This is a genomic window from Variovorax sp. GW821-FHT10D07, assembly GCF_059415325.1.
The window spans coordinates 1-54,200 of the sequence record NZ_JBWKMZ010000009.1 but is presented as its reverse complement, the minus strand read 5'-3'; the positions used below and the strand labels follow the sequence as shown (position 1 = coordinate 54,200).

Below are 54,200 nucleotides of genomic sequence, written 5' to 3'. Positions count from 1 at the left end.
GCGCGACCTGGTGCACGGCGATGGGGAAGGGCGCGGGCACGCCGCCGGCCGAGCCGGCCAGGCCCGAGAGCGCGGTGCCGCGCGTGGGGCCGTACCAGAGCTGGTTCGACGCCAGCGTGGGCCCGTAGCCGATGTCGCCCGCGGCCGCGGGGGCGCTGCCGTCGCGGGTCTGGCCGTACCAGATCTTGTTGACGGCCTGCGCCTGCGCGGTGCTCAGGCAGGCCGCGGTGGCATTGCTGCCGCCGCTGGCGGTGCACAGCACGGCCTTGTCCTGCACCGGGTCGTAGCGGCAGGCGGCGGGGTCGCTGATGAAGCCTTCGTGCTTGCCGGTGAGCTGGCTGTCGCAGGCGCTGACCGCGGCCGAGGACACCAGCGTGGCCTGCTCGGGCGTGAGCGGCGTGCCGCCGAGGTCGCGCTGCATCACGACCTGCGGATAGAGCTCGGCCGTGATGAAGGTGCTCCAGTTGATCGCGCTGTTGCCGGCGAGGATGCCGTCGAAGTCGTCGGGATTGACCTGCGCCTGCATGTGGCCCTGGCGCCCGCCGGTGGAGCAGCCGTCCCAGTACGAGTACTTCGGCGCATCGCCGTAGAAGCCGGCCGCGAGCGCCTTGGCCTTGACCGCCATCTCGTGGATGCCGCGGCTCGCGAAGTCGGTCCACAGCGCGGTGTTGACGGTGCCGTCGGGGTTCATCGCGAAGGCGCCGTCGGTGCCGGCCACGGGGCTCGACGAGGCATGGCCGGTGTCGGTGATGGCGCTGACCGAGCCCTCGGTGCCGGCCACGCGCGAAGGCGAATCGATGCCGCCGGCGTTGCCGATGCGGTCGAGCGCGCTGATCGAGGGCTCGCCCGCGAAGCCGCCGCCGCCGAGCACGCGCACGCGCTGGTTCCACGCGGCCTTGGCGGGCAGCCAGACCTCGATGCCGATGCCCGGCGAGGTCGAAGGCGCGCCAGCGGGACCGGCGTGGCCCGGCCCGACGTTGAGCTTGACCATGCACAGGTCGCTGGCCGCGAGCGTGCCGGTGGCCTTGCCGTCGAGGTTGAGGTCGTCGCCCTTCCTGAACTGCTTCACCAGCCGCACGGTGGTGTTCGCGTCGGGCTTGAACGCGGTCTTGAGGCTGTCGTCGCAAGTCAGCGCGACCGGTGCGGCGGGTGGCGGCGCGGCCGGCACGATCGGCAGCACGGTGCCCGACGAGCCGCTGCCGCCGCAGGCCGAGAGCGCGGCGGCCGCGGCGAGGCACAGCAGGGCGATGGTGGGTGGAACGGAACGGGTGTGGGATCTGTTGTGGTGGCGCATCTTCTGTCTCCTGTGTTGGCAGACATCGAATGTGCCGAGCGTGCCTCGCACGGTCTATCGACATGCGATCAGCGCTTGCAGGATTCCCTCAACCGGCCCTCGGACTTACCCGCGATGCACGCGTGCGCGCGGGCGTGCTGCCCACGAGCTGGCGAAACACCTGCGTGAAATGCGCCTGGCTCGAGAAGCCCACCGCATGCGCGATCTCGGCCAGCGCGAGCGGGCCGTCGAGCAGCGCGAGCGCCTGCCGCACGCGCTGCTCCATCACGTAGCGGTAGGGCGTGGCGCCGGTGCTGGCGCGGAACAGCCGCGTGAAGTGCACCGCGCTCATCTGCAGCTCGGCCGCGAGCGTGTCGATGCCGAAGTCCTCGGCCAGGTGCGCCATCACCCAGTCGTAGACGCGGCGCAGGTCGGCCTGCGAGAGCCGGCCGCGCGGACGCTGCGTGCTGCGCGCGCAACCGTAGCGGCCCTGCAGGTAGCTCGCGAGCGCCATCGACAGCCCCTGCGCATGCAGCCGGCCCGAGCTGCAGTCGCGCTCGATTTCGTCGCGCATGGCGGTGGCCAGCAACTGCAAGGTGGCATCGGTGGTCGAGAGCTGGGTCTGCAGGTGCAGCTCGCCGTCGCTCTCGGGCATGAGGCTGCGCAGCGCCTCGGGGCGGATCTCGATCGCGATCATTTCCTCGAGGCAGCCGGTCCAGCTCGCGCGGTCGACCTCGTAACCCCGCTCGAAGATGCTCATGCTGCCCGCGCGCGTCTCGATGCGGTGCGAACGCCGGCCCTGCGTCATCACGCCGCTCAGATGGCCGCGCACGCACAGCCCGATCAGCGGATGCGGGTTGTAGCAGGCCGGGTTCTCGCCGTCGCCGATCATCGCGCGCACCTCGAAGGCGAAGCCCTGCCACGGCGTGGCGCCCGCGTTCAGCAGCAGCCGGCCGTCCATGCGCAACGGCTTGCCCGTGGTGTCGAGCAGGCTGATCTCGCGCGTCATGGCGGCGGGCCTTCAGACCCCGAGCAGCGCCTCCAGCGCCTGCGGCTGCGCGAGCAGCGCGCCCGAGGCGCCCTGGCGCACGATCTGGCCCTTCTCCATCACCACCGCGAGTTCGGTGTGGGCCAGCACCTTGCGGTAGTCGCGGTCCACGATCAGGGTGGCGATGCCGGTCTGGCGGATCTGCTCGATCACGCGCCAGATCTCGGCCACGATCAGCGGCGCCAGGCCCTCGGTCGCTTCGTCGAGGATCAGCAGGCGCGGGTTGGTCATCAGCGCGCGGCCGATCGACAGCATCTGCTGCTCGCCGCCCGAGAGCTGCTGGCCGCCGTGCGACAGGCGCTCGGCCAGCCGCGGAAAGGTGGCCATCACGCGCTCGAAGGTCCAGGCGCGCTGGCCGTCGAGGCCCGCGCGCTCGCTCATCACGAGGTTCTCGCGCACCGAGAGGTTGGGGAAGATGCCGCGGCCCTCGGGCACGTAGCCGATGCCCAGCCGCGCCATCTTCTCGGGCGGCAGGCCCGTGACCGTGCGGCCGTCGACCTGCACCTCGCCCGAGGCGGGGCGCACGTAGCCCATGATCGTGCGGATCAGCGTGGTCTTGCCCATGCCGTTGCGGCCCAGCAGGCCGACCGAGGTCGCGGCCGGGATCTCGGCATGCACGCCGCGCAGGATGTGGCTGTTGCCGTAGTAGGTGTTGAGGTCCTTGACGTTGAGCATCAGAGGCCTCCCGCCGGGCCGCCCCAAGGCAGGCCTGCGCCCCCCCGGGGGGCAGCGATGACACGAAGTGCAGAGCGTGGGGGCATCAGTGTTCCTCTCCGAGGTAGGCAGTGCGGACTTCGGGGTTCTCGCGGATCGCGTCGGGGCTGCCGGTGGCGATCACCGTGCCGTTGACCATCACCGTGATGCGGTCGGCCACGCGGAACACCGCGTCCATGTCGTGCTCCACCAGCAGGATGGCGTGCGTGGGCTTGAGTTGCGCGAGCAGGTTCAGCATGCGGTCGGTCTCCTCCGCGCCCATGCCGGCCAGCGGCTCGTCGAGCAGCAGCACGCGCGGATGCGTGGCCAGGCACATCGCCACCTCGAGCTGGCGCTGCGCGCCGTGGCTCAGCGTGCCGGCGATGCGGTGCGCCTCGGCGGCGAGGCCCGCGGCCTCGAGCGCCGCATCGGCCGAGGCCGAGCTCGCGGCGCAGCCGCGCGACGGCTGCCAGATCGCCCAGGGCCGCGGCGTGGCCGCCTGCGCCGCGAGGCGGCAGTTCTCGTGCACGCTGAACTCCGGGAAGATGGTGGTGCGCTGGTAGCTGCGGCCCACGCCCGCGAGCGCGCGGCGGAACTGCGCGCGCGTCGTGATGTCCTCGCCGTCGAGGCGGATGCGGCCGGCCGAGGCCTCGATCTCGCCCGAGAGCATGTTGATCAGGGTCGACTTGCCCGCGCCGTTGGTGCCGATCACCGCATGCACCTCGCCCACGTGCAGGTCGAGCGTGACCGCGTTGACCGCGACCAGGCCGCCGAAGCGGCGGGTCAGGCCCTCGACCGACAGCAGCACCGAATCGTTCATGCGTGCGTTCATGCCCCGCTCCTCGGCGACAGCCGCCGCACCAGCCCGATCAGGCCCTTGGGCAGCAGCGCCACGAACACGATGATGGTCAGCCCCAGCGTGAGCTGCCAGTGGTCGGCCAGCGGCCCGAGCAGCGCGTGGGTCGAGAAGATCTCCTTGAGCAGCGTGAAGGCGATGGCGCCGATCACCGCGCCGCGCAGGTGGCCCAGGCCGCCGAGGATCACCATCAGCAGCACCTCGCCCGAGTTGTGCCAGGCCATCAGCTCGGGGTTGACCACGCCGTCGCGCGAGGCCAGCAGGAAGCCCGCGAGGCCGGCCAGCGCGCCGGCCAGCACGAAGGCCGCGAGCTTGTAGGCGTAGGTGGGGAAGCCCGCCGCGCGCATGCGCTGTTCGTTGACGCGGATGCCCGCGAGCGCCGCGCCGAAGCGCGAGCGGCGCAGCAGCGCGAGCAGCGCGTAGGTGAACACCAGCGCCGCCAGCACCACGTAGAACAGCACCGTGCGGTTCTCGAGGTCGAGCGCGCCGAGGGCCGGGCGCACGTAGAGATAGATGCCGTCGCTGCCGCCGCCGACCTTGGTGTCGTGGAACACGAAGAAGGCCATCTGCGCGAAGGCCAGCGTCACCATGATGAAGTAGACGCCGCGCGTGCGCAGGCTCAGCGCGCCGACGAACAGGGCGTAGAGCCCGGCCGCGCCCATGGCCGCGGGCAGCAGCAGCGCGAAGTTGCCGCCCTCGGCGCCCGAGGCGAGCACCGTGACGTAGGCGCCGATGCCGTAGAAGGCCGCGTGGCCCAGGCTCACGAGGCCGGTCATGCCGACCAGCAGCTCGAGGCTCAGCGCGAAGATCGACAGGATCATCACCTTGACGATGAAGTCCGAGGCGTAGTTGCCCAGCAGCGGGCCGGCGATGCCGATGGCCAGCGCGCAGGCCAGCGGCAGCGCCGCGCCGCCGAACGAGCCGGCGTTCCGGGCGAGTGAGGAAGAGGGCGTGGAGGCAATCATGCGCGTGGAGGTCCTGGGGATCGAACTCATGGACGCCGTCCCATCAGCCCCTCGGGCTTCCAGATCAGCACGATCGCCATCAGCAGGTAGATGCCGATGCCGCTCAAGTCGGCGAAGAACACCTTGCCGAAGGTGTCGACGAAGCCCACCAGCAGCGAGGCGACGAGCGCGCCGGTGATCGAGCCGATGCCGCCGATCACCACCAGCACGAAGCAGATGATCAGCACGCTCGCGCCCATGTTCGGATAGACCGAGGACATCGGCGCGGCGATCATGCCGGCCAGCGCCGCGAGCGCCACGCCGGCGGCGAAGACGATGCGGTAGAGCCGCTTCACGTCGATGCCCAGGCCGCGCACCATGTCGCGGTTGCTCGCGCCCGCGCGGATCATCATGCCCAGGCGCGTGCGGTTGACCACCCAGTACAGCGCCAGCGCCAGCACGATGCAGGCGGCCGAGGCGAACAGGCGGTACCAGGGATAGCTCATCACGCTGCCCAGCGCGAAGCTGCCGTCGAGCCAGGCCGGCACCTTCACGCCGTGCACGTCGTTGCCCACCAGGATCGAGCGCAGTTCCTCGAACACCAGGATCAGGCCGTAGGTCATGAGCACCTGCTGCAGGTGGTCGCGCTGGTAGAGGTAGCTGAAGAAGGCCCACTCGAGCAGGTAGCCGAAGATGGCGGCGAGCACCACGCCGGCGACCAGCATCAGCAGGAACTGGTCGCCGAACAGCGGCGCCAACGAGAACGCCATGTAGGCGCCGATCATGTAGAAGCTGCCGTGCGCGAGGTTGATCACGCCCATGATCCCGAAGATCAGCGTCAGGCCCGAGGCCACGAGAAAGAGCAGCAGTCCGTACTGAACCGAGTTCAGGCACTGGACGAGGAAGGTGCCGAAGTCCACGGGTGGGGTCTCACTGAAGAGGCTGGCAAGAGTCGGAGCCGGATGCTGCCCCAGCCGTTCGGCCTGAGCCTGTCGAAGGCGGGGCGCGCGGCTTGCGCGGCGGCTTCGACAGGCTCAGCCCGAACGGGCAGGGGCGGGCCGGGACGAAATACGAAAACGAAAGAAGATCGAGCCGATCAGCGGAAGGCCGAGGCCTTACATGCGGCAACCGCGCGCGGGGTCTGCGAGACCCTTGATCGCCGTGCTCACCAGCTTGTTCTCCTTGCCCTCCACCTTGCGCAGATAGATGTCCTGCACCGGGTTGTGCGACTTGCTGACCGTGAAGGTGCCGCGCGGGCTGTCGATCTTCGCCTTCTCGACCGCGGCCGCGAAGTCGGCCTTCTTCGTGATGTCGCCCTTGGTGGCGGCGAGGCCCACGCCCAGCATCTGCGCGGCGTCGTAGCCCTGCACCGCGTACACGTCGGGCTGCAGCTTGAAGGTCTTGGCGTAGGCGGTGCGGAAGGCGGTGTCGCGCGGCGTGTTCAGGCCGTCGGCGTAGTGCAGCGTGGTGAGCATGCCCTGCGCCGATTCGCCCTGCGCCTCGAGCGTGCCGTCGGTCAGGAAGCCCGGGCCGTACAGCGGGATGGTCTTGTTCAGGCCCGCGGCCTGGTAGTCCTTGACGAACTTGACCGCGCCGCCGCCCGCGAAGAAGGCATACACGGCATCGGGCTTGGCCGCCGCGATCTCGGTCAGCAGGGCCTGGAACTCCACGTTCGGGAACGGCAGCGTGAGCTGCTTGTCGACCTTGCCGCCGGCCTTCTCGAAACCTTCCTTGAAGCCGTTGACCGACTCCTCGCCGGCCGCGTACTTCCAGGTGATGGTCATGACCTTCTTCTTGCCCTGCTGCTTGGCCGCCACCTCGCCCATGGCGTAGGCCGGCTGCCAGTTGCTGAACGAGCTGCGGAAGATGTTGGGCGCGCACATGGGGCCGGTCACGGCGTCGGCGCCGGCATTGGGCACGATCAGCACGGTGCCGCTCTCCTTGGCGGCCTTGGCCATGGCCATCGCCACGCCCGAGTGCACGGTGCCCACGATCACGTCGACGTTGTCGCGCTTGATGAGCTTGTTGACGTTGTCGGTGGCCTTGGCGGGATCGGACTCGTCGTCGACCTTGAAGTACTCGATCTCGCGGCCCGCGAGCTTGCCGCCCTGCTCGTCGACGTAGAGCTTGAAGCCGTTCTCGATCGCCACGCCCAGCGCGGTGAAGGTGCCGCTGTAGGGCAGCATCAGGCCGACCTTGAGCTTGCCCGTGCCCTGGGCCGAGGCGGCCGTGCACAGCGCGGCGAAGGACAGCGCGGTCAGCGCGAGGCGGGTGGTGTGGCGAATGGTCATGAGCTTTGTCTCCTGTTTTTGGTGATGAACGAAGTGGCCGCGACGATGACACGATCCGGCTGATCGCGATGCGGGGAATGCCCGCATTCGGGGATCTCGAGCAGCTCGCAACCGGGCACGCGCGCGGCGATGCCGCGGATCTGCGCGAGGCTGCCGTACTCGTCGCCGAGGCCCTGCACGGCGAGCACGGGGCAGCGGATCGCGTCGAGCTCGGCCTCGATGTTCCAGTCGCGGAACGGCGGATGCAGCCAGATGCGGTTCCAGCCCCAGAAGGCCGAGTCGGCGCTGTCGTGGTAGCGGCCGAGTTTCTGCGGCAGGTCGGTGCCGAGGTAGGCGGTGCGCGCGAGCTCGATGTTCGCCACCGTCACGTCTTCCACGAAGATGTGCGGCGCCAGCACGACCAGGCCCGCGACGCGGTCGGGGAAGCGCGCGGCGTACAGCAGCGAGATCGAGCCGCCGTCGCTGTGGCCGAACAGCCAGGGCTTTTCGTCGTCGAGCGCGAGCGCGCTGAACAGCGCGGGCAGCACCTCGTGCGCCTGGCGGTGCATGAAGTCCACGTCCCAGATCTCGTCCTCGGCGCGCGGCGTCGAGCGGCCGTAGCCGGGACGCGAGAACACCAGGCCGCGCACGCCGGCGGCTTCGCACAGGCGCGCGGGAAAGTCCTTCCACATCGCGACCGAGCCCAGGCCCTCGTGCAGGAACACGACGAGCGGCGCATCGCTGCGCTCGGGCGCGATCCACTGGCACTCGATGCGCACCGCGCGGCCGCGCCAGTCGATGGTGGCGAAGTCCGGAAAGCTCATGCCTGCTTCTCGCGCTCGCGCAGCCGGAAGCGCTGGATCTTGCCGGTCGCCGTCTTCGGCAGCTCGGCCACGAACTCGAGGAAGCGCGGGTACTTGTAGGGCGCGAGGCGCTCCTTCACGAAGGCCTTGAGCTCGTCCTCGGTGGTGGCGCCGCCGTCCTTGAGCACCACGAAGGCCTTGGTCTTCGTGAGGCCCTCGCCGTCCTCCTTGCCGATCACGGCGGCCTCGAGCACGGCCGGGTGCTGCATCAGCGTGGCCTCGACCTCGAAGGGCGAGACGTAGATGCCGCTGACCTTGAGCATGTCGTCGCTGCGGCCCGCATAGGTGAAGTAGCCGTCGGCGTCGCGCGTGTACTTGTCGCCGCTCTTGGTCCAGCCGCCCTGGAAGGTCTCGCGCGACTTCTCGCGGTTGGTCCAGTACATCAGCGCCGAACTCGGGCCGCGGATGTAGAGGTCGCCGACCTCGCCATCGGGCACGGCGCGGCCGTCCTCGCCGCGCAGCTCGACCTCGTAGCCCTCGACCGGCTTGCCCGTGGTGCCGTAGCGCACGTCGTCGGGCCGGTTCGAGATGAAGATGTGCAGCATCTCGGTGGAGCCGATGCCGTCGATGATGTCGCAACCGAAGTGCGTCTTGAAGCGCTGCGCGATCTCGCCGGGCAGGGCTTCGCCGGCCGACGAGCACATGCGCAGCGCCACCGCCTCGCGTGCCGGCAGCTTGGGCGAGGCGAGCATGCCTGCGAAGCCGGTGGGGGCGCCGAAGAAGACCGTGGGCTTGTGCTCCACCCAGCGGCGGAACGTTGCATCGGGGGTGGGGCGTTCGGCCATCAGCACCACGGTGGCACCGACCGACAGCGGGAAGGTCAGCGCATTGCCCAGGCCGTAGGCGAAGTACATCTTGGCAGCCGAGAAGCAGACGTCGTTCTCGGTCAGGCCCAGCACCGGCTTGCCGTAGAGCTCGGCGGTCCACCAGAGGTTGGCCTGCGTGTGGACCGTGCCCTTGGGCTTGCCGGTGGAACCCGAGGAGTAGAGCCAGAAGCCGGGATCGTCGGAGGCCGTGAGCGCGGGCGCGGCCAGCGGCTCGGCGGCGGCGAGCGCGGCCTCGAAGTCCTGCGCGCCCTCGGGCAGCGCGCCTGCCGGTTGCGACACCAGCAGCGTGTGCAGCTCGTGGCCGCCGCGCGCCATCGCTTCCTGCAGCACCGGCAGCAGCGCGCCCGACACCAGCGCGGCCTGCGCGCGGCTGTGGTCGAGCATGTAGGCGTAGTCCTCGGGCGTGAGCAGCGTGTTGACGGCCACCGGCACGATGCCGGCATAGAGGCAGCCGAGGAAGCTCACGGGCCAGTCGTTGCCGTCGAGCATCAACAGCAGCACGCGTTCCTCGCGGCGCAGGCCCGCGGCCTTGAGCGCCGCGGCCAGGCGGCGCGCGCGGTCCTCGAGCTGGCCGTAGCTCAGCGTGCCGCGGTCGTCGACGTAGGCGGTGCGCGCGGCGCGCTCGCGGTTGAGCGCGAACAGGTGCTCGGCGAAGTTGAAGCGGGGTGGCAGGCTCATCGTGTGTCTCCTTGGGGCCTCTGTGGGGGCGCTGCGTCGGTATCTAGTAGAGGGGCGGCTACAGCCCCAGGGCGGCGAGCACGCCGTTGCCCGCCTGCACCGCGCTGCGGCGGTGGTAGAAGTCCAGCGCGCGCAGGCCGCCGAGTTCGGCGCCGCCGCCCGCGCGGCCCGGGCCGCCGTGCAGCGACATCGGCATCACGTTGCCGTGGCCGGTCTGGGCCTGCGCCACCTCGGGCGTGATCACGTGCACGCGGCCATGGCTGGCCGCGAGTTCGACCGCCGCTTGCGCGAGCGCCGTCTCGTCGGCGCCGTAGAGCGAGGTCACGAGCGAGCCCTGGCCGCGGTGGGCGAGGGCGAAGGCATGGGCCGTGTCGCGGTAGGGCAGCAGCGTGGCGACCGGGCCGAAGACCTCGATGTCGTGCACCTGCCGCGCCGCGTCGGCGTCGCGCGCGCCCAGCAGCACCGGGCCGATGCAGGCGGCCACGGCCGGGTCGGCGTCGACCAGCGGGCGGTCGCGGCCATCGTGCAGCACCTGGGTCTGCGCGGCGAGCGCATCGAGGCCCTCGCGCACCGCGGCGAGCTGCGCGCGGCTCACCAGCGAGCCCATGCGCACGCCCTCGTTGCGCGGGTTGCCCACGCTCACGCCCGCGAGCTTGGCGCCGATCGCCTCGGCGGCGGCGTCGTAGAGCTCGGCCGGCACGAGGATGCGGCGGATCGCGGTGCACTTCTGGCCCGCCTTCACCGTCATCTCGCGCACCACCTCGCGCACCAGCAGGCCGAAGGCTTCGCTGCCGGGCGCGGCACCGGGCAGCAGCAGCGCGCTGTTGAGGCTGTCGGCCTCGATGTTCACGCGCACCGAGCGCCGCGCCACCGCGTCGTGCGAGCGGATCAGCGCGGCGGTGTCGGCCGAGCCGGTGAACGAGACCACGTCGAAGGGCTGGAGCTGGTCCATCAGGCCGGCCGAGCTGCCGCAGATCACCGACAGCGCGCCCGCGGGCAGCACGCCCGCGTCGACCACGTCCTTGACCATGCGCTGCGTGAGCCAGGCGGTGGCGGTGGCCGGCTTCACGATCACCGGCACGCCCGAGAGCAGCGCGGGCGCGGCCTTCTCCCACAGGCCCCACGAGGGGAAGTTGAAGGCGTTGATGAACAGCGCCACGCCATGCGTGGGCACCTGCAGGTGCTGCGACTGGAACAGCGGCTCCTTGCCGAGCCTGGCGGCCTCGCCGTCGCGCAGCGCGCGCACGTCGCCGAGTGCATCGCCCCATTTGGCGTACTGGCCCAGCGTGAAGATCGCGCCGTCGATGTCGACGGCCGAGTCGTTCTTCACCGTGCCCGAGTTCGCGGTCGCGATCTCGTAATAGGCATCGCGGTTGGCCTGCAGCACCTTGACGACGCCGGCCAGCAGGCCGGCGCGCTGGCGGTAGGTGAGGGCGCGCAGGGCCTGGCCGCCCTGTTCGCGGGCGAACGCGAAGGCCCCGGGCAGGTCGAGCCCGGTGGCGTCGACGCGCACGAGCTCGGTGCCGAGCACCGGGTCGAAGAGGGGCGTGCCGGCGCCCGAGCCGCTTTGCCAGCGGCCGGCGACGTGATTGGGAAGAAGCTCGGTCATTCGATGGACTCTCGATGGGTGCAGATTCGGGGAACACCGCGGAACCGGCTTTGCCGGGCCGCTGGTGTTGCCCCCGGCGAGGGGGTTGGCGGCCACACGAAGTGGGCAAGCCTGGGGGAGTGCCTCATACGGTGAACTTGATCTGCCCTTCGGGCAGGAGATAGAGAACGAGCGCGCGGCCTTGCGCGACGGTCGGGCGATGCGCGCTGCCGGGGCCGTAGACGCACCAGCCCGCGGGCCGTCCGTCGAAGCTGGCGGCGGGGCTGTCGTCCAGCGGCATGATCAGGTCGATCTCGCCCTGGGGATGGGTGTGGTGCGGGCCGGCGATGTCCTGCATGTCGACCACGTCGACCGAGAAGCGGTGCAGCGCGTCCTCGGCCTTGAAGACGCGGCCGTACTTGATGCCGCCGCCTTCGCGCTCGCAGAGCCAGCCTTCGGCCACGCCCTGGCGGCAGGCGGCACTGAGCTGCGCGAAGGTGGGGCTGCCGGCGCCGTGGTTCGCGTTGAGCCAGCGGTCGAGCTCGGCGTCGAGCGGCCGGCCGGCGATCTCGGCGGTCAGGCCGGCGATCAGTTGGTGGAAGGCTTCCTTGCCGCCGGGGCTGGCGGAGTGGCTGCTGTCGGACATCGTGGGCCTCGAACTTTGGTATTGCCTTGCAGGAATGCTGCACGTGCAGTATCTTGCGTGTGGCCGAACAATAAGCATCGAGACAACCAGTGTCAAGCAATATAGTGCATCTATGGTGTTTACCCTGAGCGCGCACAATGCCGGCGAAACAAGAGGAATGGCATGAATGAGCATGTAGACGCGGTGCTGGCCACCGCGCCGGAAGGCGCCGCCCCCGCCGCGCCCGGGGAGGTGAAGAACCCGTTGCTGGTCGCGCTCGGCGAGCGCGTGCGCAACCTGCGCGCGCAGCGCGGGCTCACGCGCAAGGCGGTGGCGATCGCGGCCGAGGTGTCGGAGCGCCATCTCGCCAACCTCGAGTACGGCATCGGCAACGCCTCGATCCTGGTGCTGCAGCAGGTGGCGGGCGCGCTGCACTGCTCGCTGGCCGAGCTGGTCGGCGACGTGACCACCAGCTCGCCCGAGTGGCTGCTGATCCGCGAGCTGCTCGAGCACCGCAGCGAGGCCGATCTGCGCCGCGTGCGCGTGGCGCTCGGCGAGTTGCTGGGCACGGCCTCGGTCGACCCGGCGCGGCACCGGCGCATCGCGCTCGTGGGCCTGCGCGGCGCGGGCAAGTCCACCCTGGGCCAGATGCTGGCCGACGACCTCGAGGTGCCCTTCGTCGAGCTGAGCCGCGAGATCGAGAAGCTCGCCGGCTGCAGCGTGCGCGAGATCCACGACCTCTACGGCACCAACGCCTATCGCCGCTACGAGCGCCGCGCGCTCGAGGAGGCGATCCAGATCTACAGCGAGGTGGTGATCGCCACGCCCGGCGGCATCGTCTCCGACCCCGCCACCTTCAACGAGCTGCTCGCGCACTGCACCACCGTCTGGCTGCAGGCCGCGCCCGAGGAGCACATGGGCCGCGTGGCCGCCCAGGGCGACACCCGCCCGATGGCCGCCAGCCGCGAGGCCATGGACGACCTGCGCCGCATCCTCAACGGCCGCGCCGCCTTCTATTCGAAGGCCGATCTCACGGTCGACACCAGCCGCCAGACCCTGCCGCAGAGCTTCCAGAACCTGCGCGCCGCGGCCCGCCAGGCGATGGGCCTGAAGGCCTGACCCGTCCGGCGCCGCCCCGCGCCGGCCCGGGCTTCGGTCACGTTCTCGAAAAAAACCGCATCAGGCATTGACGTGTCCGTAAACATGCAGCATGATGCATGTCATCGCCGCAGGAAAGTGCATTATTATTCGTGCATCGACCTTGTCCCGCGGCCTTTCAAGCCCACGGAAGACCCAGGAGACCCCGCCATGACCGAAACCACCGCATCCACCGCCGCCCCGCGCGTCGACTACCGCATCGAGCCTTCCCAGTACCGCCACTGGTCGATCGGCTTCGACGGCGAGATCGCCCGCCTCACGCTCGACATCGCCGAGGACGGCGGCATCCGCCCCGGCTACAAGCTCAAGCTCAACAGCTACGACCTCGGCGTCGACATCGAGCTCAACGACGCGCTCAACCGCATCCGCTTCGAGCACCCCGAGGTGCGCAGCGTGATCGTGACCAGCGGCAAGGACCGCATCTTCTGTTCGGGCGCCAACATCTTCATGCTCGGCGTCTCGAGCCACGCCTGGAAGGTGAACTTCTGCAAGTTCACCAACGAGACCCGCAACGGCATGGAAGACTCGTCGAAGCACTCGGGCCTGAAGTTCCTCGCGGCCGTGAACGGCGCCTGCGCCGGCGGCGGCTACGAACTGGCGCTGGCCTGCGACGAGATCCTGCTGGTCGACGACCGCTCCTCCTCCGTCTCGCTGCCCGAAGTGCCGCTGCTCGGCGTGCTGCCCGGCACCGGCGGCCTGACCCGCGTGACCGACAAGCGCCATGTGCGCCATGACCTCGCCGACATCTTCTGCACCAGCGTCGAAGGCGTGCGCGGCCAGCGTGCCGTCGAATGGCGCCTGGTCGACGCGGTCGCCAAGCCCGCGCAGTTCGCCGCCGCCGTGCAGGAACGCGCCTCGCAGCTCGCGGCCGGCAGCGACCGTCCCGCCGGCGCCAAGGGCGTGGCGCTCACGCGCCTCGAGCGCACCGACAGCGCCGACGGCATCGCCTACTCGCACGTCAACGTGCAGATCGACCGCAGCAAGCGCACCGCGGCGATCACCGTGAAGGCGCCGAGCGGCGCGCAGCCGGCCGACATCGCCGCCATCGAAGCCGCGGGCGCCGCCTGGTGGCCGCTGGCCGTGTGCCGCGAGCTCGACGACGCGATCCTCAACCTGCGCACCAACGAACTCGACATCGGCACCTGGCTGCTGAAGACCGAGGGCGACGCCCAGGCCGTGCTGGCCTCGGACGCCGTGATGCTCGCGAACAAGGACCACTGGCTGGTGCGCGAGACCATCGGCGCGCTGCGCCGCACGCTGGCGCGCTTCGACGTCTCCTCGCGCAGCCTGTTCGCGCTGGTCGAGGCCGGTTCCTGCTTCGCCGGCACGCTGGCCGAGCTGGCCTTCGCGGCCGACCGCACCTACATGCTCGCGCTGCCCGACGACACCGAGCGCGCGCCCAGGCTGGTGCTCAACGAATTCAACTTCGGCTTCTTCCCGATGGTCAACGACCAGAGCCGCCTGCAGCGCCGCTTCTACGAAGAGGCCGCGCCGCTCGAGGCCGCGCGCGGCGCCGCCGGCAAGCCGCTCGATGCCGACGAGGCGCTCAAGCTCGGCCTGGTCACCGCCGCGCCCGACGACATCGACTGGGACGACGAGATCCGCATCGCGATCGAGGAACGTGCCGCCATGTCACCCGACTCGCTGACCGGCCTCGAGGCCAACCTGCGCTTCGCGAGCAAGGAGAACATGATCACGCGCGTCTTCGGCCGCCTCTCGGCCTGGCAGAACTGGATCTTCAACCGCCCCAACGCCGTTGGCGAGAAGGGCGCGCTCAAGGTCTACGGCACCGGCGAGAAGGCCGGCTTCGATCTCAACCGCGTCTGAACCTGCAGCCCGTACAACCCAAGGAACAACGATGAGCACGATCAACTACAGCGAGAAGATCCCCAACAACGTCAACCTCGGCGAAGACCGCACGCTGCAGCGCGCGCTCGAAGGCTGGCAGCCCAACTTCATCAACTGGTGGGACGACGTCGGCCCCGAGGGCTCGACCAACCACGAGGTCTATCTGCGCACCGCCGTGAGCGTCGACCCGCAGGGCTGGGCCCAGTTCGGCCACGTGAAGATGCGCGACTACCGCTGGGGCATCTTCCTGAACCCGGGCGACGCCAACCGCGAGATCCACTTCGGCGACCACAAGGGCGAGAAGGCCTGGCAGGACGTGCCCGGCGAACACCGCGCCAACCTGCGCCGCATCATCGTCACGCAGGGCGACACCGAGCCCGCCTCGGTCGAGCAGCAGCGCCACCTCGGCCTGACCGCGCCCTCGATGTACGACCTGCGCAACCTGTTCCAGATCAACGTCGAAGAAGGCCGCCACCTGTGGGCCATGGTCTACCTGCTGCAGAAGCACTTCGGCCGCGACGGCCGCGAAGAGGCCGATGCGCTGCTGCAGCGCACCTCGGGCGACGAGAACAACCCGCGCATCCTGGGTGCCTTCAACGAACGCACGCCCGACTGGCTCGCGTTCTTCATGTTCACCTACTTCACCGACCGCGACGGCAAGTTCCAGCTCTCCGCGCTGGCCGAGAGTGCCTTCGATCCGCTGGCGCGCACCACCAAGTTCATGCTGACCGAGGAAGCCCACCACATGTTCGTGGGCGAGAGCGGCGTGTCGCGCGTGATCGCGCGCACCGCGCAGGTCATGAACGAACTGAAGACCGACGACGCGCAGAAGGTGCGCGCGGCCGGCGCCATCGACCTCGGCACCATCCAGCGCTACCTGAACTTCCACTACAGCGTGACCATCGACCTGTTCGGCGCCGACCAGTCGAGCAACGCCGCCATCTTCTACAGCTCGGGCCTGAAGGGCCGCTATGAAGAAGGCAAGCGCACCGACGACCACGTGCTCAAGGGCCAGACCTACAAGGTGCTCGAGGTGAAGGACGGACAGCTCGTCGAGAAGGACGTGCCGATGCTCAACGCGCTCAACGAAGTGCTGCGCGACGACTTCATCAAGGACTCGGTGGCCGGCGTCGGCCGCTGGAACAAGGTGCTCGAGAAGGCCGGCATTCCGACCCGCCTGGTCGTGCCGCACAAGGCCTTCAACCGCCAGATCGGCGCGCTCGCCGGCATCAAGATGTCGCCCGAGGGCCGCGTGGTGAACGACATGGAATGGGCCGCCAAGCGCGACGAATGGCTGCCGAGCACCGAAGACTTCGCTTTCGTGGCATCGTTGATGGGCCGCGTCATCGAGCCGGGCAAGTTCGCGGGCTGGATCGCGCCGCCGGTGATGGGCATCAATCGACAGCCGGTGGACTTCGAATACGTCCGCTTCGGCTGAGCGCCTGGATATGAATCCCTCGTCCCCACGGCGAGGGGATGGAGAACAACATGGACATGGCCGTTGAAGCCGGGGTCATCAAGCAGCACCTGATCGACCCCGAGATCTGCATCCGCTGCAACACCTGCGAGGCCACCTGCCCCGTCAACGCGATCACGCACGACGACAACAACTACGTCGTGCGCGCGGACGTCTGCAACGGCTGCATGGCCTGCATCTCGCCGTGCCCCACGGGCTCGATCGACAACTGGCGGACCATGCCCGTGGTGCGTGCGTACTCGATCGAGGAACAGCTCGGCTGGGAATCGCTGCCGGCCGAACTCTCTCCCGAGGAGCTCGAGGCCGCGGGCGTGACGGCCGACGCGGCCGATGCCGCGGAGGTGGTCGAGCCGGCACCGGCGCAGGCGAGCGCGGAGTCGGTCGAACCGGTCTTCCACTCGGCCCAGTACGGCGCCACCGTGCCGCCCTGGTCGGCCGCGCACGCCTACACCAACCTGTTCCCGCCGAAGACCCCGACCACCGCCACCGTGGTGGGCAACTTCAACTGCACCGAGGCCGGCTTCGACAGCGAGACCCACCACATCGTGCTGGACTTCGGTGCCATCCCGTTCCCGGTGCTCGAGGGTCAGTCGATCGGCATCGTGCCGCCCGGCGTCGACGCCATCGGCAAGCGCCACCATGCGCGCCAGTACTCGGTGGCCAGCCCGCGCAACGGCGAGCGGCCCGGCTACAACAACGTCTCGCTCACCGTGAAGCGCGTGACCGAGGACCACCAGGGCAACCCGGTGCGCGGCCTGGCCTCGAACTACGTCTGCGACCTCAAGGTCGGCGACACCGTGCAGGTGGTCGGTCCCTTCGGCGCCTCGTTCCTGATGCCGAACCATCCGAAGTCGCACATCGTGATGATCTGCACCGGCACCGGCAGCGCGCCGATGCGCGCCATGACCGAGTGGCGCCGCCGGCTGCGCAAGAGCGGCAAGTTCGAGGGCGGCAAGCTCATGCTGTTCTTCGGCGCGCGCACCCAGCAGGAGCTGCCGTACTTCGGCCCGCTGCAGTCGCTGCCCAAGGATTTCATCGACATCAACCTCGCGTTCTCGCGCACGCCGGGAAGCCCCAAGCGCTACGTGCAGGACCTGATGCGCGAGCGCGCGGCCGACCTCGCCGCGCTGCTGAAGGACGGTGCCAGCCACTTCTACGTCTGCGGCCTCAAGAGCATGGAGGAGGGCGTGGTGCTCGCGCTGCGCGACGTGGCGCGGGATGCGGGCCTGGACTGGGACACCGTGGGCGCCGCGCTCAAGCGCGAAGGCCGGCTGCATCTCGAGACCTACTGATCTTCGTCGTGTAGCCGGATACGCTGCGCCGATGAAGTTCGCCGATTTCCACGCCGGCCAGGTCATCGAGGCCGGCCCCTACCTGCTCAGCGAGGAGGAGCTGATCGGCTTCGCCCGCAGCTACGACCCGCAGTGGTTCCACACCGACGCCGAGGCCTCGCGCGAGAGCCCCTTCGGCGGCCTGATCGCGAGCGGCTGGCACACCTGCGCCATCGCGATGCGGCTGGTGGTCGAGGCCGCGCTCGCGGGCTCCGAATCGTTTGCCTCGCCGGGCCTCGAGCACGTGCGCTGGCCGAACCCCGTGCGCCCCGGCGACGCGCTGCGGCTGGTGGCCGACGTGATCGAGGTGCGCCGTTCCGAGAGCAAGCCCACGCTGGGCATCCTGCGCTGGCGCTGGCGGCTGTTCAACCAGCGCGAGCTGATGGTGCTCGATGTGGAAGTGACGAGCCTGTTCAGGCTGCGCGAAGACGCTTCGAACTGAGCACGCACGAAAAAGGCCCGTGGCCTCGAAGGGCCACGGGCCTGGTTGCACCGGTCGGCACCGGGCGGGCGTGCTTACTTGCCCAGCTTCACGCCACCGCTGCCACCAGCCTGACCGGCCGCGCCGGCCCCGGTGCCGATGGGCTTCAGCGCGCCGCCCGCGGAACCGGCCGCGCCGGTGACGCCATTCACCGCGCCGCCGACGGTATTGGTCGCACCGCCGAGCGCACCGGTCGCGCCATTGGCCGTGCCCGCCACGCCGCCCACCGCATTGGTGGCACCGTTCACGGCCCCCGTGGCGCCGCCGACCGTGTTGCCGACATTGCCCACCGCGCCGGTCGCGCCGCCGAGCACGCCGCCCACGGCATTGCCGAGGCCGCCGCCGTTCGCGTTGCCCGAGGCATTGCCGCTCGCACCAGCGTTGCCGCCAGCGTTAGCGCCATGGCCGTTCGCCTGGCCTGAAGCGGCAGCACCCGCGCCGGCGTTCGTTCCGGCATTCACGCCGTTGCCGCCAGCATTGGCGCGGGTCTGCGCCGCGGCATCGCCACGCGCGCCGGCCTGTGCGCCGCCTGCATTGCCGCCGCCCGAGGCGCCTACCCCGGCATTCACGCCCACGCCGACGCCGACGTTCGGAGTCGAGACCTGTGCGCCGGCCTGAATGCCCGCGGTGGCCAGCAGGCCCGCGAGCAGGGCGCCGAAGACGATGCGATGGTGTTGTTGTTTCATGGCTGGGATTCCTTCCTTTTCGAGTGATACGGGGATCGCTGAAAACACAGAGCCGGCAGGGTGCCGGCTCGGAATGAAACATAGGGAAGGGCGGGGTGGGGGCCGTGAGCGCCGGGGCCGCGCCTGGTTGTGGGAGCTGTCCGTCGGCGGAATCGGGGGCTCGTGCGTTAGCCCGTTCGGCGCAGGAATGACGTCTTCAAGGCAGGAGATGGCGGCTGAAGAAGGCCGTTGTTCCGGTTTCGGCCGCGCGCACCGCCGCCCGGTCGAAGCCCGGCGGGTCGTTCAACAGGTCGCCGATCAGCCCATCGAGCGCCGGCGGCTGCGGCGACAGCAGTGAACCATGGCCGCCGAGCGCCAGGTCGGCCAGCAGTTCGCAGCGCGGCCGGCAGGCGGCCAGCACGGCATCGCCATGAAAGCGCGGGATCAGCCAGCGGTCCTGCCGGGCACCGATCAGCGCCAGCGGGATGCGCGGCGTCACCAGCGAGTCCAGGTCGAAATCGGCCGCCCCCGGCACGCCGGCCACCGCGACCGCGATGCGCGGGTCGTGGTCCTCGCGCATCCGCGTGTCGGCCGCGAAGCGGTGGCGGATCACGGTGCGCGCACCCCAGCGCTTGAGGCCGTCGAGCGGGCCGCCCGTGAGCCGCGTGATCAGCCCGACGCAGAACTGGAAATCCTCGTCCAGGTGGGTGTCGCAATGGCGCGCGAACGCCGCCGGCGACCAGCGCCCGCCCGCGAGGCTCAGCGCCGTGTGCCCGCCGGCCGAGATGCCGTAGAGGCCGACGCGGTCGAGCCGCAGCAGCGGGGCGAAGCGCGGATCGCGGCCCACGGCGTCGATCGCGCGCGAGACCTCGGCCGGCCGCTGCGTCCAGCTGTCGGGGCCGGGGTCGCTGCCGTCGCGCGCGTTGTCGGCGCGGTGCTCGGGCATCGCGACCACGAAGCCGGCCGCGACCAGGCTGCGCGCCTGATCCACGTGCACCCACGGCGCCCCGCCCGAGCCGTGCGACACCACGACCAGCCGGCCGTTGCCGCGCACGGGTGTCGCGCCGGGGGCGGCGTCGAAGGCGAAGGGGCCGCGCTGCACGCGCTGCGGCGGCGACTCGGCGGGATAGAACAGCGTGATGGGGCCATCGGTGGGGGTGGCGGGAAGCTGGTCAAAGCCGAGCGTGGCGGCCTGGGCCAGGCCGGTGAGGAAGGCGAAGAGCGCCAGCATGCCGGCGATCCGGCCGAGCAATGAGCAACGGTGAAGCAAGAAAACTCCTGGTGATGGAACGAAGCCGGCACGATGCCGGCGCCGCCCGGGCCGCGTCTCGCCGAAAACCGCGAGAGCGGCTTCGGGCCCGGCGATTTCAGGAATCGGCCAGCTTCTGCCGCCGGAATTCGGTCGGCGTGAGCCCGGTGGCGGCCTTGAAGGCGCGGTTGAACGGGCCGATCGACTGGAAGCCGGCCTCGAGCGCGATGCTCAGGACCGGCCGCTCGCGCTTCGCCGGATCGGCCAGCGCCGCCAGCGCCTCCTGCAGGCGGAAGCCGTTGATGTAGGCGTTGAAGTTGCGGTGGCCGAGTCGCTGGTTGATGAGCCGGCGCAGCCGGTACTCGGGCACCGCGAGCCGCGCGGCGAGCTGGGCGATGCCCAGGTCCTCGTCGCGGTAGCCGCGTTCGGCCGTCATGAGGCGGTGCAGGGCGTCGGCGAGGCGGTCCTCGGCCGGGTCGACCTCGGGCGTGGGCTCGGGCGATGCCGCCGGAGCCGGATCGGCCGGCGCGGGTTCGGTGCGCTCGACGCCGGCCTCGGACCGGGGCACGGCCTCGGACGGCGTGGCCGGTTCGGCGCCGGTCTCCGGAACGAGGACCGCCGCGGGTTCCATCGCAGGCAGTGCCGGCACGGGCGTCGCGGCCGGGAACAGGTCCGACCCCGCGAGCCGCACCATCCGCCAGGCGACCACCGCCACGATGGCCAGCAGCAGCGCGACGTCCAGCGTCGCCATCGTTCCGCTGAGCTGCCAGCGCGGCGACTGCCAGCGCGCGCCGATCATCGCGATGCTGTAGAGCGCGCCGGCCCCCACGATGAAGGCGCGCAGCCGGCGCCGCCGCTCCACCAGGTCGGCACGCCAGCGCGAGGCCGCCGCGGCCATGGCCAGCAGCGCGAACACCAGCGGCGCCGCGCGCTGCAGGCCCAGCGTCAGCGGCGCGATCGCCAGGCCGCTTCCGACCAGCACGGCGCAGTTGGCGCCCGCGAGCAGCGCCACCGCGGCCCAGGCCACGGCATGCAGCGGCCGCGGCGCGAAGTCGTCGTCGAACAGGGCCCGCGCGAACACCCAGAACAGCACCGCATTGCCCGCCGCCACCGCCACCAGCGGTGCCTGCCACAGCCGCGACGCCCAGGCCTCGAAGGACGGCGTCGAGCCCGCCACCTGCAGCGCGAGGCCCAGCGCCAGGGCCACCCCGACGCGCGCCGCCGGCAGCCGCGGCCGGTCGCGGCCGAGCACCAGCGCCAGCAGGAGCAGCAGGGCGGTCAGCACGCCGCGCAGGGCGGCATCGAGCAGCAGAGGGGCGGGATCGGAAAGAGGCATGCGGGCGCGGCGATGAAGGCGCAGTCGCCGCGGGCCGGACGATAGCAGCGCGTGCAAGACAATGCCGCATGCGCATCCTTCCCCTGGCCGATGCCGCCCTGCCGGCCGGCATCGAGCTGTTTCGTCTCGAACTGGACCTGGCCACCGAACCCACCGCGCTGCGCGCCGCGCTCTCGAGCGACGAGGACGCGCGCCTGCAGCGCTTCGTGCAGCGCGCCGATCGCGTGCGCTTCGCCGCCGCGCGTTCGGCGCTGCGTGGCCTGCTGGCCGAGCGCATGGGCCGCGATCCGCTCGGGCTGCGCTTCGAGGCGGGCCCGCAGGGCAAGCCCTTCGTGCGTGAGGCGCCGCGCTTCAACGTCGCGCATTCGGGCACGCAGGCGCTGATCGCGCTGGCCGACCCCGCCGTGGGGCTCGAGGTCGGCGTGGACATCGAGCACCGCAGCGAGGACATCGACATCGAGGCCCTGGGCGAACTCGTGTTCACGCCCACCGAGCGCGCCGCGCTGCGCGTGGCCGACGACCGGCTCGCGGCCTTCTACCTGCGCTGGACCGGCAAGGAGGCGGTGCTCAAGGCGATCGGCGTCGGCATCACCGAGCACCTGCAGTCGCTCGACATCGCGGCCGGCACCGGCGCGGCGATCGACATCGTCATGCGCGTGCCGGCCTGGCAGGCGGTGCGTGCGATCCGGCTCGATGCGCCCGCGGGCTATGCCGCGGCGCTCGCCTGGCATCCGGTGTCCTGAGCCGCAACCGCTTTTTCCGAAGGGGCATTGACCCGGCCTCGCCACGCTTTCCATTTCAAGCAACTCATAATGTTGCATGAAACGAGACAGCAAGCTTTCCGCCATCCTGCACGTGCTGCTGCACATGGCCGAGATGGACGAACCCGCGACCTCCGAATCGCTCGCGCAGGCGATGCACACCAACCCGGTGGTGGTGCGCCGCCTCATGGCCGGGCTGCGGCAGGCCGGCTTCGTGAGCTCGGCCAAGGGCCATGGCGGTGGCTGGGTGCTGTCGTGCCCGCTGTCGAAGGTGACGCTGGCCGACATCCACGCGGCCGTGGGCGCGCCCGCGCTGCTGGCCTTCGGCAACCGCACCGAGAGCCCGGGCTGCATCGTCGAGCAGGCGGTCAACACCGCCCTCGACGGCGCCTGCCGCGAGGCCGAGGCGCTGCTGCTCGCGCGCCTGGGCCGCATCACGCTGGCCGATCTCTCGAAGGATTTCCACCGCCGCATGCACGAAGGCGGCTTCACTGCCAAGGACATTGCCCATGCCTGATTCCACGAGTTCTTCCCTCCCCTACGACGCATTGATCGTCGGCGGCAGCTTCGCGGGCCTCTCGGCCGCGATGCAGCTCGCGCGCGCACGCCGGCGCATCTGCGTGGTCGACGCGGGCCAGCCGCGCAACCGCTTCGCCGAGGCCTCGCACGGCTTCTTCGGCCACGACGGCGCGGCGCCACTGGCACTGCGCGACCAGGCGCGCGCGCAACTGCTGGCCTATCCCTCGGTGGATTTCGTCGCGGACGCGGCAGAGACGGCGTGCGTGCTGCCGGCCGAAGAGGGCGACACCCGCTTCGCCGTCACGCTGGCTTCGGGCCAGACCCTGGTGACGCGCCGGCTGCTGTTGGCCACGGGCATGCACGACCTGCTGCCCGAGGGCATCGAGGGCCTCGCGCCGCGCTGGGGTTCCAGCGTGCTGCACTGTCCCTACTGCCATGGCTACGAGTTCATCGACCGCCGCCTCGGCGTGCTGGGCAGCGGCGAGCTGTCGGTGCACCAGGCGATGCTGGTGGCCGACTGGGGGCCGCTGACGCTGTTCACGCATGGCATGCCGCCGCTCGACGCCAAGACGCGCGCGCAGCTCGATGCGCGCGGCATCACGCTCGACCCGGGCCGCGTGGTCGCGCTCGAAGGCCCCGCGAACGCGCTCGAGGCGGTGCGCTTCGACGACGGGCGCCGGCTGCCGCTCGACGCGCTGTTCGTGGCGCCGGCCCAGCGCCAGGGCAGCACGCTGGCCGCGCAACTCGGTTGCGCCTTCGACGAGGGACCGCTGGGCCTGGTGGTGCACACCGATCCGATGATGAAGACGAGCTCGGTGCCCGGCGTGTTCGCGGCCGGCGATGCGGCGCTCGCGATGCAGAACGCCACGCTGGCCTCGGCCGATGGCGTGCGGGCCGGGGCCTCGCTGCACCGCTCACTGATCTTCGGCAACTGAGGGCAGAAGAAGCTTCGAGGTTTCGGCCGGCGCCCGCGCCAGGCGCCGATCTGGCGGGGCGGGAGCAGCCAGCCCGGGGCGAGCCGCCGGGCGCACGCGGGTGGCTGCGGGCGGTGCCGCACCCGCTTGCGAAATGGCTTGCCAGATCGACACCTGGATCGCCTCGGCGCGATCGCTCCTTCGCGGCAAGTCCATGGACCGCGCTCCGCTTCAGCCGCGCGCCGGCAGCACCGTGCCGCGGCTCTCGCCGAAGCCGATGCGCGCATGGCCGGGCTTCTCGCACCAGCCGCGCAGCAGCACGGCATCGCCGTCCTCGATGAAGCTGCGCTGCTCGCCGCTGTCGCCCAGCGGCACGGGCGTCTGGCCGCCGCGCGCGAGTTCGATGATGGCGCCGGCCTCGCCCTCGCCGGGGCCCGAGATGGTGCCGCTGCCGAACAGGTCGCCGGGGTTGAGCTGGCAGCCGCCCACCGTGTGGTGCGCCACCATCTGCGCCACGCTCCAGTACTGGTGGCGAAAGCTGGTGGACGACAGGCGCGACGGGCCGCGCTTCTCGGCGCGCGCCTTCTCGCTCTCGAGCCAGACCTCGAGCCGGATGTCGATCGCGCCGGCCTCGCGGTTGGCCGCATCCTCGAGGTAGGCCAGCGGCTGCGGATCGGCGGCCGCGCGCGTCCAGGGCTGGCGGTAGGGCGCGAGCGCTTCCATGGTCACGATCCAGGGCGAGATCGTGGTCGCGAAGTTCTTCGCGAGGAAGGGGCCGAGCGGCGCCATCTCCCAGAACTGGATGTCGCGCGCCGACCAGTCGTTGAGCAGGCAGATGCCGAAGATGTGTTGCTCCGCGTCCTCGAGTGCGATGGCCTCGCCGTGCGCATTGCCGGTGCCGATCCAGACGCCGAGTTCGAGTTCGTAGTCGAGCCGCGCGCAGGCCTGGTAGGTCGGTGCCTTCGCGCCCGGCGCCATCGCCTGGCCCATGGGCCGGCGGAACTGCTGGCCGCTCACGCCGATGGTCGACACGCGCCCGTGGTAGGCGATCGGGATCCAGCGGAAGTTCGAGGTCACGTCGCCGCCGGGGTTCAGCAGGCGCGTGATGTTGAGCGCATGGTCGATCGAGGTGTAGAAGTCGGTGTAGTCGCCGATGCGCGCCGGGATCGCGTACTCGGCCTCGGCCTGCGGCACCAGGCAGGCGCGCACGGCCTGCACCGCCGCCACCGGCGCATCGTTCTTCAGCAGCGCGAACAGCGCATGGCGCAGCGTCTTCCAGGCCGCGGGGCCGAGCGCGAAGAAGTCGTTGAGCGCGGGCTGCGCGGCCGCCGTGGCCGCTTCGAGCGCGAGGCCGTCGAGCTGCTGCGCCTGCACCAGTGCAGCCAGGTCGAGCACCTGGTCGCCGATCGCGACGCCGCCGCGAAAGGCTTCGCTGCCGCCGGCGCGGCGGAACACCGCATGCGGCAGGTTCTGGATCGGGAAGTCGCTGCCGTGGGTGGCCGTGGGGTTGGCCGATTCGACCCAGCTGCGGGCGTGGACGTCGTGCGTGTGATTGAGCGTGTGCATGAAAGAGGATTCCTTAGACCGAGGCCATCAATGCGTCGTCGAAGATCGCGACCGCGCGCGTCCAGCCGGCCGAGGCGCCGCGGATCTTGTGCGGGAAGCAGCTGATGAAGAAGCCCGTGGGCGGCAACACCTCGAGGTTGTGCAGCTTCTCGATGTGGCAGTAGCCGATGTCGCGGCCGGCCTTGTGGCCTTCCCAGATCAGCGACGCGTCGTGCGTCTCGCCGTACTTCTTCGCGGTGTGGACGAAGGGCGCGTCCCAGCTCCAGGCATCGGTGCCGGTGAGGCGCACGCCGCGCTCGAGCAGGTACATCGTCGCCTCGTAGCCCATGCCGGCGCCGGCCGAGACGTAGTCGGGGTTGCCGTAGCGCGAGCCGGCGCGCGTGTTGATCACCACGATCTCCAGCGGCTTGAGCGTGTGGCCGATGCGCTTGAGCTCGGCCTCGACGTCGGCCGCGCGCACCACGTAGCCGTCGGCGAAATGGCGGAAGTCGAGCTTCACGCCGGGCTGGAAGCACCAGTCGAGCGGCACGTCGTGGATCGCGATCGCGGGCTTCTTCTCGCCGAGCGCCTTGTCCATGGTCGAGTGGAAGTGGTAGGGCGCGTCGAGGTGGGTGCCGTTGTGCGTGGACAGGTGCACCAGCTCGACCGCCCAGCCCTCGCCGTCGGGCAGGTCCTCCTTCTTGAGGCCGGGGAAGAAGGGCTCGATCTGTTCGTAGGTGTTCTCGTGCGTGAAGTACTGGATCTTCGGGCCGAAGGCCGGCGGGTCGGAGAGCACGTCGTTCTCCAGGAAGATCGAGAGGTCGACCAGTTTGCGTGGCATGGGTGGACTCCTTGTGGGGTGTTCGTTCGAGCGGAGGGAAGAGAAGGGAATGGGATGGAATCAGGGCTGCTGCCAGCGCAGCAGGCGTCGTTCGGCCAGGGCCAGCAGCGCATTGCTCGCGAAGCCGATGAGCCCGAGCAGCACGATGCCGGCGAACAGCTCGCTGGCGCGGAAGGCGCGCGCGGCCAGCAGGATGGCCTGGCCCAGGCCGCTTTGCGAGGCGATCATTTCGCCCACCACCGCGACGATCAGCGCGATGGTCAGCGCGAGCCGCATGCCGGCCAGGATGTCGGGCATCGCATTGGGCAGGCCCATCTTCCAGACATAGGCCGCGCGCGACATCTGCAGGCAGCGCGCCACCTCGGCCAAGCGCGGCTCCACGGCCGCGAAGCCGTGCACCGTGGCCAGCAGCACCGGCCACATCGCGCCGAAGGCGACCACGAACAGCACCATGCCGGGGTTGAGCCCGAAGATCGAGATCGCCAGCGGCAGCAGCGCCGAGGCCGGCAGCGGGCGCACGAACTCCAGCGTGGGCTGGACCCAGGCACGCACCGCGGGCGAGACGCCGATGGCCGCGCCGAGCAGCACGCCGGCCAGCGAAGCCAGCAGCCAGCCCTGGACCATGCGGCCCACCGTGGCGCCGGTGAATGCGAGCAGCTCGCCGCCGCCTTCGCCCGACAGGTTCAGCCCTTCGCTCAGGCTCGCGAAGGTGGCTTGCGGCGTCGGCAGGAACACGCGGCTGACCCAGCCCGCGTTGCTCGCGACCCACCACAGCGCGATCAGCGCCAGCAGCACGCCCAGCGCGCCGAATTGCTCCAGGCCCTTGCGTTCGTCGTGGCCGTTCATGACACGACTCCCATGCGGCGCGACACGCCGCGCTGCAGCCGCAGCATGGCCGCGTTGATCGCGAAGCCCACCACGCCGATCCAGCCCAGCCAGGCGAGCATCAGCGCGGGGTCGAAGCTCTGCTGCGCGATCATCATCGCGTAGCCCATGCCGTTGGGATTGGCCGCGATCTCCACCGTCACGGCCACCACCAGCGCCACCGCCACGCCGAGCCGCAGCGCGACGAACAGGCGCGGCACGATGGCCGGCAGCACGATCTTGAAGGCGCGTTCGCGCGCCGACAGGCCCAGCACGCGGCTGACCTCGAGCAACCGAGGCTCGACCTGCTGCACCGCCGCCTGCACCAGCACCAGCAGCGGCCAGAAGGTGGCGAAGGCGACGATCGCCAGCTCCATGCGCACGCCGAAGCCGAAGCCCAGCATCGCGAGGGGGATCAGCGCGACCGAGGGCACGGGGCGCAGCACCTCGATGGTGACCGAGCCGAGCCGGGCCGCGCGGCGCGACAGCCCGAGCACCAGCCCCAGCGCGATGCCGAGCACCGCGCCCAGCAGCAGGCCCAGCGCGGCGGTGCCGAGCGTGAAGCCGGTGGCCTGCCACAGCGAGCCGTCGAGCGCGGCGCCGGCGAAGGCCCTGGCCGCGGCGCTCGGCGGCGCCAGCGCATCGCTGCCCAAGGCGGCCGCGCGGCGCGCGTACCACTCGAAGGCGCCGATCAGCAGCGCCGGAAACACCCAGGGCCGCAGCCCGCGCACGAGCCGGTTCTCAGTCATGGCCGTGCTCGATGAAGGCGAACAGCTCGCGCCGCAGCCGCAGGTAGTCGGGATGCTCCTTGGTCGTGAGCTGGTCGCGCGGGCGCGGGATCTTCACGTCGATCATGCGCGCGAGGCTGGGCCGCCCGGGACCGGGGTTGGCCTGCAGCGCGATCACGCGGTCGCCGAGGTAGATCGCCTCCTCGAGGTCGTGCGTGACGAACAGCACCGTGAGGCCGTCCTCGCGCACCAGCCGCGCGAGCTCGTCCTGCAGGCTCTGGCGCGTCAGCGCGTCGAGCGCGCCGAAGGGCTCGTCCATCATCATCAGCTCGGGCTTCTGCGCGAGGCAGCGCGCGATCTGCGCGCGCTGCTGCATGCCGCCCGAGAGCTGCACCGGGAACTTGTGGGCATGCTTCGCGAGCCCGACCTTGGCGAGCACGTCGGCGATGCGCGGCGCGCGCTCGGCCACGGGCACGCCGCCGGCCTCGAGCGCGAGGCTCACGTTGCCCTCGACCGTGCGCCAGGGCAGCAGCGCGCGGCCGTAGTCCTGGAACACGAAAGCCACCTCGCGCGAGGGCTCGAGCATCGTCACGCCGTTGCGCCGCACCTCGCCCGCGCTGGCCGCGACCAGCCCGCTGGCCGCGCGCAGCAGCGTGGTCTTGCCGCAACCGCTGGGGCCGACGATGCAGACGAATTCGCCGCGAGCCACGTCGAAGGAGGTGGGCGAGAGGATCTCGCGGCCGCCGAGGCGGATGGTCACGCCGTCGAAGCGCAGGAAGGGCGCGGCATGGCGCGCGGGGCCGCTGCCCGGCAACGCGGCGCCCGACGACAGCGCGCTGCGCGCCAGGTTGGGAACGGGCGTCGCGATCATTTGGCCACCAGCTTCGCGACGTCGATGTCCGAGCGCAGCATGCCCTGCTCCTTCATCAGGCCGGTCCAGTAGGCGAGCTGCTTCTCGCTCGCCACCGGGCCCGGTGGCGAGATCTGGATCTTCGCGAGCACGTCGGCCGGCAGCCGGGTGTACTTGCCGATCGAGGCGCGCAGCTTCGCTTCGTTCTTCGGCTGCTGCATGAAGGCCGCGGCCTCGACCAGCGCCTCGCGGAAGGCGCGCGCCGCGCCCGGGTTCTTCGCCACCCATTCGCGCTTGGCCGCGTGCACGATGGTCAGATTGTTGTCGGGCAGGAAGGTCGAGTAGTACGAGGCCACGTAGCCCGCGCCGCTGTCGGTGATGCGGGTCATGAACGGGTCGGTCGACACGACTGCATCGACCGAGCCGCCGCGCAGCAGGTCGGCATGCTGCGGGAAGGCGGCCTCGACGAAGTTGACCTTACGGTGGTCGACGCCGCTGTCCTTGAGCCAGGCGCGGAAGGTTACGTGCAGGAAGGCGCCCAGGCCCGGCACGCCGATCTTCCTGCCCACGCAGTCCTGCGCGCTCTTGATGCCGCTGCCCGCGCGCGCCACCAGGCCCGCGCCCGTGATGGTCTTCGAGGTGAGGCCGCCGCCGGCCACCACCACCAGGTCGAGACCGCCATCGACCGCCTGCAGGAACACCGAGGGCGTGGGGCCGCCGAGCTGCAGCGAGTCGGACTGCAGTGCCGCGGGAATGGTGGAGTTGAGCGGGATGAACTTGAGCTCGACCTCGAGGCTGCGCTTCTTGAAATAGCCTTCGTCGGCCGCCACGAACACCGAGGCGAAGTCGGTCACGGCCGTGTAGCCGAACACGATCTTCGTCAGGGGCTGGGCGCGCGCGGGCAATGCGGCGGCCGCCGATGCCGCGGCCAATGCCGACAGCAGGGTGCGTCTCTTCATCATGGTTTTTCTCTCCTGAGGGGTGCTTTCTTCTGGGGTGACTTGGCGCTCTTCGGCCGCGGCAGCGCATGGCGCAGGCCGCCGACGATGAAGTTCACGAGCATCGGCGCCATGGCCGGATCGCCGGGCGTGTTCTCGCCGCGCGACAGGCGCGCGATGCGGCTGCTGTTCAGGTGGTTCATGAGCGCGCCGAGCGCGAACTGGTAGCCCCAGGCGACTTCGCCGCGCGTGGCATGCGGCAGCACGACGTGCAGCGCATCGATGAAGGCCTCGGCCAGCGGATCGAAGTAGGCGCGCAGCACGCGGTCGGCCTCTTCGGTGGTGTTGGCGAGTTCGCGTGCCACCAGCAGCGCGTAGTACTCGCCCTCGGGGCTCGCGCGCAGCGCCAGCACCGGCGTGGTGAAGGCCTCGATGATGCGCGGCAGCGTGCGCGCGTCGTCGGGGTCGAGGTTCACCGCCGCCAGCCCCGCGAGCCGCGCCTCGATCGAGGGGGCCCAGTGCTCGAAGATGGCGTGGAACAGCTCGTGCTTCTGGCCGTGGTAGTAGCCCACCAGCGCCAGCGGCACGCCGGCCTCCTCGGCGATCTGGCGGATCGTCACCGCGTGGTAGCCGTGCTGCGCGAACAGCTTCTCGGCCGCCAGCAGGATCGCCTGCCTGCGGTCGGGCCGTGCCGTCTCGATGGCGACAGCGGCGGCGGACGATGCGCTCGGGCGCGCGGCGCGGCGCTTGGCGGTGGGTGTGCGGGTGCTCATGGAGGCGTATTGAACACTTGTACAAAAATGTTGAACACGCGTACAAACCCTGAGGTCAACCCCTCTTGAGCGCACTCCGTCACGGCGCTACGCTCGCTCCATGCCCGCTCCCAACATCCCCCAGATCCGCCTCTATCAAGACTGGCTGCGCGAGACGCGCGGCCTCGCTTTCGACAGCTACGACGCCCTGTGGCGCTGGTCCGTCACCGAGCTCGATGCCTTCTGGCAGAGCATCTGGGACTACGCCCGCATCGAGTCGCCCACGCCGCACACGGCCGTGCTCGCCGAGTCGCGCATGCCGGGTGCGCGCTGGTTCCCCGGGGCCCAGGTCAACTATGCGCGCGAGGTGTTGCGTCACGTCGACGCGGCCCACGCGGCCGGCATGCCCGCGATCGTCAGCGACAACGAGCGCGGCGAGGTGCGCGAGCTGTCGTGGCCCGAGATGCGGCGCCAGGTCGCGTCGGTCGCGCTCACGCTGAAGTCGCTCGGCGTGAAGCGCGGCGACCGCGTCGCGGCCTACATGCCCAACGTGCCCGAGACCATGGTGGCCTTTCTCGCCTGTTCGAGCATCGGCGCGATCTGGAGCGTGTGCGCGCCCGACATGGGCACGGCCGCCGTGGCCGACCGCTTTCGCCAGATCGAGCCCACCCTGCTGATCGCGGTCGACGGCGTGCACTACGGCGGCAAGCCGCTCGACCGCAGCGCCGTGCTGCAGGAACTGCGCGACCAGCTGCCGAGCGTGCGGCGGCTGCTGCTCGTGCCCTCGCCCCATGCCACGGGCCAGGTGGCGCACGACGTCGACTGGGCCCGGGCCACCGCGCGCGACGACGCCGAGGTCGCCGCCTTCGAACCCGAATCGCTGCCTTTCGACCATCCGATCTGGATCGTCTACTCGAGCGGCACCACCGGCCTGCCCAAGCCCATCGTGCATGGCCAGGGCGGCATCATCCTCACCATGCATGCCTGCGGCCTGCACAACGACGTGGGCGCGAGCTACGGCGCCAACAATTTCGGCGAGCGCTACCACTGGTACAGCTCCACGGGCTGGGTGATGTGGAACTCGCAGCTCTCGGGCATGGCCTTCGGCGCCACCATCTGCATCTACGACGGCAACCCAGCCGGCAGCAAGGAGAAGCCCGACTGGGGCGTGCTGTGGCGCTTCGTGGCGCGCCACCGGGTCACCTTCTTCGGCGCGGGCGCGGCCTACTTCAGCAACTGCATGAAGGCCGGGCTGGTCGCGAAGGACTGCGGCGACCTCTCGCGCGTGCGCGCGCTCGGCAGCACCGGCTCGCCGCTGCCCGAGGAGGTGCAGCGCTGGGGCACGCAACAGCTGCTCGACGCGGGCTCGAAGGACGTGTGGTGGTGCAACATCTCGGGCGGCACCGATTTCTGCGGCGCCTTCGTCGGCGGCCACCGCGAGCTGCCCGAGGTGCCGGGCCAGATGCAGTGCCGCGAGCTCGGCCATGCGGTCGAGGCCTGGAACGAGCAGGGCCAGCCGGTGATCGGCGAGGTCGGCGAGCTGGTCTGCACCCAGCCCATCCCGTCGATGCCGCTCTACTTCTGGGGTGACGAGGGCAATGCGCGCTACGTCTCGAGCTACTTCGACACCTACCCCGGCGTCTGGCGCCACGGCGACTGGATCCGGATCGGCAGCGACGGCGGCTGCATCATCTACGGCCGCAGCGACGCCACCATCAACCGCCAGGGCCTGCGCATGGGCACCAGCGAGATCTACAGCGCGGTCGAGGGCCTGCCCGAGGTGCTCGACTCGATGGTGGTCGACCTCGAGTACCTGGGCCGCGAGAGCTACATGCCGCTGTTCGTGGTGCTGCGCCCCGGCGTCGCGCTCGACGATGCGGTGCGCGCGCGGCTCAACCATGCGATCAAGACCTCGCTGTCGCCGCGCTTCGTGCCCAACGACATCTTCCAGGTGGCCGAGATTCCGCGCACGCTCTCGGGCAAGAAGCAGGAGCTGCCGATCAAGAAGCTGCTGCTGGGCCAGCCGATCGAGAAGGTGGTGAACCGCGAGGCGATGGCCAACCCCGGCAGCCTCGACTGGTACGTGGCCTTCGCGGCGCAGCGCGCGTCCGTATGATGGCGCGATGCTTTCCAGACGCAACGTATTCCTTCTCGCGATCGCCACCGGCGTGGCCGGCGCCGCGCTCCTGAGTGCCTGCGCGGCCTCCTCCCCGTCGGCGCCCGCCGCCTCGGCCGCGCCGCTCGTCGTGAGCGGCACCGTGAGCTACCGCGAGCGCATCGCGCTCGATCCCGCCGCCGAGGTGCGCGTGCAGCTGCTCGACGTCTCGCGCATGGACGCGCCTTCGGTCGTGCTGGCCGAGCAGCGCATCCGCGCCGACGGCCGCCAGCCGCCGTTCGCCTACACGCTGCAGGTCGACGCGGCGCGCATCGATCCGCGCATGCGCTACGCCGTGGCGGCGCGCATCGTGCGCGGCGAGCAGCTGCTGTTCATCAACGACACGCAGTACAGCGTGCTCACGCAGGGCCAGGGCACGCGCGCGGACCTGGTGCTGGTGCGCGTCACGCCCGCGCCGCCGCCGCGCTGAGCTTCAAGCGAGCAGCTCGTAGAGCACCATCTTCGTCTGCCGGCCGCGCAGCTCCACCTGCTCCTCGACGCGGCGCGTCGCCAGCCGGCCCTTGATCCCGGCATGGGTCACTTCCGACACCAGCAGCTGCGTGCCGAGCTGCTTGTTGATGCCCTCGATGCGGCTCGCCACGTTGATCACGTCGCCGAAGGCCGTATACGACAGCCGGTCGTTCGAGCCCAGCACGCCCGCGATCACCATGCCGGTGTGGATGCCCACGCGGGTGCGGAACTCGGGCAGCGCCTGGCTGTGCCACTGGCGGTTGAGCGCGCGCATCTCGGCCTGCAGCTCGAGCGCCGCGAGGCAGGCCTTGTACTCGGCATCGGGCAGGTCGGCGGGCGCGCCCCACAGCACCATGATCCCGTCGCCGATGAACTTGTCGATCACGCCGCCATGGCGCGCGAACACGCGCGCCGCGAGGTTGAAGTAGTCGGTGAGCTGGCCCACCAGCACGGCCGGCGGCATCGACTCGGAGATGCTCGTGAAGCCCTCCACGTCGGTGAACATCACCGTCACGCGGCGCGGCGAGCCGTTGGGCGCGAGCGCATGGCCCTGCGCGATGAGCTGGTTGATCACGTCCACCGGCACGAACTTGCTGAAGGCCTTGAGGCTGCGCGCCGACTCGTCGAGCGCCTGGTCCAGGTGCTGGATCTCGAGCACCCGGCTCGGCTCGCGCGGCAGGCTGTCGAGCTCGAGCATGCCGATGCGGCGCGCGATGCGCGACAGGTTCTCGACCGGCGCCGTCACCAGCTTCGACAGCCGCAGAGAAATTGCGAGCGCCACCGCGAGGAAGCCCAGCACCAGCAGCATCGACCACAGCACCGCGCGGCGCAGGTCGCCGAGCAGCGCGTCCTCGGGCACCCAGCTCACCAGTTCCCAACCGGTGATCTCGATGCGCGAGGTCTGCGCCAGGTAGCGCCGCCCTTCGTGGCGGAACGAGAACGCGGTGTCGGCCGCGTGGCCCGCGGTGCCGTCGTCCACCATGTGCTGGTGCAGTTCGCCGAGCACGCCCGTGGGCGCCTCGAGCTGGTGGCGCACGCCCGGCATGTCGCTGCGCGCGAGCACGCGGTGGTCGGCCGACAACAGCGCGCTGCCGCCGAAGCCGCTGCTGCTGAACTGGCGCACGAAGTCCGAGAGCCGGCCCAGCGACACGTCGCCGGCCACCACCAGCGCCTGCGGATTGCCGTCGGCGTAGCGGCGCCGGCTCGGCAGCGCGTAGGTCACGCCGAGTTCCTGCGCGGCCGCGAAGACATAGGGCTGTGTCCACACCGGTCCCTTGGCCGCGCGGGCCCCGATATACCAGCTGCGCGTGCGCGGGTCGTAGTCGCTCTGGAAGGCCTCGAGGCGGATCGTCTGGTAGCGCTGCTGCGGCTCGGCATCGACCTCGAGCGGGCGCTTGTACTGCCAGGTCTCGGTGGTGATGCCGCGCTCGGGCGCGATGAGGCGGATCGCCGGCGCGGGATAGCGCAGCGCCATCAGCATCTGGCCCTCGTCGTTCGCAACGTAGAGGCTGTCGAGCTCGGGCGACTGCTGCAGCATGGTCCAGAGCATCTCGGCCGTCCATTCGCCCTGTTCGCCCGCGGGCCGCAGGCTCGGCGTGCCGGCGACCGCGCCGACCACCGACTCGGCCTTCGAGAGGAAGGCGTTCACCTTGTCCTCGGTGCGGTCGTGGTTCGACTTGTGGGCCGACACCCCGATGCGCGAGACCAGCCGCTGCGAACCCCAGTAGCCGAGCGAGACCAGCAGCAGCGATTGCGTGAGCGCGACCACGCTCACGATGGTGCCCACGTCGACCCGGAAGTGACGGGTACGGCGCCGCGAAGGCGCCGGGTTCGAGGCGAAGCCGAAGGTCCATGGCCGTGTGACAGACGCGGTCGCTTCGGAAGACGGCCGCGCGGCCGGGTCCGGCGCGCCGGACGGATATCTGTTCATACTGCTCCCTGTCTGCCCAAGCGCATCCGCGGCCGGAGGGCCACGGATCGGCAGCCGGCGGTCTCGCTGTCCGATCAGTGCGTCGGAAATGCTGGCGAGTGCCGGATGCGGGGCGGATTCTCGCTCCACTCCCTCGAAGCGGGCGAAAGCTGTGCCGGGACAGTCGGAGATTCGGCGACGCCGCGCGCCTACTGGGCGTCGTGGAAGATCAGCCCCAGCGTCTGGCGCCGGCCCGAGCGCACGCGGCTCACGCCATGGCGCATCGTCACGCGGTAGCTGCCGCGCGTGCCCGCCACGGGCCGCTGGTTGACCGCGAAGATCACGGCCTCGCCCTGCGCCAGCGGCACCACCTCGGCGCGCGACTGCATGCGCGGGCGCTGCTCGGTCAGCACGAACTCGCCGCCCGTGAAGTCCTCGCCGGGCCGGCTCAGGAGCACCGTGAGCTGCAGCGGGAACTGCAGTTCGCCGTACAGGTCCTGGTGCAGGCAGTTGTAGTCGCTCTCGTCGTAGCGCAGCAGCAGCGGCGTCGGCCGCTGCTGGCCGGCCGCGTGGCAGCGCGCGAGGTAGTCCGCGTGCGTGGCGGGATAGTCCGCCGGCAGGCCCATCGCCCCGGCCCAGGCATTGGCCAGCGGCGCGAGCCGTTCGTAGAGCGCGGCGCGCCACGCCGCGACCGGTTCGGGCAGCGGATAGGCGAGGTACTGGTACTCGCCCTGGCCGAAGCCATGGCGCTGCATCACCACGCGGCTGCGGAAATGACGCGGTTCGTCGTACATCGCGGCCAGCGCCGCGCACTGGCGCGGACCAAGCAGGCGGCCGGTGGTGGCGCAGCCGCGCGCGGCGAGGTCGGCTTCGATGCGGGGCCAGTCGAGCGCATCGATCACGGAAGCGGGAGAAGGCATGGGGCGAGTGTGGCGCGGCCAGCGGGCGCGGGCTGGCCGTTTCCGGACGCGGCTTTCAGGCCGCGCTCAGAGCGGCGCGATCGGAATGCAGATGTCGCACTCGAAGGCGTGCGTGTTGTCGTCGTAGGCGTAGCTCGCCGCGTAGTGCTCGAAGGCCGGCCGGTTGTCGAACTGGAAGCCGCTGCCCGGCAACCAGTCGCGCAAGAGGCGGGTCCAGGCCGTGTTGATCTCGGCCGGCAGGCCGTGGAAGCGCAGCGCCGCATAGCGCCCGCCCGGCAGCACGGTCTTCTGGAAGCCGCCATCGGGCACGAAGTCTTCGGGCACTTCCACGCAGGCGTCGTAGCGCGACTGCTCGGGCGGCGTGATGCTCGGGTCGTCGTGGCTGATGCCGTAGCGCGCGCCCGACCACAGCCGGTGCCGGGTGATCCAGGGCGCCACCTGCTCGCCCCAGAACGCGCCCACGGGCGCGCCGAAGGGGCCGACGTAGCGCAGGTAGGCGATGGTGACGGGTGGGCGGATGATCAGTTCGACGTTCATGGGGGGCTCCGGGGAAGCGGCGCCGTCGGGATCGCGGCGTGGACCGGGCCCATTCTTCGTGAAGCCGTGCCGTTCGATCTGATCGGGATTGCTGTTCGCCTCGGGCAGCAGCGACCAGTCGTGCGCCGCGCGCCAGCTGCTGGGCGCGCTGCCGAAGCGCGCGCGGAAGGCGCGCGAGAAGGCCTCGCCCGAGCCGAAGCCGACCGACACCGCGGCCTCGAGCACCGACAGCCGCGGCTGCGTCGCGAGCCGCAGCGCGGCGACCTCGAGCCGGCGCCGGCGCACGTAGTCGCCCAGCGTCTCGCCGGCCCAGGCCGCGAACAGGCGGTGGAAATGGAAGGCCGAGAAATGCGCGACGTCGGCCAGCTCCGCGAGGTCGAGCGGGCGCTCGAGGTGGTCGTCGATGTGCGTCACCACCTTGTGCATGCGCCACTCGTACTCGGACCGGCTGTCGCGCGGCATCGGCTTCAACCCTCGCGGGCCTGCGCGAGCAGCCAGTCGCTGAAGAACTTCAGCAGCGGCCGCTGGTCGGCGCGCTCGGGCGTCACGAGGTAGTAGGCGCGCTCGCCCGCGAGCGGCCGCGGGCAGGCCACCACCAGCTCGCCACGCGCGAGCTCGTCGGCCACCAGCATGGTCGGCATCAGCGCCACGCCCAGGCCCTGCGAGGCGGCCGCGGCCAGGATCGAGAACAGCTCGTAGCGCGGGCCGCCGCGCGCATTGGGCGCGTCGACCTGCTGCGCATCGAACCACTGGCGCCAGCCGTCGGGCCGCGTGCTCTGCTGCAGCAGCGGCATGTGCGCGATGGCCGTGGGCGAGACCGGCTTGCCGCGCGGCAGCAGCGCGGGGCTGCAGACCGGCACCACGTCCTCCTGCATCAGCGGCAGCGCGTGCGTGCCGGCCCAGTTCTGCACCTGCGCCACCGTGCCCGCGTAGAGCGCGGCATCGAACTCCGCGTCGGCGAACAGGAAGGGCCGGGTGCGCGTCTCGATGTGCACCACCACGTCGGGCTGCAGCGCCGCGAAGCCCTTGAGCCGCGGCATCAGCCAGCGGGTGGCGAAGGTGGGCACGGCCGCCAGCGACAGCGAGCCGCCCTCGCCCTGGTGCGCCATCGCGTCGAGCGTGTCGCGCTCCATCGCCTCGAGCCGCTTGGCGGTCTGCCGCGCATAGGCCGCGCCGCTCGCGGTCAGCGCCACGCCGTGGCGCGTGCGGCGGAACAGCGCCACGCCGAGGAAGGCCTCGAGCGTGCCGATCTGGCGCGACACCGCGCTCTGGGTGAGCGCGAGTTCCTGCGCGGCGCGCGTGTAGCTCTCGTGGCGCGCGGCCGCGTCGAAGCACACGAGGGTCTGCAGGGGCGGGATCTTGCGGCGCATGTATGCCGCGAGTGTATGACTGGCGCAGGGCTTTCATCAATGAAAGCACGGCTCCGGCAACGCCCAAGACATTCTGGATCTGCATATCTGGGTGAGGATTCATCGTTTGCGCCGCGCCCCCTGCCTCGCTAGGATCGCCCGATCCCCTCTTTTCCCCTTTTCCGGAGACAGCCGCATGGCCGCCAAAGCTTCCTTCCACTGGGACGACCCCTTCCTGCTCGACCAGCAGCTCACCGACGACGAGCGCATGATCCGCGACGCGGCCAATGCCTACTGCCAGGAGCGCCTGGCACCGCGCGTGCTCGAGGGCTTCCGCACCGGCGAGACCGACCCGGCGATCTTCCGCGAGATGGGTTCGCTGGGCCTGCTGGGCCCGACGATCCCCGAGCAGTACGGCGGCCCCGGCCTCAACTACGTGGCCTACGGCCTCATCGCGCGCGAAGTCGAGCGCGTCGATTCGGGCTACCGCTCGATGGCCAGCGTGCAGAGCTCGCTCGTGATGGTGCCGATCTTCGAATTCGGCACCGAAGGCCAGAAGCAGAAGTTCCTGCCCAAGCTCGCCACCGGCGAATGGATCGGCTGCTTCGGCCTGACCGAGCCCGACCACGGCTCCGACCCCGGCAGCATGGCCACGCGCGCCAAGAAGGTGCCGGGCGGCTACGCGCTCACCGGCAGCAAGATGTGGATCAGCAACTCGCCGATCGCCGACGTGTTCGTGGTCTGGGCCAAGGAAGTCAGCGAGAGCGGCGCCGTCGGCCCGATCCGCGGCTTCGTGCTCGAGAAGGGCATGAAGGGCCTGAGCGCCCCGGCGATCCACGGCAAGGTCGGCCTGCGCGCCAGCATCACCGGCGAGATCGTGATGGACAACGTGTTCTGCCCCGAGGAGAACGCCTTCCCCGAGGTGCAGGGCCTCAAGGGTCCGTTCACCTGCCTCAACAGCGCCCGCTACGGCATCTCGTGGGGCGCGCTCGGCGCCGCCGAGGACTGCTGGCACCGCGCGCGCCAGTACACGCTGGACCGCAAGCAGTTCGGCCGCCCGCTGGCCGCCAACCAGCTGATCCAGAAGAAGCTGGCCGACATGCAGACCGAGATCTCGCTGGGCCTGCTGGGCAGCCTGCGCCTGGGCCGCATGAAGGACGAAGGCACGGCCGCGGTCGAGATCACCTCGATCATGAAGCGCAACAACTGCGGCAAGGCCCTCGACATCGCCCGCCTGGCGCGCGACATGATGGGCGGCAACGGCATCAGCGACGAGTTCGGCGTGGCGCGCCACCTCGTGAACCTCGAGGTCGTGAACACCTACGAAGGCACGCACGACATCCATGCGCTGATCCTGGGCCGTGCCATCACGGGCATCGCCGCGTTCGCCAACTGAAAACGGACAGCCGAACGCGGAAGGAAGATCCAAGCGACTTCCGCGTTCTGCCCCCGCATTCCCGACATGACCCAAGCAGCCCTCGACGGCATCAAGGTTCTCGATCTGTCCCGCGTGCTCGCGGGCCCGTGGTGCACGCAGATCCTCGCGGACCTGGGCGCCGATGTCGTCAAGATCGAGCGTCCCGGCGTCGGCGACGACACCCGCACCTGGGGCCCGCCCTTCGTGAAGGACGCGAACGGCAACGACAGCGACCAGGCCAGCTACTTCACCGCCTGCAACCGCAACAAGCGCTCGGTCACCATCGACATGGCCACGCCCGACGGCCAGGCGCTGCTCAGGCAGATGGCGGCGCAGGCCGACGTGGTGGTGGAGAACTTCAAGACCGGCGGCCTCAGGCAGTACGGCCTCGACCAGGAGACGCTGCGCCGCGCCAACCCGCGGCTCATCTACTGCAGCGTCACCGGCTTCGGCAACGACGGTCCCTATGCCGAGCGTGCGGGCTACGACCTGATGATCCAGGCCATGACCGGCATGATGAGCATCACCGGCCGCCCCGACGGCGAGCCCGGCGGCGGTCCGCTGCGCGTGGGCGTCGCGCTCACCGACATCTTCACCGGCGTCTACGCGAGCACCGCGATCCTCGCCGCGCTGCAGGTGCGGCACCGCACCGGCGAAGGCCAGCACATCGACATGGCGCTGCTCGACGTGGGCATGGCGATCCTCGCCAACCAGGCCAGCGCCTTCCTCAACACCGGCAAGGCGCCGGCGCGCCAGGGCAACACCCATCCGAGCCTCGCGCCCTACCAGGACTTCCCGACGCTGGACGGCGCGATGCTGCTGGCGATCGGCAACAACGGCCAGTTCGCGCGCTTCTGCGAGGCCGCGGGCCAGCCCGGCTGGGCCAGCGACGCGCGCTTCGCGACCAACACGCTGCGCGTGAAGCACCGCGGCGTGCTGATCCCGATGATGGAAGAACTCACGCGCACGCGCACCACGGCCGACTGGGTCGCGCTGCTCGAGGACAAGGCCGTGCCCTGCGGCCCGATCAACGACATCGCGCAGGCCTTCGACGATGCGCAGGTCAAGGCGCGCGGCCTGGCGGTCACGCTGCCGCGCGACGCGGGCGACGGCATCACGGCCATCACCGGCGTGGCGAGCCCGCTGCGCCTGTCGGCTACGCCGCCGGTGCTGCGCCGCGCGCCGCCCGCGCTGGGCCAGCACACGCGCGAAGTGCTCGCCGAGATGGGCATCGACGCGGCGCGTTTCGAGGCATTGCGCGCCTCGGGCGTGGTCTGACACACTGGCGGGCATGACCCGCCCGCACGATCCTTCCGATGCCGCGCCGTTCGCGCTGCGGCGCATCGATCACCTGGTGCTGCGCGTGCGCGATGCCGAGTGCGCCATCGCCTTCTACGTCGGCGTGCTCGGCTGCACGGTCGACAAGCGGCGCGATGACCTCGGCCTGGTGCACCTGCGCGCGGGCGAGAGCCTGATCGACCTCGTCACGCACGACGGCAAGCTGGGCCGCGCGGGTGGCGCGCTGGCCGGTCGCGAGGGCCGCAACCTCGACCACTTGTGTCTGCGCATCGAGCCCTTCGACGAGGCTGCGATCCGCGAGCGCATGGCGCGCCATGGCGTCGAGGTCGATGGCGAGGTGCAGAACAACTACGGAGCCGAGGGCACGGGGCCCTCGATCTACCTGCGCGACCCCGACGGCAACGGCGTCGAGCTCAAGGGACCAGCGGTCTAGCCGCGCCCCAGCACCGCCACCGCGAACACCGCCACGCCCAGCACCAGGTTCAGGCTCACGAGCTTGCGCACCAGGTCGAGCCGGCCCGCGGCCACCGGCCAGGCGCCGTCGTCGACCGCGCGCCGCATCGCGCGGAACACCGAGGCGCGGATGTAGACGTAGATCGCGGCCATCACGATCGCGATGCCCATCATCGCCTCGACACGCCAGTGCACGCCGCGGAAGCCGCCCGTGGCCAGGATCATCGCCACGCCCGTCACGAACAGCAGCGTGACCGAGGCATCGACCCCGACGAAGAAGCGCCGCAGGGTCGCGGCCATCATGCGCAGGCGCAGCGGCGGCTCGAGCGTGGCGACGGCGGCCGGGCGCACCGCGAAGTGCATGAGGGCCATGCCGCCGACCCAGAAGGCGGCGCACAGCAGGTGGACGAAGAGCGGGAGCAGGTAGGACATGGGGGGCGATCAGACCACCGAAGCCCGCCGCGCGCAACGATCTCCCCGCGCCTTCCTCAAGCGGCGGCCGCGCGCGTGCGCGGTGCCGGCCTGCGGGCCTTGGGCGGCCCGGTGTCCGCATAGCGCTTCATGTCGCGCACCACGCAGCGCAGCAGCTCGGCCGCGGCCGGCGACAGCAGGCGCCCGTGGCGCGACACGATGTGCGAGCGGCCCTGCGACAGCAGCGGGTTCTTCATCGGCAGCTCGATCAGCTCGGGATGGTCGGCATTCGGCGTCAGCGAGATCCGCGTGCCCAGCGTGTAGCCGAGCCCGGCCGAGACGAAATGGCCGAGCGCGCTGAACGAGGTGGTGGTCAGCAGCGAGGGCAGCCGCACGCCCTCGCTGATCTCGGCCGCCTCGATGTGCTGGCGCACGCCGAAGTTGCGGTGCAGCGTGGCGCCCGGATAGGGCAGCAGGTCGGCGAGCTTGAGCGGGCGGCCCAGCTGCGCGAGCGGATGCGAGCGCAGCACCAGCGCCTGGATCGGCTGCGGATGCGACTGGTGCGAGGTCAGCCGTTCGTCGCGCGGCGGCTGGAACAGCATGCCGATGTGGGCGCGTTCCTCGACCACGCGGCGCACGATCTCGTCGGTGCTGGCCACGTCGAGGTCGATGGTGATCCCCGGATGCGTGGTCATGAACTCGCGCAGGCTGTGGCGCATCAGCCAGTCCACGTAGCCCTCGCCCACCACGATGTCGATGTGGCCGCGCTCGATCTTGCGGATGCTGTCCATCTGCGCCATCAGGTGCTGCTTCTGGCTGTTCTGCCGGCGCACGTAGCCGGCCAGCATCTCGCCCGCGTCGGTGGGCACCACGCCGCGGCCATGGCGCTCGAGCAGCGGCACGCCGCACTCCTGCTCGAGGATACCGATCGCGCGGCTGACGGCCGAGGGGTCCATGTCGAGCACGTCGGCCGCGCCGCGCACCGAGCCGCTGTCGAGCACCTGCATGAAGTAGCGCACGCGGCGCGTGTCGAGCCTGTCGTCCATGCCCGGTCTCCTGAGTGTTGCATTCAATGCATCGAATATCCCGATTTGCGGTCATTGATGCAATAGGCCTACATGGGGAAACTCGCCGCCATCCGCCAGCACAGGCTCACCCACGGCTCCAGACCGACGCCCCACCCATGACCTCCGCCGCCTCCGTCCCCGTCACGGCCGCGCCCTCCGGCGCTTCCGGAAAACTCAAGCTCGCGGTCGTCACGCTGGCCATCGTGGCCGCGGCCGAGCTGGTCGGCCCGGTGCAGTTCAGCGTCGGCCCGGGCAAGGTGGCGCTGCTGCCGATGCTGTGGGCGCTGCTGATCGCCGCGGTCTGGGGCATCGCGCACCGCCGCGTGCCGGGCGTGGCGCGCGTCGCCACCGCCGAGCAGTCCTTCGCGGGCGGCCTGCTCAACGCGGGCCTGCTGCTGTTCGTGGTGAAGCTGGGCCTCACGGTCGGCGCCGCGCTGCCGCAGGTCAAGCAGGCCGGCTGGGCGCTGCTGTTCCAGGAGTTCGGCCATGCGCTCGGCACCCTGGCGCTGGGCCTGCCGCTGGCGCTGCTGCTGGGCATCAAGCGCGAGGCCGTGGGCGCCACCTTCTCGGTGGGGCGCGAGGGCAACCTGGTGATCATCGGCGAGAAGTACGGCATGGCCTCGCCCGAGGGCCGCGGCGTGCTGGCCGAATACATCACCGGCACCGTGCTGGGCGCGCTGTTCATCGCGGTGCTGGCGGGCTTCATCGCCAGCCTGCACGTCTTCGATCCGCGCTCGCTGGCCATGGGCGCCGGCGTGGGCTCGGGCAGCCTGATGGCGGCCGCGCTGGGCGCCATCGCCGCGCAGCAGCCGGCCGAGATGTTGCCGCAGCTCACGGCCATCGCCGCCGCCTCGAACCTGCTGACCACCGTCGCGGGCTTCTACTTCACGCTGTTCCTCTCGCTGCCGCTGTGCTCGTGGCTGTACGGCAAGCTCGAGCCGGTGCTGGGCCGCTTCTCGAAGCGCGGCGCGCCCGATGCGGGCACCGGCGCCATGTCGCAGGTCAGCGTGGCGCACGGCGGCGCGCTGCCGCTGCGCGACACGCTGATCGCCTGGGCCGTGGTGGGCGGCGGCGTGCTGATCGGCAATTCGCTGACCTACAAGGTGCCGCCGCTGGTCTCGCTCGAGGGCATGCTGGCCGTGGTGGCGATCGCGCTGGCGGTCGAGGGCCTCAAGCGCCTGGTGCCGCGGCTGCCGATGGTGCTGGTGCTGTCGGTGGTGGCCACGGTGGTGGGCATCCCGGGCCTGCTGCCGTTCTCCGACGCGCTGATCGCGCTCACCGCCAAGCTCAACTTCCTGGCCTTCACCACGCCGGTGCTCGCGCTGGCTGGTTTCTCGGTCGCGAAGGACCTGCCGGTGTTCCGCCAGCTCGGCTGGCGCATCGTGGTGGTGTCGCTGACCGCCACCGCGGGCACCTTCCTCGGCGCTACCCTGATCGCCGAATTCTTCCACTGACCCCACTAGAGAACCCCACCATGTACCGCGACCCCGAAATCGCCGAAGACACCCGCGCGCGCATGCAGGCCTGGCGCCGCGACATCCATGCCAATCCCGAGACCGCGTTCGAGGAGCACCGCACCGCCAACGTGGTCGCCAACGCGCTGATGCTGATGGGCCTGCCGGTGCACCGCGGCCTGGCCGGCACCGGCGTGGTCGGCACGCTTTCGAACGGCGAGGGTCCGAGCATCGCGCTGCGCGCCGACCTCGACGCGCTCAACATGCAGGAGCTGGGCACGCAGGCCCATGCCTCGAAGTGCGTGGGCAAGATGCACGCCTGCGGCCACGACGGCCACACCGCGATGCTGCTGGGCGCGGCCGAGCACCTGTCGCGCCACAAGCCGTTCAAGGGCACGGTGCACTTCGTGTTCCAGCCGGCCGAGGAGAACGAGGGCGGCGGCCGCGTGATGGTCGAGGAAGGCCTGTTCGACCAGTTCCCGGCCGATGCCGTCTACGGCATGCACAACTTCCCGAGCCTGCCGCGCGGCCGCTTCGCGATCCGCAAGGGCACCATGACGGCCTACCTCGACACCTTCGAGATCGTGGTCACCGGCAAGGGCAGCCATGGCGCCATGCCCGAGACCGGCATCGACTCGGTGGTGGTCTCGGCGCAGCTCATCAATGCGCTGCAGACCATCGTGAGCCGCCGCACCGGCGCCACCGACTCGGCCGTGGTCAGCGTCACGCAGATCCATGGCGGCGACACCTGGAACGTGATCCCCGAGACCGTGGTGCTGCGCGGCACCGTGCGCACGCTCGACGCCGCGATCCAGGACAAGACCCAGGCCGCGATGCAGCAGATCTGCGAGGGCGTGGCCGCCACCCACGGCGCGAAGGTGGCGCTCGACTACCGCCGCGGCTATCCGGGCGTGGTCAACACGCCGGCCGAGACCGATGCGGCGATCGCCGCGGCCGCCAGCCTGGTCGAGCGCGAACAGGTGCTGACCGACATCCCGCCGGCCATGGGCTCGGAGGACTTCGCCTTCATGCTGCAGAAGCGCCCGGGCGCCTACATCGGCATCGGCGCGGGCGAGGGCCCGAACGATCCGAACGTGCACAACCCCTACTACGACTTCAACGACAACATCCTGCCGCTCGGCGCGGCCTACTGGGTGGCACTGGTCAAGCAGCAGCTTCCGGCCGCATGATGCGCTGATGCTGTCCGCCTTCGACATCTTCAAGATCGGCATCGGGCCCTCGAGCTCGCACACCGTGGGCCCGATGCGCGCGGCGCTGCTGTTCGCGCGCTCGCTCGAGCAGCGGGGCCTGCTCGAGCGCGTCGCGCGATTGCGCGTCGACCTGTTCGGCTCGCTCGGCGCCACCGGCCATGGCCATGCGACCGACCAGGGCGTGATCCTCGGCCTGTTCGGCGACGCGCCCGACACGGTGCGGCCCGAGACCGTGCAGCCGCGGCTCGAGGCGCTGCGCCGCGGCGGCACGCTGATGCTGCTGGGCACCACGCCGATCGCCTTCGACCGCGTGCGCGACATCGTGTTTCGCGGCGAGGAGTCGCTGCCCGAGCATCCCAACGCGATGCGCTTCACCGCCTTCGCCACCGACGATGCGGTGCTCGCCGAGGGCCGCTATTTCTCGGTCGGCGGCGGCTTCGTCGTCGAGGGCGGCCAGGCCGTGGCGCAGACCGCGGCGGTGGCGGTGCCGTATCCGTTCTCGACCGGCGACGAACTCATGGCGCAATGCCGGGAGAACGGCCTCTCGGTGGCCGCGCTGGTGCTGCGCAACGAATGCGCCTGGCGTCCCGAGGCCGAGGTGCGCGCGGGCCTGCTGCGCATCTGGGACGTGATGCAGCAGTGCGTGCAGCGCGGCTTCGGCATCGACAACCCGCTGGCCGCGCAAGCACTGCCCGGCCCGCTGCGCATGCGCCGGCGCGCGGGCGAGCTGCACCGCGAGCTGCTGGCGCAGGCCGGCGCGGCCGATCCGCTCGCGGCCATGGACTGGGTCAATGCCTTCGCGATGGCCGTGAACGAGGAGAACGCGGCCGGCGGTCGCGTGGTGACCGCGCCGACCAACGGCGCGGCCGGCGTGGTGCCGGCCGTGATGCACTATTACCAGCGCTTCGTGCCGAGCGCGAGCGACGCGGGCATCGTTGATTTCCTGCTCACGGCCGCGGCGATCGGCATGCTCTACAAGACCAACGCCTCGATCTCGGGCGCCGAGGTCGGCTGCCAGGGCGAGGTCGGCGTGGCCTGCTCGATGGCGGCCGGCGCGCTGGCCGCGGTGCTCGGCGGCACGCCGGCGCAGGTCGAGAACGCGGCCGAGATCGGCATGGAGCACAACCTCGGCCTGACCTGCGACCCGGTCGGCGGCATGGTGCAGATCCCCTGCGTGGAGCGCAATGCGATGGGCGCGGTGAAGGCCATCAACGCGGCGCGCATGGCGCTGCGCGGCGACGGCAGCCACTACGTCTCGCTCGATGCCGTGATCCGTACCATGAAGCAGACCGGCGAGGACATGAAGTCCACCTACAAGGAGACCTCGCTCGGCGGGCTCGCGGTCAACGTGGTGGAGTGCTGAGCCCGCCTCACACCTTGTCAGGGCACGAACATGTCCCACGGTCCCTTGCCCGCCGGCAGGCCCGGCCGCGCGGTCAGCGAGGCCAGTGGCTCGCCGGCCTCGAAGCGCGCGGCCAGGTCCGCGGGGTCGAACATCACGCCCATGAAGTTCTCGGCATAGGCGCCGCCCGCGAAGAAGGCATCGACCTCGGCGGCGGTCTCGAACACGTCGTGCTGCAGCTCGAGCCGGTGGCCGTCGGGGTCGCGGTAGTACATCGAGATCGTCGGCCCGTGGTTGATGCACCAGTAGGGCACGATGCCGAGCGCGGCCAGCCGCCGGTGGTTGGCGAGCAGCGCGGCCAGCGAGCCGTAGGTGAAGGCGATGTGCTCGAGCCCGGTGTTCGCATCGGCCTCGCGGCCCAGGTCGGGGCGCGCGATCAGGCCGATGCGGTGGTGCTCGTCGTCGTAGCTCAGGAAGCACAGCATCTCGTTCTCGAAGGCCACGCGCGCCTGCAGCACCGCGAGGTACCAGGCGCGCGAACGCGCGAGCTCGGCCACGCGCAGCACCACGTGGGCGAGCTTCACGGGCCGCAATGCGGAGGAGGCGAGGTCGGGCAGGGCGCGCTTGGGGTCGTTCATCGGGAGGTCTCCAGGGGTTCTTCCACCACGCGGTTCTCGATGTGGCCGATGCCCTCGATCTCCACGCGCACCACGTCGCCCGGCACCAGGTAGCGCGGCGGGTCCATCAGGCCGCCGACGCCCGCGGGGCTGCCGGTGCTCAGCACGTCGCCGGGCTCGAGCGTGAAGGCGGTGCTCAGCTCGACCAGCATGGCCTCGATGCGATGGATCATCTGGGCGGTGTTGCCGTCCTGGCGCAGCTCGCCGTTGACCCAGGTGCGCAGCCGCAGCGCATGCGGGTCGGGAATCTCGTCGCGCGTCACCAGCCAGGGGCCGAAGGGGCCGTGGGTATCGAAGGACTTGCCCAGCGTATGCGTGGGCGCGCGCAGCTGCCAGTCGCGCACGCTCATGTCGTTGATCACGACGTAGCCCGCGACCATGGCCATCGCCTCCTCGGCGCGCACATGGCGGCAGCGCCGGCCGATGACCACGCCGAGCTCGCCCTCGTAGTCGAACTGCGCCGACACGCGCGGCCGGTGCACGTCGTCGAAGGGGCCGGCCACGCACGACACCTGCTTGTTGAACCACACCTGTCCCGGCGGCCGCACGAGGCCTAGCTTCGCGGCCTCCTCGAGGTGCGAGGCGTAGTTGCCGCCGAGGCCGAGGAACTTGCGCGGCGCGGGCACCGGCGCCGCGAGCCGCACATCGGCCAGCGGCAGCCGCGGTGCCGTCCCGATGGCCGCGCGCAGCCAGCCCAGGCCCTCGTCGCCGCGCGCCAGCAGCTCGCGCACGCCGGCCGGCGCGCCGGGCAGGGCGCTGGCGTCGAGCACCTCGTCGTTTCGGACCACGCCGAAGCGAAGGGCACCGCGGTGATGGAAGCTGGCGATTTTCATGGGCGTGGACATTGACCGATATGAGGCGATCGATGATGCTGATGGAACGAAACGACAACAATCCGCCGAAAAAGAACGGTTCGTTCTGCCAGCGGAACAGGAGACATGGACGACTTCAACGACCTCGCGCTGTTCGCGCACGTGGTGCAGCAGCAGGGCTTCAGCGCCGCGAGCCGGCACCTGGGCATTCCCAAGTCGCGCCTGAGCCGCCGCGTCGCGCAGCTCGAGGAACGGCTGGGCGTGCGGCTGTTGCAGCGCAGCTCGCGTCGGCTGCTGTTGACCCATGTCGGCGAGCAGTTCTACGAGCGCTGCCAGGCCACGGTGGCCGCGGGCGAGGAGGCCTTCGACGTGGTGCGCCAGGCGGTCGCGCGGCCGCAGGGGCCGCTGCGCGTGAGCGCGCCCTTCACGCTCGCGCAGTTCTGGCTCACGCCGCTGATCCCCGATTTCATGCGCGCCTTTCCCGAGGTGCGGCTGTCGCTGGAAGTGAGCCACCGGCGCGTCGATCCGCTGCAGGAGAACGTCGACGTGGTGCTGCGCGTGCGGCGCCCGCCGTTCGAGGATTCGAGCCTGGTCGCGCGGCCGCTGGGCCGCACGGTCGACGTGCTGCTCGCGAGCCCGGCGCTGCTCGAGCGCCTGGGCACGCCCGCGAGCCTCGACGACCTGGCCGCCTGGCCGATGCTCTCGCTGCCCGACACCGGCGAGCGCCACCTGTGGCGGCTGGAGCGCGGCAAGCAGATGCACGAACTGGACTTCGTGCCGCGCCTGGTCACCGACGACATGTTCGCGCTCCGGCACGTGGCGCTGCAGGGCCTGGGCGTGGCGCTGCTGCCCGAGATCCTGTGCCGCGACGAGCTGCGCGAGGGCCGCCTGGTGCGCCTGTTTCCCGACTGGGCCTGCACCGCGAGCGAGATCCAGGCGGCCTTCGCCTCGCGCCGCGGCATGCTGCCGGCGGTGCGCGCCTTCATCGACCACCTGCTGGCCCATCCGCCCGGCGCGCCGCAGCCGGGCGCTGGCTTATCCTGAACGGCTTCGCGCCCTTCGCTCCTGCATCGAATTTCATCGAAAGAAGGAAGAGACTCCATGACCCCCACGACCCCCACGACCCCCACCGTCGCCGAGAAACGCGCGGCCTTCCGCGCGCTGCATGCCCAGGGCTGCTTCGTCATCCCCAACCCCTGGGACACCGGCAGCGCGCGCTACCTCGAAGGCCTGGGCTACAAGGCGCTCGCCACCACCAGCTCGGGCTTCGCCTGGTCGCATGGCCAGGCCGACGGCGCCATCGCGCGCGACGCGGTGCTCGCGCACCTGCGCGAACTGGTGGCCGCGACCTCGCTGCCGGTCAATGCCGATTTCGAGAACGGCTTCGGCGCCGATCCGCAGGCCGTGGCCGAGAGCGTGCGGCTCGCGGTCGAGACCGGCGTGGCCGGCCTGTCGATCGAGGACTCGACCGGCCATGCCGACGCGCCGCTGTTCACGATCGAGGTCGCGGTCGAGCGCATGCGCGCCGCGCGCGGCGCCATCGATGCGGCGGGCGGCGACACGCTGCTGATCGGCCGCGCCGAGAACTTCTTCGCCGGCCGGCCCGACCTCGACGACGCGATCGCGCGCCTCAAGGCCTATGCCGAAGCCGGCGCCGACTGCCTCTACGCGCCCGGCATCAAGACGCGCGAGCAGATCGCGGCCGTGGTCGCGGCGGTCGCGCCCAAGCCGGTGAACCTGCTGGTCGGCGCGACCAGCGAACTCACGATGAAGGACATCGAGGCGCTCGGCGTGCGCCGCGTCAGCGTGGGCGGCGCGATGGCGCGCGCGGCCTGGGGCGGCTTCATCCGCGCCGCGCGCACGCTGGCCGACGAGGGCCGCTTCGACGGCTTCGCCGACGCCGCGCCCGGGGCCGAGCTCAACGCCTTCTTCAAGCCCTTCGGCCGCTGAAGCGCGTGGAGCCGCTGCTCGCCGAGATCCGCGCCTGCCGTGTCTGCGAGGTGCATCTGCCGCTGGGCCCGCGCCCGGTGGTGCAGGCCGGCGCGGAGGCGCGGCTGCTGATCGTCGGCCAGGCCCCGAGCATGACGGTGCACCGCACGGGCGTGCCCTGGGACGACCGCAGCGGCGACCAGCTGCGGCGCTGGCTCGGCGTGGAGCGCGAACTGTTCTACGACGCCTCGCGCATCGCGCTCGTGCCCATGGGCTTCTGCTACCCGGGCCGCGGCACCAGCGGTGACCTGCCGCCGCGCAAGGAGTGCGCGCCGCTGTGGCACGAGCGGCTGCTGGCGCAGATGCCGCGCGTCGAGCTCACGCTGCTGATCGGCCAGTACGCGCAGCGCCGCCACCTGGGCAGCCGGGCGCGCGACGGCGTGACCGAGACCGTGCGCGCCTTCGCGGAATTCGCGCCGCGAATCATCCCGCTGCCGCATCCCTCGCCGCGCAACACCGGCTGGCAGCAGCGCCATCCGTGGTTCGAGAGCGACGTGCTGCCGGTGCTGCGCGAGCGCGTGCGGCTGGCACTGGGCATGGGCACGGGCGGCTGAACGCTTCGTCGCGGGACGAAGCGTGCGGGGGACGAAGGCCGCACCATCGCGGCCATCGTCATCCACCGCAACAGAAGGATTCCCATGCCCGCGCGCGAAGTCATCCGTGTCGAACCCCTCTCCACCTGGCTCGATCGCTGGAAGGCACCGGCCTCCATCGTCACGCGCCATGGCGACACCGTCTATGTCTCGGGCCTGCCGCCCTTCGATCCCGAGACCGGGCAGGTGGCGGTCGGCGCCTCGGTCGAGCGGCAGGCCGAGCTGGTGCTCGAACAGCTGAAGCTGTGCCTGGAGACGGCGGGCTCGTCGCTCGCGAATGCGCTCAAGTGCAACGTGTACTGCACCTCGGTGGAGAAGTTCGCCGCGGTCAACGCGGTCTATGCGCGCTACTTCCCCGAGTCGCCGCCCGCGCGCATCTTCGTCTGCGTGCCGGCCTGGTTCGGGCCCTTCGACATCGAGATCGACTGCATCGCGGCGCGCGGCTGAGGCCGCTTCAGCGCGCGGCCTTCCTCGGCCGCGCCGCCGGCCGTCGCGGGGGCTTCGCCTCGAGCACCAGCTCGGCCGGCAGGCCGTCGTTCCACGACTCGGCGAAGTAGGCGCGGTCGCTGGGCACCAGCTGCGGCAGCGCCTCGCGCAGCGTGACCAGCGAGCGTTCGGCCGACTTCAGGTCGCCCGCATGGGCCGCGTACCACGCATGCTCGAACAGCAGGCTGCAATGCTGCAGGCCCGGGTAGCGGCGCCGGCCGGCCTGGTGGTCGGCCAGCCGCGCCTGCGCCACCTCGACCCAGCGCGCGGGCCAGTGCGTGGCGTCGAAGGCATCGGCGAGCGGACCGGCCAGCGCCGAGATCGCGGCCGGATCGAGCGGCGCCTGGGCGCGGAACTGCGCGAGCGTGGGCCGGGGCTCGGCGCCGCAATGGCCGCGCGCGATGCGCATCAGGTAGATCGCGTTCCAGGCCGAGCGGCCCTGGCCGTCGGCCCGGCCGCAGAGCCATTCGCTGAAGGCGATCCACTGCACGGCATGGCGCGTGGTGTCGGACGCTGCCGGGGCATCGCCGCGCCGCTTCGGGCCGCCCGCCGGTGCCGAGGGGAGCGCTGGCAGCGCGAGGCCCACGCGGTCGAACAGCCACACCGCCATGCCGAGGTTGGCCGCCACGTGCTGGGCGGCATCGAAGGAATGCGACTCGAAGGCCGCGGTCAGCGCGTCGCCGAAGCGGCGCAGCGATTCCTCGGCGAGCAGGCGGGCGGCCGGCGCATCCTCGGCCGCGAGCGCCAGCGCGCGCGAGCGGCAACCGAGCGCCCACAGGTTGCACCATTCGAAGCGCACGTCGGGATGGTGGCGCAGCACCACGCTGCGCGCCGGGTCGTCGGCCATGCCGCCGAGCAGCGACTGCGCCAGCGGCAGGTCGCGCGCGGTGTAGGCGCACCAGGCCGAGACGATGCATTCCATCGCGCCGAGGTAGTCGTTGCCCGCCACGTGGTGCGCGAGGCGCTGCTTCTTGAGCACCTCGAGCTGGCGGCGCGCCTGTTCGTTGTCGCCGAGGCGGCGCCACAGCATGGCCTCGTTGAGCGTGACCAGCGCGCGCTGGAAGCCGCTGGCCGCGAGCGTGCCGGCGAGCCGTATCGATTCGAGCGCGCTCGGCTGGCCCGCGCCGTCGCCAGCACCGGCGGCCACCGGCGTCATCAGCCGGCCCTGGCGCGCGGCCCGCTGCGCGGACACGAGTTGTTTCCAGAAGGCGGCGTCCTGCAGGTGCACCGCCTCGGGCGGCGCCGAGGCGCCGGCTACCGCGCCCGTGCGCGCGCGCAGGCCGAGGAACGAGGCGATCTCGGCCGCGCTGGCGGCGCGCCCCTCGACCTCGCAGCGCACGCGCCGCGCCTCGGCCGGCGGCAGCCAGAAAGGGCCCTGGCTGCGCCGCTCGGCGTTGAGGAAGCGCGGCTCGCGCGTGCTGTCCTCGCCCCAGCCGACCTCGATGCCCCAGGCCTTGAAGTCGCGGAAGGCGCGGCTCACGACCATGCGCAGCGTGCTCGCGTCCGACACTTCGCCGCGCAGGTCGGCCAGCCGCACCATCGGGGTCTGGCTATCGTGCGCATGGCGCATGCGCACCAGCAGCCACAGCGACTGGAAGGCCGCGCGCCGGCCGTCGACCGACTGCGGGGAAGTGAGCTCGACGACGAGCGGGGATGAAGCGGAAGCGGGACTTGGCACGCCCCGCATTGGACCTCAAATCGAGGCCGCGGCAAGGGCCGGGCGCGCTTCCTTCAGCTTGCGCGGTGGCCGTGCTCGCAGTGCGAGGGCGCGGGCTGCATCAGCCCCGGCAGTTCGCTGCGGCCGACGCCGAGGTCGCGCAGGTCGTGCTCGCTCATGCCGGCGAGCTGGCACGCATCGGCATGGGCCCGACGGCGATTCGCCGCGTGCCGGCGCCAGCCGCGCAGGGCATGCAGAAGGCGTTGGCGAAAGCTCGGGGACGATGCGGTCTTCACGATGGGCTCCTGGGGTTGCGGTGTCGGTGCGCTCATCTTCGGCGTCGCCGTGCTATTGTGGAAGTTGAGATTTCTGACAGCCTTCATCAGCTTTTCTGATTCGACGCCCATGCGCCACCTCAACCTCGACCAACTGCGCACCCTGATCGCGATCGCCGACCTCGGCAGCTTCTCGGCCGCGGCGCAGGCGCTGCATCTGGCGCAGCCCACGGTCAGCCTGCATGTCTCCGAACTCGAGTCGCGGCTCGATGCCAAGCTGGTGGTGCGCGGCGCGCGCGGCATCACGCCCACGGCGGCCGGCGCGGCGCTGGTGGAGCGCGGGCGCAAGCTGCTGCGCGACACCGACGATGCGCTCGACGCGGTCAAGCGGCAGGCCGAGGGCCGCAGCGGCCGCGTGCGGCTGGGCACGTCGACCGGCGTGGTGGTCGACCTGCTGCCGCAGGTGCTCGAGGCGCTGGGCGCGCAGGACGCGGGCATCGACGTCGAGGTGGCGATCCTCGGCTCGGGCGAGGCGCTGGCGCGGCTGGCCGCGGGCACGCTCGACATCGGCCTGGTGGCGCTGCCGCAGCCGCCGCTGCGCGACCTGGTGTTCACGCCCTGGCGCACGCAGCCGATGATGGCCTTCGTGCCGCAGCGCACGAAGGCGCCCAGGCGCGTCACGCCGGCCTGGCTGGCCGAGCAGCCGTTGATCTTCAACGACGCGACCACCCACATGTACCGGCTCACGATGGAGTGGTTCGCGGCCGCAGGCTTCGCGCCGCGCGCGCGCATCGAGCTCAACTACGACGCGGCCATCCGCAGCCTGGTGGCGGCCGGCTATGGCGCCGCGCTGTTGCCGCTGCAGCCGACGACCGACGCGGCGCTCGGCGAGCGCATGCAGATCCTGCCGATCGTGCCGAAGCTCACGCGCCGCCTGTGCATCGCGCACCGGCCGCGCGCGCTGCTCGACGGCGCCACGCTGCGGGTGCTCGAGGTGCTGGCGGGGTTCCGCCAGGCCTGAACGGCCTCACGAAGCCTCGGGCTTGCGCGCGCCGAGCGAGAGGATCTCGTTGGCGTTGACGATGGCGGCCGCGATCTCTTCCATGGTGGTACGTTTGCTCATCGCCTGTTCGCGGATCAGGTCGTAGGCCTGGCCCTCCGACACGCCGTGCGTCTTCATGAGAATCGCCTTGGCCTCCGCGAGCTGGCGCACGCCCAGCAGCTTGGCCTCGGTCTTGCGCAGGCGCCGCGCGAGCGAGCGGTTCTGCTTGTGCGCCTCGCGCGCCACCACCAGCGCCGACAACAGTCCGAAGGAGCGCACCGGCGAGGGCAGCACGGCCTTGGCGCCGATCTCGAGCACGGCCTCGACGATGGTCGGGTTCTCGTAGGTCACGACGGCGATGATGGCCGGCGCGTCCTCGCTCTTGGTCCACTCGAAGCGCAGGTTGATGAAGTCGGGCTGCACCGCCATGAAAGCCACGTCGATGCCCTCGGGCAGCGCCTGCACCGGCGGCCAGAAGGCCTGCACCTGGCAGCCGATGCGCTGCAGCTGCTGGGTCAGCTGTCGGCCGTCGCTGTCGTCGGGGTGGATGACTGCGATCTTCAGCAGGCGCAGTTCTTTGAGCTGCGGTGGTGTCACTCGCAGGGTGTGTCTTTTTGGGGGGCTTTCCACCTTCAGGCCTCTTGTTCTTGTCGGTTCTGGTTTTGAGGCTGTTGTTCGGGGCGCGTGCACAGGACAGCGGGTACTTCCCTCCGCGAATGTCCCCCGCCTTCGGCTCCTCCTTTATTTCGCTG

53 protein-coding genes (1 of these 53 running past the window's edge) are annotated in these 54,200 nt (G+C 70.9%); 21 read left to right on the top strand and 32 right to left on the bottom strand.

The annotated features are described in order from the left end of the window. The 11 genes from AC07PU_RS24420 to AC07PU_RS24370 all read right to left on the bottom strand — a co-directional run. A protein-coding gene (locus AC07PU_RS24420; RefSeq protein WP_495321209.1) for a tannase/feruloyl esterase family alpha/beta hydrolase crosses the window boundary here: on the bottom strand, positions 1-1,294 show its 5' portion. Its footprint begins 581 nt before the window's first position; only the first 1,294 of its 1,875 coding nucleotides appear in the window; the start codon lies at positions 1,292-1,294; its stop codon lies off the left edge, out of view. A gap of 88 nt (positions 1,295-1,382) precedes the next feature. Then, the gene (locus AC07PU_RS24415; protein ID WP_495321207.1) at positions 1,383-2,282 is read right to left on the bottom strand and encodes a helix-turn-helix domain-containing protein; all 900 of its coding nucleotides are present in this window, start codon (positions 2,280-2,282) and stop codon (positions 1,383-1,385) included. 12 nt (positions 2,283-2,294) lie between these two features. Beyond that, positions 2,295-2,996: an ABC transporter ATP-binding protein gene (locus AC07PU_RS24410; protein WP_495321205.1), complete on the bottom strand. Its 702-nt coding sequence runs from the start codon at positions 2,994-2,996 to the stop codon at positions 2,295-2,297. A gap of 85 nt (positions 2,997-3,081) precedes the next feature. Then, entirely contained in the window at positions 3,082-3,834 is a 753-nt protein-coding gene (locus AC07PU_RS24405) for an ABC transporter ATP-binding protein (RefSeq protein WP_495321445.1), read from the bottom strand. Between the two features lie 8 nt (positions 3,835-3,842). Beyond that, positions 3,843-4,835, bottom strand: coding sequence for a branched-chain amino acid ABC transporter permease (locus tag AC07PU_RS24400; RefSeq protein WP_495321203.1), 993 nt, complete (start codon positions 4,833-4,835; stop codon positions 3,843-3,845). 26 nt (positions 4,836-4,861) lie between these two features. Then, positions 4,862-5,734, bottom strand: a complete 873-nt coding sequence (locus AC07PU_RS24395; RefSeq protein WP_093343724.1) for a branched-chain amino acid ABC transporter permease — start codon at positions 5,732-5,734, stop codon at positions 4,862-4,864. Positions 5,735-5,929: 195 nt separating this feature from the next. After that, positions 5,930-7,105, bottom strand: a complete 1,176-nt coding sequence (locus AC07PU_RS24390) for an ABC transporter substrate-binding protein (protein WP_093343725.1) — start codon at positions 7,103-7,105, stop codon at positions 5,930-5,932. Beyond that, complete coding sequence (locus AC07PU_RS24385; RefSeq protein WP_495321200.1) at positions 7,102-7,908, bottom strand: alpha/beta fold hydrolase; 807 nt, start codon at positions 7,906-7,908, stop codon at positions 7,102-7,104. The genes AC07PU_RS24390 and AC07PU_RS24385 overlap by 4 nt, the downstream gene beginning before the upstream one ends. Next, positions 7,905-9,452: a benzoate-CoA ligase family protein gene (locus tag AC07PU_RS24380; protein ID WP_495321198.1), complete on the bottom strand. Its 1,548-nt coding sequence runs from the start codon at positions 9,450-9,452 to the stop codon at positions 7,905-7,907. Before AC07PU_RS24380 ends, AC07PU_RS24385 begins: the two co-directional genes overlap by 4 nt. A gap of 58 nt (positions 9,453-9,510) precedes the next feature. Beyond that, positions 9,511-11,061 (bottom strand): 3,4-dehydroadipyl-CoA semialdehyde dehydrogenase, encoded by a 1,551-nt coding sequence (locus AC07PU_RS24375; protein WP_495321196.1) that lies wholly within the window; start codon positions 11,059-11,061, stop codon positions 9,511-9,513. Positions 11,062-11,185: 124 nt separating this feature from the next. Continuing rightward, on the bottom strand, positions 11,186-11,686 hold the full coding sequence (locus tag AC07PU_RS24370) for a DUF4863 family protein (RefSeq protein WP_495321194.1): 501 nt from the start codon (positions 11,684-11,686) through the stop codon (positions 11,186-11,188). Between the two features lie 162 nt (positions 11,687-11,848). Between AC07PU_RS24370 and AC07PU_RS24365 the strand changes: the two genes are divergently transcribed. From AC07PU_RS24365 to AC07PU_RS24345, 5 genes are all read left to right on the top strand, one after another. Beyond that, positions 11,849-12,784 (top strand): helix-turn-helix transcriptional regulator, encoded by a 936-nt coding sequence (locus tag AC07PU_RS24365; RefSeq protein ID WP_203203572.1) that lies wholly within the window; start codon positions 11,849-11,851, stop codon positions 12,782-12,784. Positions 12,785-12,973: 189 nt separating this feature from the next. Continuing rightward, positions 12,974-14,650, top strand: a complete 1,677-nt coding sequence (gene boxC, locus AC07PU_RS24360) for a 2,3-epoxybenzoyl-CoA dihydrolase (protein ID WP_495321192.1) — start codon at positions 12,974-12,976, stop codon at positions 14,648-14,650. A gap of 31 nt (positions 14,651-14,681) precedes the next feature. Next, positions 14,682-16,109 carry a benzoyl-CoA 2,3-epoxidase subunit BoxB gene (gene boxB, locus AC07PU_RS24355; protein WP_093343739.1) on the top strand — a complete coding sequence of 476 codons (1,428 nt, stop codon included), beginning with the start codon at positions 14,682-14,684 and terminating at the stop codon, positions 16,107-16,109. 50 nt (positions 16,110-16,159) lie between these two features. Next, positions 16,160-17,440 carry a benzoyl-CoA 2,3-epoxidase subunit BoxA gene (gene boxA / locus AC07PU_RS24350; protein WP_495321190.1) on the top strand — a complete coding sequence of 427 codons (1,281 nt, stop codon included), beginning with the start codon at positions 16,160-16,162 and terminating at the stop codon, positions 17,438-17,440. Positions 17,441-17,471: 31 nt separating this feature from the next. Next, positions 17,472-17,921 (top strand): MaoC family dehydratase, encoded by a 450-nt coding sequence (locus AC07PU_RS24345; protein ID WP_495321188.1) that lies wholly within the window; start codon positions 17,472-17,474, stop codon positions 17,919-17,921. A 74-nt stretch (positions 17,922-17,995) separates the two neighbouring features. Here AC07PU_RS24345 and AC07PU_RS24340 read toward each other — a convergent pair whose 3' ends face one another. From AC07PU_RS24340 to AC07PU_RS24330, 3 genes are all read right to left on the bottom strand, one after another. Next, positions 17,996-18,646 carry an adhesin gene (locus tag AC07PU_RS24340; protein WP_495321186.1) on the bottom strand — a complete coding sequence of 217 codons (651 nt, stop codon included), beginning with the start codon at positions 18,644-18,646 and terminating at the stop codon, positions 17,996-17,998. A gap of 196 nt (positions 18,647-18,842) precedes the next feature. Then, the gene (locus AC07PU_RS24335; RefSeq protein WP_495321184.1) at positions 18,843-19,856 is read right to left on the bottom strand and encodes an alpha/beta hydrolase family protein; all 1,014 of its coding nucleotides are present in this window, start codon (positions 19,854-19,856) and stop codon (positions 18,843-18,845) included. Positions 19,857-19,992: 136 nt separating this feature from the next. Further along, positions 19,993-21,210: a helix-turn-helix domain-containing protein gene (locus AC07PU_RS24330; RefSeq protein WP_495321182.1), complete on the bottom strand. Its 1,218-nt coding sequence runs from the start codon at positions 21,208-21,210 to the stop codon at positions 19,993-19,995. A 68-nt stretch (positions 21,211-21,278) separates the two neighbouring features. Between AC07PU_RS24330 and AC07PU_RS24325 the strand changes: the two genes are divergently transcribed. From AC07PU_RS24325 to AC07PU_RS24315, 3 genes are all read left to right on the top strand, one after another. Then, on the top strand, positions 21,279-21,953 hold the full coding sequence (locus AC07PU_RS24325; RefSeq protein ID WP_296788561.1) for a 4'-phosphopantetheinyl transferase family protein: 675 nt from the start codon (positions 21,279-21,281) through the stop codon (positions 21,951-21,953). Positions 21,954-22,029: 76 nt separating this feature from the next. Next, positions 22,030-22,488, top strand: coding sequence for an Rrf2 family transcriptional regulator (locus AC07PU_RS24320; protein WP_093343749.1), 459 nt, complete (start codon positions 22,030-22,032; stop codon positions 22,486-22,488). Continuing rightward, positions 22,481-23,425, top strand: a complete 945-nt coding sequence (locus AC07PU_RS24315) for an NAD(P)/FAD-dependent oxidoreductase (RefSeq protein ID WP_296788564.1) — start codon at positions 22,481-22,483, stop codon at positions 23,423-23,425. The genes AC07PU_RS24320 and AC07PU_RS24315 overlap by 8 nt, the downstream gene beginning before the upstream one ends. A gap of 210 nt (positions 23,426-23,635) precedes the next feature. Here the strand turns inward: AC07PU_RS24315 and fahA are convergent, their stop codons facing one another. Genes fahA through AC07PU_RS24280 form a run of 7 tightly spaced genes read right to left on the bottom strand, consistent with a single transcriptional unit; the run spans position 23,636 to position 29,943 of the window. Further along, positions 23,636-24,970 (bottom strand): fumarylacetoacetase, encoded by a 1,335-nt coding sequence (gene fahA / locus AC07PU_RS24310; protein WP_495321179.1) that lies wholly within the window; start codon positions 24,968-24,970, stop codon positions 23,636-23,638. Positions 24,971-24,983: 13 nt separating this feature from the next. Continuing rightward, a complete protein-coding gene (locus tag AC07PU_RS24305; protein ID WP_093343754.1) occupies positions 24,984-25,790 on the bottom strand; it encodes a cyclase family protein in 807 nt (268 codons plus the stop codon). 60 nt (positions 25,791-25,850) lie between these two features. Then, entirely contained in the window at positions 25,851-26,636 is a 786-nt protein-coding gene (locus AC07PU_RS24300) for an ABC transporter permease (RefSeq protein WP_495321178.1), read from the bottom strand. Next, the gene (locus AC07PU_RS24295) at positions 26,633-27,403 is read right to left on the bottom strand and encodes an ABC transporter permease (RefSeq protein WP_203203582.1); all 771 of its coding nucleotides are present in this window, start codon (positions 27,401-27,403) and stop codon (positions 26,633-26,635) included. The genes AC07PU_RS24300 and AC07PU_RS24295 overlap by 4 nt, the downstream gene beginning before the upstream one ends. Further along, positions 27,396-28,253 carry an ABC transporter ATP-binding protein gene (locus AC07PU_RS24290; protein ID WP_495321177.1) on the bottom strand — a complete coding sequence of 286 codons (858 nt, stop codon included), beginning with the start codon at positions 28,251-28,253 and terminating at the stop codon, positions 27,396-27,398. Before AC07PU_RS24290 ends, AC07PU_RS24295 begins: the two co-directional genes overlap by 8 nt. After that, complete coding sequence (locus AC07PU_RS24285; RefSeq protein ID WP_495321176.1) at positions 28,250-29,194, bottom strand: ABC transporter substrate-binding protein; 945 nt, start codon at positions 29,192-29,194, stop codon at positions 28,250-28,252. The genes AC07PU_RS24290 and AC07PU_RS24285 overlap by 4 nt, the downstream gene beginning before the upstream one ends. After that, positions 29,191-29,943 (bottom strand): TetR/AcrR family transcriptional regulator, encoded by a 753-nt coding sequence (locus tag AC07PU_RS24280; protein WP_296788579.1) that lies wholly within the window; start codon positions 29,941-29,943, stop codon positions 29,191-29,193. Before AC07PU_RS24280 ends, AC07PU_RS24285 begins: the two co-directional genes overlap by 4 nt. Before the next feature lie 100 nt (positions 29,944-30,043). Between AC07PU_RS24280 and AC07PU_RS24275 the strand changes: the two genes are divergently transcribed. Together AC07PU_RS24275 and AC07PU_RS24270 are read left to right on the top strand one after the other, a co-directional pair. Next, complete coding sequence (locus AC07PU_RS24275; RefSeq protein ID WP_495321175.1) at positions 30,044-32,038, top strand: acetoacetate--CoA ligase; 1,995 nt, start codon at positions 30,044-30,046, stop codon at positions 32,036-32,038. Between the two features lie 7 nt (positions 32,039-32,045). Then, positions 32,046-32,507: a YbaY family lipoprotein gene (locus AC07PU_RS24270; protein ID WP_208507560.1), complete on the top strand. Its 462-nt coding sequence runs from the start codon at positions 32,046-32,048 to the stop codon at positions 32,505-32,507. A gap of 3 nt (positions 32,508-32,510) precedes the next feature. On the opposite strand, the gene AC07PU_RS24265 is transcribed toward AC07PU_RS24270, so the two are convergent. The 4 genes from AC07PU_RS24265 to AC07PU_RS24250 form a co-directional block, all read right to left on the bottom strand. Beyond that, positions 32,511-34,478, bottom strand: a complete 1,968-nt coding sequence (locus tag AC07PU_RS24265; RefSeq protein WP_495321173.1) for an adenylate/guanylate cyclase domain-containing protein — start codon at positions 34,476-34,478, stop codon at positions 32,511-32,513. 188 nt (positions 34,479-34,666) lie between these two features. Then, the gene (locus AC07PU_RS24260) at positions 34,667-35,377 is read right to left on the bottom strand and encodes a 2OG-Fe(II) oxygenase (RefSeq protein ID WP_495321171.1); all 711 of its coding nucleotides are present in this window, start codon (positions 35,375-35,377) and stop codon (positions 34,667-34,669) included. 66 nt (positions 35,378-35,443) lie between these two features. Beyond that, on the bottom strand, positions 35,444-36,376 hold the full coding sequence (locus AC07PU_RS24255) for an AraC family transcriptional regulator (protein WP_208507556.1): 933 nt from the start codon (positions 36,374-36,376) through the stop codon (positions 35,444-35,446). Positions 36,377-36,381: 5 nt separating this feature from the next. Next, a complete protein-coding gene (locus AC07PU_RS24250; RefSeq protein ID WP_093343769.1) occupies positions 36,382-37,284 on the bottom strand; it encodes a LysR substrate-binding domain-containing protein in 903 nt (300 codons plus the stop codon). 175 nt (positions 37,285-37,459) lie between these two features. Here AC07PU_RS24250 and AC07PU_RS24245 point away from each other — a divergent pair, with 175 nt between their 5' ends. From AC07PU_RS24245 to AC07PU_RS24235, 3 genes are all read left to right on the top strand, one after another. Continuing rightward, positions 37,460-38,659, top strand: a complete 1,200-nt coding sequence (locus tag AC07PU_RS24245) for an acyl-CoA dehydrogenase (protein ID WP_057592354.1) — start codon at positions 37,460-37,462, stop codon at positions 38,657-38,659. Positions 38,660-38,725: 66 nt separating this feature from the next. Beyond that, positions 38,726-39,958: a CaiB/BaiF CoA transferase family protein gene (locus tag AC07PU_RS24240; protein ID WP_495321168.1), complete on the top strand. Its 1,233-nt coding sequence runs from the start codon at positions 38,726-38,728 to the stop codon at positions 39,956-39,958. A gap of 13 nt (positions 39,959-39,971) precedes the next feature. Beyond that, positions 39,972-40,412, top strand: a complete 441-nt coding sequence (locus AC07PU_RS24235) for a VOC family protein (protein WP_495321166.1) — start codon at positions 39,972-39,974, stop codon at positions 40,410-40,412. Here AC07PU_RS24235 and AC07PU_RS24230 read toward each other — a convergent pair. Together AC07PU_RS24230 and AC07PU_RS24225 are read right to left on the bottom strand one after the other, a co-directional pair. After that, on the bottom strand, positions 40,409-40,864 hold the full coding sequence (locus tag AC07PU_RS24230; protein ID WP_057592357.1) for a CopD family protein: 456 nt from the start codon (positions 40,862-40,864) through the stop codon (positions 40,409-40,411). The genes AC07PU_RS24235 and AC07PU_RS24230 overlap by 4 nt on opposite strands. Before the next feature lie 56 nt (positions 40,865-40,920). Then, positions 40,921-41,889, bottom strand: coding sequence for a LysR family transcriptional regulator (locus AC07PU_RS24225; protein WP_495321164.1), 969 nt, complete (start codon positions 41,887-41,889; stop codon positions 40,921-40,923). Between the two features lie 137 nt (positions 41,890-42,026). On the opposite strand from AC07PU_RS24225, the gene AC07PU_RS24220 reads away from it, so the two are divergent. The 3 genes from AC07PU_RS24220 to AC07PU_RS24210 are packed head-to-tail and all read left to right on the top strand — an operon-like array spanning position 42,027 to position 45,938. Further along, positions 42,027-43,364, top strand: coding sequence for a DUF3100 domain-containing protein (locus AC07PU_RS24220; RefSeq protein WP_495321162.1), 1,338 nt, complete (start codon positions 42,027-42,029; stop codon positions 43,362-43,364). 20 nt (positions 43,365-43,384) lie between these two features. Then, positions 43,385-44,554 carry a M20 aminoacylase family protein gene (locus AC07PU_RS24215; RefSeq protein ID WP_208511011.1) on the top strand — a complete coding sequence of 390 codons (1,170 nt, stop codon included), beginning with the start codon at positions 43,385-43,387 and terminating at the stop codon, positions 44,552-44,554. 4 nt (positions 44,555-44,558) lie between these two features. Next, positions 44,559-45,938, top strand: a complete 1,380-nt coding sequence (locus AC07PU_RS24210; RefSeq protein ID WP_495321444.1) for an L-serine ammonia-lyase — start codon at positions 44,559-44,561, stop codon at positions 45,936-45,938. A 17-nt stretch (positions 45,939-45,955) separates the two neighbouring features. On the opposite strand, the gene AC07PU_RS24205 is transcribed toward AC07PU_RS24210, so the two are convergent. Then, on the bottom strand, positions 45,956-46,555 hold the full coding sequence (locus tag AC07PU_RS24205) for a VOC family protein (protein ID WP_495321160.1): 600 nt from the start codon (positions 46,553-46,555) through the stop codon (positions 45,956-45,958). Further along, positions 46,552-47,427 carry a fumarylacetoacetate hydrolase family protein gene (locus AC07PU_RS24200; RefSeq protein WP_495321158.1) on the bottom strand — a complete coding sequence of 292 codons (876 nt, stop codon included), beginning with the start codon at positions 47,425-47,427 and terminating at the stop codon, positions 46,552-46,554. The genes AC07PU_RS24205 and AC07PU_RS24200 overlap by 4 nt, the downstream gene beginning before the upstream one ends. A gap of 105 nt (positions 47,428-47,532) precedes the next feature. Between AC07PU_RS24200 and AC07PU_RS24195 the strand changes: the two genes are divergently transcribed. The 4 genes from AC07PU_RS24195 to AC07PU_RS24180 all read left to right on the top strand — a co-directional run bounded on the left by AC07PU_RS24195 (position 47,533) and on the right by AC07PU_RS24180 (position 50,435). After that, complete coding sequence (locus AC07PU_RS24195; RefSeq protein ID WP_495321156.1) at positions 47,533-48,450, top strand: LysR substrate-binding domain-containing protein; 918 nt, start codon at positions 47,533-47,535, stop codon at positions 48,448-48,450. Positions 48,451-48,507: 57 nt separating this feature from the next. Continuing rightward, positions 48,508-49,356 carry an isocitrate lyase/PEP mutase family protein gene (locus AC07PU_RS24190; protein WP_495321154.1) on the top strand — a complete coding sequence of 283 codons (849 nt, stop codon included), beginning with the start codon at positions 48,508-48,510 and terminating at the stop codon, positions 49,354-49,356. A gap of 5 nt (positions 49,357-49,361) precedes the next feature. Then, on the top strand, positions 49,362-49,949 hold the full coding sequence (locus AC07PU_RS24185; protein WP_495321152.1) for a uracil-DNA glycosylase family protein: 588 nt from the start codon (positions 49,362-49,364) through the stop codon (positions 49,947-49,949). Between the two features lie 84 nt (positions 49,950-50,033). After that, positions 50,034-50,435 carry a RidA family protein gene (locus tag AC07PU_RS24180; RefSeq protein WP_093343787.1) on the top strand — a complete coding sequence of 134 codons (402 nt, stop codon included), beginning with the start codon at positions 50,034-50,036 and terminating at the stop codon, positions 50,433-50,435. A gap of 7 nt (positions 50,436-50,442) precedes the next feature. On the opposite strand, the gene AC07PU_RS24175 is transcribed toward AC07PU_RS24180, so the two are convergent. Both AC07PU_RS24175 and AC07PU_RS24170 read right to left on the bottom strand, forming a co-directional pair. Then, entirely contained in the window at positions 50,443-52,152 is a 1,710-nt protein-coding gene (locus tag AC07PU_RS24175) for a hypothetical protein (RefSeq protein ID WP_495321149.1), read from the bottom strand. Between the two features lie 53 nt (positions 52,153-52,205). Further along, positions 52,206-52,538, bottom strand: a complete 333-nt coding sequence (locus AC07PU_RS24170; RefSeq protein ID WP_495321147.1) for a DUF1127 domain-containing protein — start codon at positions 52,536-52,538, stop codon at positions 52,206-52,208. On the opposite strand from AC07PU_RS24170, the gene AC07PU_RS24165 reads away from it, so the two are divergent. Next, positions 52,537-53,427, top strand: a complete 891-nt coding sequence (locus AC07PU_RS24165) for a LysR family transcriptional regulator (RefSeq protein ID WP_495321145.1) — start codon at positions 52,537-52,539, stop codon at positions 53,425-53,427. The genes AC07PU_RS24170 and AC07PU_RS24165 overlap by 2 nt on opposite strands. 6 nt (positions 53,428-53,433) lie before the next feature. Here the strand turns inward: AC07PU_RS24165 and AC07PU_RS24160 are convergent, their stop codons facing one another. After that, entirely contained in the window at positions 53,434-54,051 is a 618-nt protein-coding gene (locus AC07PU_RS24160; RefSeq protein ID WP_281078057.1) for an ANTAR domain-containing response regulator, read from the bottom strand. Positions 54,052-54,200 lie beyond the last annotated feature (149 nt).

Excerpts from the sequence above, each read along its gene's own strand:
- AC07PU_RS24415 (WP_495321207.1), bottom strand. The coding sequence starts at position 2,282 with ATGACGCGCGAGATCAGCCTGCTCGACACCACGGGCAAGCCGTTGCGC.
- AC07PU_RS24410 (WP_495321205.1), bottom strand. The coding sequence starts at position 2,996 with ATGCTCAACGTCAAGGACCTCAACACCTACTACGGCAACAGCCACATC.
- AC07PU_RS24405 (WP_495321445.1), bottom strand. The coding sequence starts at position 3,834 with ATGAACGATTCGGTGCTGCTGTCGGTCGAGGGCCTGACCCGCCGCTTC.
- AC07PU_RS24400 (WP_495321203.1), bottom strand. The coding sequence starts at position 4,835 with ATGATTGCCTCCACGCCCTCTTCCTCACTCGCCCGGAACGCCGGCTCG.
- AC07PU_RS24390 (WP_093343725.1), bottom strand. The coding sequence starts at position 7,105 with ATGACCATTCGCCACACCACCCGCCTCGCGCTGACCGCGCTGTCCTTC.
- AC07PU_RS24385 (WP_495321200.1), bottom strand. The coding sequence starts at position 7,908 with ATGAGCTTTCCGGACTTCGCCACCATCGACTGGCGCGGCCGCGCGGTG.
- AC07PU_RS24380 (WP_495321198.1), bottom strand. The coding sequence starts at position 9,452 with ATGAGCCTGCCACCCCGCTTCAACTTCGCCGAGCACCTGTTCGCGCTC.
- AC07PU_RS24375 (WP_495321196.1), bottom strand. The coding sequence starts at position 11,061 with ATGACCGAGCTTCTTCCCAATCACGTCGCCGGCCGCTGGCAAAGCGGC.
- AC07PU_RS24370 (WP_495321194.1), bottom strand. The coding sequence starts at position 11,686 with ATGTCCGACAGCAGCCACTCCGCCAGCCCCGGCGGCAAGGAAGCCTTC.
- AC07PU_RS24365 (WP_203203572.1), top strand. The coding sequence starts at position 11,849 with ATGAATGAGCATGTAGACGCGGTGCTGGCCACCGCGCCGGAAGGCGCC.
- boxC (WP_495321192.1), top strand. The coding sequence starts at position 12,974 with ATGACCGAAACCACCGCATCCACCGCCGCCCCGCGCGTCGACTACCGC.
- boxB (WP_093343739.1), top strand. The coding sequence starts at position 14,682 with ATGAGCACGATCAACTACAGCGAGAAGATCCCCAACAACGTCAACCTC.
- boxA (WP_495321190.1), top strand. The coding sequence starts at position 16,160 with ATGGACATGGCCGTTGAAGCCGGGGTCATCAAGCAGCACCTGATCGAC.
- AC07PU_RS24345 (WP_495321188.1), top strand. The coding sequence starts at position 17,472 with ATGAAGTTCGCCGATTTCCACGCCGGCCAGGTCATCGAGGCCGGCCCC.
- AC07PU_RS24340 (WP_495321186.1), bottom strand. The coding sequence starts at position 18,646 with ATGAAACAACAACACCATCGCATCGTCTTCGGCGCCCTGCTCGCGGGC.
- AC07PU_RS24335 (WP_495321184.1), bottom strand. The coding sequence starts at position 19,856 with ATGCTGGCGCTCTTCGCCTTCCTCACCGGCCTGGCCCAGGCCGCCACG.
- AC07PU_RS24330 (WP_495321182.1), bottom strand. The coding sequence starts at position 21,210 with ATGCCTCTTTCCGATCCCGCCCCTCTGCTGCTCGATGCCGCCCTGCGC.
- AC07PU_RS24325 (WP_296788561.1), top strand. The coding sequence starts at position 21,279 with ATGCGCATCCTTCCCCTGGCCGATGCCGCCCTGCCGGCCGGCATCGAG.
- AC07PU_RS24320 (WP_093343749.1), top strand. The coding sequence starts at position 22,030 with ATGAAACGAGACAGCAAGCTTTCCGCCATCCTGCACGTGCTGCTGCAC.
- AC07PU_RS24315 (WP_296788564.1), top strand. The coding sequence starts at position 22,481 with ATGCCTGATTCCACGAGTTCTTCCCTCCCCTACGACGCATTGATCGTC.
- fahA (WP_495321179.1), bottom strand. The coding sequence starts at position 24,970 with ATGCACACGCTCAATCACACGCACGACGTCCACGCCCGCAGCTGGGTC.
- AC07PU_RS24305 (WP_093343754.1), bottom strand. The coding sequence starts at position 25,790 with ATGCCACGCAAACTGGTCGACCTCTCGATCTTCCTGGAGAACGACGTG.
- AC07PU_RS24300 (WP_495321178.1), bottom strand. The coding sequence starts at position 26,636 with ATGAACGGCCACGACGAACGCAAGGGCCTGGAGCAATTCGGCGCGCTG.
- AC07PU_RS24295 (WP_203203582.1), bottom strand. The coding sequence starts at position 27,403 with ATGACTGAGAACCGGCTCGTGCGCGGGCTGCGGCCCTGGGTGTTTCCG.
- AC07PU_RS24290 (WP_495321177.1), bottom strand. The coding sequence starts at position 28,253 with ATGATCGCGACGCCCGTTCCCAACCTGGCGCGCAGCGCGCTGTCGTCG.
- AC07PU_RS24285 (WP_495321176.1), bottom strand. The coding sequence starts at position 29,194 with ATGATGAAGAGACGCACCCTGCTGTCGGCATTGGCCGCGGCATCGGCG.
- AC07PU_RS24280 (WP_296788579.1), bottom strand. The coding sequence starts at position 29,943 with ATGAGCACCCGCACACCCACCGCCAAGCGCCGCGCCGCGCGCCCGAGC.
- AC07PU_RS24275 (WP_495321175.1), top strand. The coding sequence starts at position 30,044 with ATGCCCGCTCCCAACATCCCCCAGATCCGCCTCTATCAAGACTGGCTG.
- AC07PU_RS24270 (WP_208507560.1), top strand. The coding sequence starts at position 32,046 with ATGCTTTCCAGACGCAACGTATTCCTTCTCGCGATCGCCACCGGCGTG.
- AC07PU_RS24265 (WP_495321173.1), bottom strand. The coding sequence starts at position 34,478 with ATGAACAGATATCCGTCCGGCGCGCCGGACCCGGCCGCGCGGCCGTCT.
- AC07PU_RS24260 (WP_495321171.1), bottom strand. The coding sequence starts at position 35,377 with ATGCCTTCTCCCGCTTCCGTGATCGATGCGCTCGACTGGCCCCGCATC.
- AC07PU_RS24255 (WP_208507556.1), bottom strand. The coding sequence starts at position 36,376 with ATGCCGCGCGACAGCCGGTCCGAGTACGAGTGGCGCATGCACAAGGTG.
- AC07PU_RS24250 (WP_093343769.1), bottom strand. The coding sequence starts at position 37,284 with ATGCGCCGCAAGATCCCGCCCCTGCAGACCCTCGTGTGCTTCGACGCG.
- AC07PU_RS24245 (WP_057592354.1), top strand. The coding sequence starts at position 37,460 with ATGGCCGCCAAAGCTTCCTTCCACTGGGACGACCCCTTCCTGCTCGAC.
- AC07PU_RS24240 (WP_495321168.1), top strand. The coding sequence starts at position 38,726 with ATGACCCAAGCAGCCCTCGACGGCATCAAGGTTCTCGATCTGTCCCGC.
- AC07PU_RS24235 (WP_495321166.1), top strand. The coding sequence starts at position 39,972 with ATGACCCGCCCGCACGATCCTTCCGATGCCGCGCCGTTCGCGCTGCGG.
- AC07PU_RS24230 (WP_057592357.1), bottom strand. The coding sequence starts at position 40,864 with ATGTCCTACCTGCTCCCGCTCTTCGTCCACCTGCTGTGCGCCGCCTTC.
- AC07PU_RS24225 (WP_495321164.1), bottom strand. The coding sequence starts at position 41,889 with ATGGACGACAGGCTCGACACGCGCCGCGTGCGCTACTTCATGCAGGTG.
- AC07PU_RS24220 (WP_495321162.1), top strand. The coding sequence starts at position 42,027 with ATGACCTCCGCCGCCTCCGTCCCCGTCACGGCCGCGCCCTCCGGCGCT.
- AC07PU_RS24215 (WP_208511011.1), top strand. The coding sequence starts at position 43,385 with ATGTACCGCGACCCCGAAATCGCCGAAGACACCCGCGCGCGCATGCAG.
- AC07PU_RS24205 (WP_495321160.1), bottom strand. The coding sequence starts at position 46,555 with ATGAACGACCCCAAGCGCGCCCTGCCCGACCTCGCCTCCTCCGCATTG.
- AC07PU_RS24200 (WP_495321158.1), bottom strand. The coding sequence starts at position 47,427 with ATGAAAATCGCCAGCTTCCATCACCGCGGTGCCCTTCGCTTCGGCGTG.
- AC07PU_RS24195 (WP_495321156.1), top strand. The coding sequence starts at position 47,533 with ATGGACGACTTCAACGACCTCGCGCTGTTCGCGCACGTGGTGCAGCAG.
- AC07PU_RS24190 (WP_495321154.1), top strand. The coding sequence starts at position 48,508 with ATGACCCCCACGACCCCCACGACCCCCACCGTCGCCGAGAAACGCGCG.
- AC07PU_RS24180 (WP_093343787.1), top strand. The coding sequence starts at position 50,034 with ATGCCCGCGCGCGAAGTCATCCGTGTCGAACCCCTCTCCACCTGGCTC.
- AC07PU_RS24165 (WP_495321145.1), top strand. The coding sequence starts at position 52,537 with ATGCGCCACCTCAACCTCGACCAACTGCGCACCCTGATCGCGATCGCC.
- AC07PU_RS24170 (WP_495321147.1), bottom strand. The coding sequence starts at position 52,538 with ATGGGCGTCGAATCAGAAAAGCTGATGAAGGCTGTCAGAAATCTCAAC.